The following is a 56,237-nucleotide window of genomic DNA, read 5'->3' as shown; positions in this document are numbered from 1 at the left end:
TCGATTCGCGACTGCTCGGGGTGGTCGTAGGGTTTCCGGATGCATGGTCAACCTGCGCATCCCGGGCTCGGCGACCGCAACTCCCCGTGGCCGGTGGTCGCGGCCGTGTTCGTCGGCTGCTGGACCGTGGCGGTCACGGTGGCCACCCAGACCGGTGGCTGGCTCACCGATCAGGTGCTGCTCGGCTTCGGACGGGACCGGGTGGGCTGGCTCTGGCCGGTGCTCGGCCTGACCGTCGTCGTGCTGGTGGGCACGCCCGCCCTGCTGCTGGCCGTGCTGCCCCGCTCGACCACGGTCCGGGCCACCGGGCGGGTCTGGCTGGTCGGGGCACTCGTGCTCGGGGTGCTCACGGCGCTGCGCGTCGTGCCGCCGGTGCACCACGAGGCGTACCTCGCCGCGCTGGCCGCCGCCGCATCCCTCAGCGCGCTCACCGTGGCCTGGTCGGCGCGACGATCGTCCGGCTCGAACGTCGGCACCGCGCCGGACGCCACCGCGCCGTGGGCCGGCGACGGTCTCGGCGGTGCGGTGCCGAACGGCGACGCCGCCACAGCTCGGGCCATCGAACGGCCCGAGGCGGGCGTCGACGTCGCCCCGTCGGCTGCCGGGGGCCCCGAGCCGGTCCGGGGACAGCGTGGATCGCGTCGGCCCGGGCCGGTGCCGCTGCTCGCGGTCGCCGCCGGGTTGGCGCTGCTGCTGCCGTGGGCCTGGTTGGGCGCGCTCGGCGGGCTCCTGGAGACCGTCCTCGCGGGCCTGGCGGCCGCCGCGCTGGGCGTGCTGGCGGCGGTGCTGCTGGACGCCACCTTCTGGTCCCGGTTCGCGGTCGGCCGGCCGCCCCGGCCGGCCCGCCTGGTGCTGGTCGGTGGCCTGGTGGCCGGGGTGGCGCTGCTGCTGCTCGCGGCCGGGACGGGCCAGTCCGGCGCGCAGTTGCCCGCCCTGCTGACGCTGCCGCCGACGGGCTTCGCGCTGGCCGCGCTGTACGCCGCGACCTGGCGACCGACCGCCGACCAGACCGCGACCGGCCGCCCCACCGCCGACCCGACCGCGACCGGGCAGCCCACCGCCGGCCCGACCGCGACCTGGCGACCGACGGCCGACCCGGCCGGCGCCGCACGCGCCGGCCGGACGGCGACCGGTTGGCTGGTGGGCCTGGCCGCGTTCGGCCCGCTGGCCTTCACCGACCCGGAAGAGATCAGCCTGCTGCTGATCGGCACCCGGGACGTCCCGTTCTGGGTGGCGGTCGCCGCCGGGGCCGGCCTCGCCGTCGCGGTACTGGTCGCCATCGGGTACGCGGTGCTGCTGGCCCGCCCGACGGCACGCACCCCGAGTCGCCGGGTCGCCGCGCTGGCCGCTGCGGTCCTGCTGGTGACCGTGGGTGTCGTCGACGTCGGGCCCGGCCAACCCGGCCTGTACGGGGAGCGGCTGCTGGTCGTGCTGCGTGAGCAGGCCGACCTGAGCGGCATCCCGGCCGGCGCTCCCGGGCAGGCCGGACGGGACGCCCGGGCGGCGGAGGTCTACCGGCTGCTGGTCACCACCGCCGACCGCAGTCAGGCCGACCTGCGCCGCACGGCGAGCCGGCTACGACTCGACCCGGTGCCGTACTACCTGGTCAATGCGGTCGAGGTGGATGGTGGCCCGGCCGTACGGGCCTGGCTCGCGCGGCGACCCGAGGTGGCCCGGGTGCTGGTCAGTCAGCGCCTGCGGCCGCTGCCGGCCCCGGCCGGGCAGAGCCGGGGCACCGCGCCTGCGCCGACCGGCCCGGAGTGGAACATCCGTCAGCTCGGCGCGGACCGCGTCTGGTCCCAACTGGGGGTGACCGGCAGGGGGATCGTCGTCGGCAGCTCCGATTCCGGCGTGGACGGCGGCCATCCGGCGCTGCGGGCCGGGTTCCGGGGCGGGGACGACTCCTGGTACGACCCGTGGGACGGCACCCGAACGCCGAACGACCAGGGCGGGCACGGCACCCACACGACGGGCAGCGCGGTCGGGCGGGACGGCATCGGGGTGGCCCCGGACGCGCAGTGGGTCGGCTGCGTCAATCTGGACCGCAATCTGGGCAGCCCGGGGCACTACCTGGACTGCCTCCAGTTCATGCTGGCGCCCTTCCCGGCCGGCGGTGATCCGTTCACCGACGGCCGGCCCGAGCGCGCCCCGCAGGTGCTGACCAACTCGTGGGGCTGCCCGGCGATCGAGGGCTGCGACCGGGAGGCCCTGCTCCCGGCCACCACGGCGCTGGACGCCGCCGGGATCTTCGTGGTCGCCGCGGCCGGCAACACCGGCCCGTGGTGCGCGTCGATCGACGACCCGCCCGCTCCGTACGCGAACGTGCTGACCGTGGGCGCGGTGGACGCGAAGCGGCGGGTGGCCGAGTTCTCCTCACGCGGACCGGTGCCGGGCGGCATCGGCAAACCTGACGTGCTGGCGCCCGGGGTGGGCGTGGTGTCGGCCATGCCCGGCGGCGGGTACGCGGCGCTGGACGGCACGTCGATGGCGACCCCGCAGGTGGCGGGAGTGGTGGCGCTCATGTGGTCGGCGAACCCGGCGCTGATCGGGGACCTGACCAGGACCCGGCAGATCCTGCGGGACACCGCGACGCCGGCCGAACCGACGTACCGTTCCGACAACCCCACCGACGCCTGCGGCGGCCCGGCGAACGTCACGGGCGCCGGCCAGGTCGACGCGTACGCAGCCGTTCGCGCCGCCCAGGGGTGAACGAGGGCGGGGCCGGTCACCGCCGGCAGGTGATCTAGGGTCGGCGACCATGGACGCCGAGATCACCGTCGCCGAACTGAGCCCCGACCTCGCGCCCACCGTGGCGCGGCTCTGCGCGCAGGCGCTCGACCTGCCCGAGGACGCGGCCGAGGCGGCAGCCATCGTGGACGTGCTGTGGACCCGGGCCGCCGCCGACCGCGCGGTGGTGGGGCTGGGCGCGTACCGGGGGAACGACCTGGTCGGGGTGCTGCTCTGCTCGGTGTCGCCGACCGAGGCGGGCATCGGGCACGTGGACCTGGTCGCGGTGCTCCCCGACCAGCGCCGCCGGGGGGTGGGTCGCGCGCTGCTGTCGCGCGCCGAGCAGGCACTCGGCCAGCGCGGCGTCACCGAGGTGCTGCTGGCCGGGAACCCGCCGTACTACGCCTGGCCGGGCATCGACGTGCGGTACACGCCGGCGGTGTGCGCCGCCCTGGCGCTCGGCTACCACCAGGACCGGACCGCCTGGAACATGACCGCCGACCTGTCGTACGACGGGTCACCGGCCCTGCGGTCCACGGAGGCCGCGGAGCAACGGCTGGCGGGGCAGGGCATCACGGTACGCCGGGCGGAGCCCGCGGACCTGCCGGCGCTGGCCGCGTTCGCCCGGTCCACCTTCGGTGGCACCTGGGACGGCGAGCTGGCCGGGTCGGTGGGCCGCGCCGGGGCCGGCTGCCACCTCGCGGAGCGGGCGGGTGAGGTGCTGGGCTTCGCCGCCTACGGGTCGTCCCGGCCGAGCTGGTTCGGGCCGATGGGCACCGCGCCCTCCGCCGAGGGTTCGGGCATCGGCGGCGTGCTGCTGCGACGTTGCCTGCGTGACCAGCGCGCGGCGGGGGTGGACCGGGCGCAGATCGGCTGGGTGGGGCCGGTGCCGTTCTACTCCGGCAGCGCGGGTGCCCGGATCGAGCGGGTCTTCTTCCTGTACCGGCGGACCCTACCGGTGACGTGAGAGGGCAAATGGGACATGAATCCATTCGCCCGCATGAGCCATCGACGCCCCTTACCGTTTCGGTAGAGGAGGCAGCCATGACCACGGATGACGACCAGACCGAGGACGGCCCGCCGATCACCTGGAAACCGGTCGGCGAACTGCCCGGCCAACTCCCGTTCGACCGGCTCGACTACGGCGACGCCGAGCAACTGGCCGAGATGACCACCGACGGCGAACCGCTGGCCGAGGAACCGCAGGAGATGGTGGACGCGCCGATCCAGCTGCTCCCGCCGTACGACCGGGCGCAGAAACGCCGTAACCAGCGCCCGCTGCCCACCTGACGACGAACGGGGCGGACCGCGTCAGCGGCCCGCCCCGTTCGGTGTGTCGGAACTGGACTCAGAAGTCCATGTCCCCGCCACCCGGGCCAGCCGGGGCAGCCGGGGTCTTCTCCGGCTTGTCCGCGACGACGGCCTCGGTGGTGAGGAACAGCGCGGCGATCGACGACGCGTTCTGCAGCGCCGAGCGCGTCACCTTGGCCGGGTCGATGATGCCCGCGGCCAGCAGGTCGACGTACTCGCCGTTGGCGGCGTTGAGGCCGTGACCCGCTTCGAGGTTACGGACCTTCTCCACCACGACGCCGCCCTCGAGGCCGGCGTTGACGGCGATCTGCCGCAGCGGGGCGTCCAGCGCCACCTTGACGATGTTGGCACCGGTCGCCTCGTCGCCGACCAGGTCCAGCTTGTCGAAGGCGGTCTTGCCGGCCTGCACCAGCGCGACGCCACCACCCGGGACGATGCCCTCCTCGACGGCCGCCTTCGCGTTGCGAACGGCGTCCTCGATGCGGTGCTTGCGCTCCTTGAGCTCGACCTCGGTGGCCGCGCCGACCTTGATCACCGCAACGCCACCGGCCAGCTTGGCCAGCCGCTCCTGCAGCTTCTCGCGGTCGTAGTCGGAGTCGCTCTTGTCGATCTCGGCCCGGATCTGGTTGACCCGGCCCTGGATCTGCTCGGCGTCACCGGCACCGTCGACGATGGTGGTCTCGTCCTTGGTGACCACGACCTTGCGGGCACGGCCCAGCATGTCGACGCCGACGGCGTCCAGCTTGAGGCCGACCTCCTCGCTGATGACCTGGCCACCGGTGAGGATGGCGATGTCGGCGAGCATGGCCTTGCGGCGGTCACCGAAGCCCGGCGCCTTGACGGCGACCGACTTGAAGGTGCCCCGGACCTTGTTGACGACCAGGGTGGCCAGGGCCTCGCCCTCGATGTCCTCGGCGATGATCAGCAGCGGCTTGCCGCCCTGCATGACCTTCTCCAGGATCGGGAGCAGGTCCTTGACCGACGAGATCTTGCTGTTGACGATCAGGAGGTAGGGGTCGTCGAAGACGGCCTCCATGCGCTCCGGGTCGGTCATGAAGTAGGCCGAGATGTAGCCCTTGTCGAAGCGCATACCCTCGGTGAGCTCCAGCTCCAGCCCGAAGGTGTTGCTCTCCTCGACGGTGATGACGCCTTCCTTGCCGACCTTGTCCATCGCCTCGGCGATGATCTCGCCGACGCTGGAGTCACCAGCGGAGATGGAGGCGGTGGAGGCGATCTGCTCCTTGGTCTCGACGTCCTTGGCGAGCTTGGACAGCTCCTCCGAGACGCTCGCGACCGCGGCCTCGATGCCCCGCTTCAGGGCCATCGGGTTGGCGCCGGCGGCCACGTTGCGCAGGCCCTCGCGAACCAGGGCCTGGGCCAGGACGGTCGCCGTCGTCGTGCCGTCACCGGCGACGTCGTCGGTCTTCTTGGCGACCTCCTTGACCAGCTCGGCGCCGATCTTCTCGTACGGGTCCTCGAGCTCGATCTCCTTGGCGATGCTCACACCATCGTTGGTGATGGTGGGGGCACCCCACTTCTTCTCGAGCACGACGTTGCGGCCCTTGGGGCCGAGGGTCACCTTTACGGCGTCGGCGAGCTGGTTCATGCCCCGCTCGAGGCCGCGGCGAGCCTCTTCGTCGAAAGCGATCATCTTGGCCATACGGCGTTGTCCTCCTGGACACTCACGGGCCACCCGAGATGTGTCCCCCGGATGGGCCGCCTGGTGTACGCACCTTGGGACGTCGCCACCTGGCGACGACGACGTCCTTCGGCCGGGCCGGATAGCCCGCGACGACCGGCCATGTGCCGCCCCGGCGTCTCCACGCCCGGGCAACCTGGCCCCACCGTCCCGACCATTGGCACTCACGGTATGCGAGTGCCAATGACTTGTTTAGCACTCTCACCTGCCGAGTGCAAGCACGATGGACCCGCTCAGCCGAGTTCCGCAGCCAGTGCGGCCCCGTTCACCGGCGCCTCATGGGCGCGTTGCTCGGCGTACGTGATCAGCAGGCCGATCAACTGGGCGAGGTGGGCCGGCAGCGCCAGCACCGCCGTGACACCGATCACCGCCACCGCCAGAACCGCGGTGCCCGGAGACGCGAACGGGTCCGTACCGATCCCGGTGGTGCCCACCGACTCCAGGACGCCCGGAACCACGGTGCCGACGATCACAGCCCCGCCCACCAGTGCCACCCGGCCGAGCAGCAGCCCGAGCCGAGCGTGGAACATCCCGAACGACCTGCCGATCGGGTTCTGCCGCTCGAACAGGTAGACCGGACCGGCCATGCTCAACGCGAACGCCAGGTAGATGCTCGGCAGGACGCAGAAGCAGAAGCCGATACCGATGAGCACACTGACCAGCAACGTCCAGCCCCACAGGCCGAGCGCCCGGCGCAGGCCGTACCGCAGCGCCGCGTCGACGCTGGCGGGCTGGCCGGTCGCCTGCTGGGTGATCACCCAACTGCCGGCGGCCCACCCCACGGCCTGCACCAGACCGATCAGCAGACTGCCGCCGACCAGCACGGCGACGAGGGTTACCAGGGTGGCGGCGAAGTTGTCCGGCAGTCCGGCGGCCGGGTCCATCTCGGCCTGCGCCTCCCAGCCGGGCGACGGGTCCAGGCCCAGCGAGACGACGGACAGCACCGCCGCCGGCAGGACCTGCGTGAGCAGCATGATCGGCACCAACTGCCGCCAGCCCCGCCGCAGCGCGCCACCGCACCGCTCGAACCAGGCCCCGACGCCGGCGCCGGGCGGAGTGACCAGGGCGTCGTTCGGGTCGAGCCCGTGACCCGGCGGGTACCAGCCGACCGGCGCCCCCGGATACCACGGCTGCCCACCGTAGGGGCCCGCCCCGGGCGGGTAGCCGCCGGTGGGCGGATAGGCCCAACCCTGCGGCGGCGCACCGGCCGGACCCCAGCCGCTCTGCGCCGGGTCCCAACCGGGCGGCGGCCCGGCCGGCGGACCCCAGCCACCCTGCGCGGGGTCCCAACCGGGCGGCGGCCCGGCCGGCGGACCCCAACCGCCCTGCGCGGTGGGATCCGGCGGACCGGCCTGGGGGGTGGGGCCCGGCGGCATCGCGGGGCCGGCGTCGTATCCGGGCGGCGTCGCGGGCGGCCCGGGGTCTGCGCCGGAGGCCGGTGACCCGCCCGGAGCCGCGCCGGAGACGGGTGAGGTGGGGTCGGACGGGCCCGGCTCACCCGGCCCGGAGGGCGTGGTGGGTGGGGGCGACTGGTCGGTCATGAACCCTCCTCAGCATCGGCTGGAACGGCTCACGATCTTCCCGGGTGGGCGTCCGCACCGCCAGCCCCGACCGGTCAGCCGATCGGGGGCTATCCGCTAGCGAGGAGGCCGGGAATTCGCTCAGGCGATGACGCGTACGTGTTCCGCCTGCGGGCCCTTCTGCCCCTGGGCGATCTCGAACTCCACCCGCTGGCCGTCGTCCAGCGCCTTGTAGCCGTCCATCTCGATCGCGGAGAAGTGAACGAACACGTCCTGACCGCCGTCGACGGCGATGAAGCCGTAGCCCTTCTCGGCGTTGAACCACTTCACGGAACCCTGTGCCACTGTGCACTTCCCTCACTCTTGCGCAGCGTTGCCTGCCCGGGCGCGCGGCACGGCCGGACGCCCTCGAACCACCGCCTCAGCGATCGACGACGGCCGCTGAAAGGGTGACCGAAATCGCACGCTACACGAGGAGTGACGGCCGCGCACGACCCCAAATCGGGCGTATTCCCGGGCGACCCGACCGGGTCCCGGGACGGGCCGGAACGGGCCCCGGACGTCCGGTCCCGGGGGTCCTCGGCGGCCCGCCAGCGGGGCGGGCCACGCCCCGAGGCAGCTCCGGCCCCTGTGGTAGGCATGCAGGCATGACCACCGATATCGGCTCAGCCGCCGTTCGGCAGGCCGAGATCCACCGGGTCCGGCCGGAGGACGCCGCCCGGATGCGGGCACTGCGCCTGGAGATGCTCGCCGACGCGCCGTTGGCCTTCCTGGAGACCCTGGCCGACGCGGCGGCCCGACCGCACAGCGAGTTCGCCGCGCGGGTGGCGTACACGTCGGTCGGCCCCCACAACGCGCAGTTCGTCGCGGACCCGGGAGGCCGTCTGGTCGGGCACGCCGGTGGCACGGTCGCTCCGAACGACCCGGGGTTGACAGTCATCTACGCCGTGTACGTGACGCCGGCCTGGCGGGGCAGTGGGCTGCTCGGCGAGCTGATCGACGGGGTGGCCGCCTGGTCGCGGGCCTGCGGCCGACCGGAGCTGCTGCTGGAGGTGGTGGTGGGCAACGACCGCGCCTACCGGGCCTACCAGCGGCTGGGCTTCACCGACACCGGCGTGCGGGTCCCCCACCCCACGATCCCCGCGCTGAACGAACTACAGATGCGCCGCCCCGCCTAAAAACAAGAGAACCGCCGCGGAAACAAAGAACCGCCCCGGAGCCAAGACAACCGACCCGGAGCCAGGAGAACCGCCCCGGAAACAAAGAACCCATCCCAAGGCAGAACCCCGGTGATGTCTCCCAAAGCCGGATGCGTGAGCGACAACAGTGCCCACGCCAGGGTTTCCGGGGCAGCCCGCCCCGCGCAGGGATCAAGCCTGACCGCCCGGAGCGGGGCGGGCTGCCCCGGAAACCCCAACCGCAACCACCGGAAACCCCAACCGCAACAATCAGACAGGCCGCCGCGACTGCACGATCCGGAACCGGTTGGCCACGTACGCCCCGTCGGTGAGCGCCGAGTTCGCCGCCGCGTTGGCGCCGCTGCCGTGGAAGTCGGAGAACGCCGCCGACTGGTTCACGAAGACCCCGCCGGTGAGGTTGCAGGACAGATGCACCCCGACCTCGATCGCCACCGCCTCGGTCGCGTCCAGCACGGCCTCGTCGGTCGAGTAGACCCCGGCCGTCAGCGCGCCCTTCTCGCCGACCGTCCGGCGCAGCAACTCCAGGCTGTGCGCGGTGGAGTCGGTGGCGATGGCGAACGAGATCGGCCCGAACCACTCCCGGCCGTACGTCTCCGCGTCGTCCGCCGCCAGCTTGACGATCGTCGGGGTACGCACCACCGCGTCGGCGTACGCCGGGTGGGCCACGGCCCGTGACTCCAGGACCGGCTCACCCACCTTGGTGACCTCGGCCAGCCGCTCCAGCACCCCGTCGTTGACGATGGCGCCGGTCAGCTCGACGCCCCGGGCCGGGTCGGCGGTCAGCTTGCCGACCGCCGCGGCGATCCCGCCGGCCACCTCGTCGAAGCTCTTGTGGCCCTGGTCGGTCTCGATGCCACCGGCGGGGATGAGGATGTTCTGCGAGGTGGTGCACATCTGGCCGCTGTAGAGGGTCAGGGTGAAGCCGAGGTTGCGGCACATGCCGGCGAAGTCGTCGGTGGAGTCGATGACCACCGTGTTCAGTCCGGCCTTCTCGGTGTAGACCGACGCCTGCCGGGCGTGCGTCTCCAGCCAGTCGCCGTACTCGGTGGAGCCGGTGAAGTCGACGATCTTGACGGAGCGGTGCAGGGCCAGGTCGCTGGCGAGCTTCTCGCCGGGCGCCTCGGCTGCCAGCATGATCAGGTTCGGGTCGAAGCCGGCCTCGGCGAGCACCTCCCGGGCGTACTTCACCGTGATGGCCAGGGGCAGCACCGCGCGCGGGTGCGGCTTGACGATCACCGGGTTGCCGGTGACCAGCGAGGCGAACAGCCCGGGGTACGAGTTCCAGGTCGGGAAGGTGTTGCAGCCGATCACCAGCGCCACCCCACGCGGGACCACGTGGAAGGTCTTGGTCATCCGCAGCGGGTCGCCCTTGCCGGCGGCCTTCTCCCAGCCGGCCGTGCCGGGGTGCCGGGTCATCTCGGCGTACGCGTACGCCAGCGCCTCCAGCGCCCGGTCCAGCGCGTGGGCGCCGCCGGCCTGGAAGGCCATCACGAACGCCTGCCCGCTGGTGAACTGCACCGCGTTGGCCAGCTCGAAGATGTTCTTGTGCAGCCGGTCGAGGATCTCCAGGCACACGCCCACGCGGGCCTGCGGGCCGGCGTCGCGCCAGGCCGGCAGCGCGGCGGAGGCGGCGGCGATCAGCTCGTCGGTGCCGGCGTGCGGGTAACGCACCGCCAGCTCGACCCCGAACGGGCTCGTCTCGGTGGCGATCCGCTCGCCGGTGCCCGGCTGGTCGAGCGGAAAATCACCACCCAGGTACGCCTCGAAGGCGGCCTTGCCGTCGGCGGCGGCGGTCTCGCCGTACACGCGGGGGCTGGGGGACTCGGGATAGGCGGACCAGTAGCCCCGCTCCGTGATCGCGGTCAGCGCACGGTTGAGGGTGTCGGCGTGCCTGTCGTACAGGGGATGCGGGGTCTCCGTCATGCCAGCCATCATGCCTGAGTCCGGTCGGCGAGCAGTAGCGCCGATACCCGTCAGACGGTGAGCTGCCAGTTGTTCCAGGCGTCCACCGGGCGGAAGCCGAGCTGCTCGTTGATCGCCACCATGTAGCTGTTGCTGGCCGCGTTCCAGGTGTCGATGACGCGTACCGCCGGCTCGTGGGTGAGCAGGTGGTGCAGGTTCTCCGCCTTGGCGATCAGGCCCAGGCGGTGCCCACGGTGGGCCGGGTCGACGATGGTGATCTGCTGGAAGGCGTGCCAGTCGGCGGAGGCGCCCACGTCGAGCAGTGTCCAGGCGACCAGCCGACCGGACGCTTCGTGCCGCATCCCGAGGTGGTAGCGCCGCCGGCCCCGGGCGTCCAACGCGCGCTCGTTGCCCCGGATGCGCTCGGCGTCCACCTGCTCCGGCTCCCACTGCACGTCACCCATTGGCGCGTCCATCAACAGTCGGCTGTCCAGGTAGGCGATGTCCGCCACGTACTCCGGCGGGGTGGCTCCCTGCCAGGAGACGGACCGGTAGCCCTCGGCGCGGGGCTGGGCCTCGGCCAGGGCCGCCCGCAGGGCAGGTCGGTCGATGTCGGCGATCTCCAGCCGGCGACGCACCTCGGCCAGGGCGGACTGCGCGCCGGTCGAGGCGGCGAACGCGTCGCCCGCCCCGGAACGGGCCGCACCGCCGGGCAGCGCGCGGACGGTCATCGCGACCACCCGCTTGCGGCCGTGCTCCCGCAGCAGGCGCACCCCGTACTCGTGCAGCGCCCGGCCGACGCCGCGCCGCCGCAGGTCGGGACGCACCGTCAGCTCGGCGGTGGCGTTGTCGGTGTTGTCGAGCTGCGGCAGGTCGAGTTGGAGGTATCCGGCCGGCACCCCGTCCAGCCGGGCCAATGCCCAGAGCGATCGGGTGCCGGGTGCCGGGGTGTGGAACAGCGCGTCGAAGCGACGCCGGCAGAAGGGCGGGAAGTCCGGGAGGTCGACCTCGTTGGCCGCCGCCCCGACCCGGTACGCCTCGTCGACCGCGGCCTGGTCGGCGCCGTCGAAGGACGTGATCGTGATGCTCATGCCCGGGAGCCTGACAGCCGCAAAAGCGATGAGGCCAGCGAATATTCGCTGGCCTCATCGGACGTGGTCGGGAGGGACACTCGCACAACGCCTCCGGCGTTGGGTCGCAAGAACTTCAAAAGTCTCCGGCGAAATGCCCTCCCGCACGGAGCATCTTGCGCCGTCCGGTTCCTGCCGTCAAGTCCAGACCGGCGGGTTTTCCATACTCACAGCGAAAACCCAGTTACGGGCAGGTCGCCCGACGGGGCACGAGGGTCAGCCGAGGAGGCCGGCGTCGCGGGCGGCGCGAAGGCTGGGCTTGATGTGGTGGGTCGGGCCGACCTGACTGGCCACCGCGTCGATGGTCTTCAGGCCCTCGCCGGTGTTGAACACGACAGTCTCCGCCGTGGGGTCGAGTCGCCCGGACTCGACCAGCTTGCGCAGCACCGCCGCGGTCACCCCGCCCGCCGTCTCGGCGAAGACGCCCGTGGTGCGGGCCAGGTCGCGGATGCCGGCGCGGATCTCGTCGTCGTCGGCGTACTCCATCCAACCGCCGGTGCGCCGGACCGCCTCCAGGGCGTAGAGGCCGGCTGCCGGGTCGCCGATGTTGAGCGACTTGGCGATGCCGGTGGGCTTGACCGGGGTGATCGTGTCCGTGTCGGCGTGCAGCGCGGCGGCGATCGGGTTGCAGCCGGCCGACTGTGCGCCGAAGACCTTCCAGCCGCCGGCCGGCGCCTCGACCAGGCCGATCTCGACCAGCTCGGAGAACGCCTTGTCAATCTTGGTGAGCAGCTCACCGCTGGCCATCGGGATGACCACCTGGGCCGGGATGCGCCAGCCGAGCTGCTCGGCCACCTCGTAACCGAGGGTCTTGGAGCCTTCCGCGTAGTACGGCCGGACGTTCACGTTGACGAACGCCGTGTCCTCGAATTCGTCGGTCTCCACCAGCTCACCGCAGAGCCGGTTGACGTCGTCGTACGAGCCGTCGATGGCGACCAGCTCGCCGCCGTAGACGGCGGTGGTGATGACCTTGCCCTGCTCCAGGTCACTGGGAATGAAGACCACCGAGGGCACACCGGCTCGGGCGGCGTGCGCGGCCACCGAGTTGGCCAGGTTGCCGGTGGACGCGCAGGCGAACCGGGTGAAGCCGAGTGCCTTCGCGGCGGTCAGCGCCACCGAGACGACCCGGTCCTTGAACGAGTGGGTCGGGTTGGCGCTGTCGTCCTTGACCCACAGCGGTGCGGTGATGCCCAGCTCGGCGGCGAGGTGCGGGGCCGCCACCAGCGGGGTCAGCCCCGGGTCGAGGGTGACCCGGGTGGCCGGGTCCTGGCCGGCGGGCAGCAGCGCGGCGTACCGCCAGATGTTGTTCGGGCCCGCCTCGATCTGCTCGCGGGTGACAGTGGCCAGGGCCGCGGTGTCGTAGTCCACTTCGAGGGGGCCGAAACACTCGTAGCAGGCGTGCTGGGCGGCGAGCGGGTAGCGGGCCGAACAGGCGCGACAGACCAGGGCGCGGGCGGGGCTTGCGGAGGTGTCGATGCCGGAGGCGGCGAGCGTCGACGTCATGTCGAGAGTCCTCTCATCTTTCCCCGCATCGCACGGTGCGGCGGGGACGGAATTGGCACCTGCCCCGCCTGTCGCTCAGCGGTGAGCGCGCGGGGTGGTTGCCGGGGCGTCGTCGGGCCGTATCCCTCAGCCCCTCTGGATGAGGTATGCAGTTGTGCCGTCGAGTCTAGGCAACGTTGCCTGTCGCCTCCACCGGGTATCCCAGTGAGTGGGTCAGCGGGCGGCCACCGCCACCGGGTCGACCACCGCGGCCGGGTCGGTGACCGCCGTGGGTTGCGGCAGGGACGACGACCGGGTCCGTGCCCTGGTGGCGAGGTTCGCGGCGACCAGGGCGGCGATGGTGATCGCGGCGCCGACCAGCTCGATGGCCTCGGGCCGGTAGCCGCGGGCGATCTGCACGACGAAGGTGGTCACCGGGACCAGGTTCATGAACAGGGCCGCGTTGGCGGAGCCCAGCCGCTGCACACCTGTGTTCCAGGCCAGCACCGCGACGACGGCGGCGACGATCACGGCGTACGCCAGTTGTGGGGCGACCGCCACGAGGTCGGCGGCGGCCGGCGCGTGCTGCCACCCGACAGCGTCGGCGCCGATGCTCGCGGCCAGCATGGCGGCCGTGCCGGCGAGCGCGGTAAGCGTGGTGAAGCGCAGCGGCGACCAGGCGCCGAACCGGCTGGCGCCGTGGGTGTAGATGCCCCAGCCGAGCACCGCGCCGATCATCATCAGGCCGCCGAGACCGAACTGGCCGAGACCGGCCAGGCTGCCGCGGGTGATCACCAGGCCGACTCCGAGGAGCGCCACCAGGGAGAGAGCCAGCAGAAGAGGCTTCGGTCGTACGCCGTCCCGCGCCCACCGGACCAGTTGGGTGATGACCGGTGTGGTGGCCACGAAGAGGGAGATCTGTTGCGGGGCGGCGTGTTCGAGCGCCAGGTTGGTGAGCAGGTTGAAGCCGGCGAAGCCGACGACGCCGAGCACCACCACCTCGACTCCCCGACCGCCGAGCCGCAGCGCGGTGGCGCCCTCGCGAACCAGCAGGATGGCGACCAGGATGACGGCGGCGAACAGGTAGCGGGCGGTGGTCAGGTTGAGTGGATCGACCCGGCTCAGCGCGCTGGCCAGGATCGGAAACATCGCGCCCCAGGCGAGCACGGCGAGCAGCGGATAGGCGGCGGCGCGGGATCGCATCGTCAGCTCCAATGTTCGAGTATCTTCGAACCAACGACACCGACCATAGGGTGTTGTTCGAAAGTTGTCGAACAAGGGTTACACTGGTCACATGGAGCCGCACGAACCCGACCTGGCCGCCGTACCGGTCACCGCTGTGCTGGCCGCACTCGCCGACGACGTGCGGCTACAGATCGTGCGGGCGCTCGCCGAGGGCGGCGAGGCCGCCTGCGGCAGCTTCGACTTCGGCGTCTCCAAGGCGACCCGCAGCCACCACCTGAAGGTGCTGCGCGAGGCGGGCCTGACCCGCACCCGGGCCGCCGGCACCAGCCGACTGGTCCGGCTGCGCCGCGACGAGGTGGACCAGCGGTACCCGGGCCTCCTGGACGCGGTCCTCGCCCCGCGCCCTCCGGCCTGACGCCCGCGCCCGCCTGCTCCGGCCTGCTTCCACTTCCGATCGACCCGGCCCGGCCAGGCCCGAGCCGGCCCGACCCTGACCGGGCGCGTCGCCGGAGCCGCCTCGTTGAGGCTCCGGCGACGCGCGGTTTCGGGTGCGGTCAGGCGGAAACCGGGGCGGGGTCGCTCACCGAGGCCGGTGGGGCGTCGGCGCGACGCCGGGCGAGCAGCGCGTCGAGCGCCCAGGGGCCCGAGCCGAGTGCCGCGACCAGCAGGAACGACCAGCAGAAGAGCGCCGACAGCTCACCGCCGTTGCGCAGCGGGAGCAGGCCTTCGGGCTGATGGACCACGAAATAGGCGTACGCCATCGAGCCGGAGGCGAGAAGCGCGGCGGGCCGGGTGAAGAGCCCGGCCAGCACCAGCGCGCCGCAGATCAGTTGGATCAGCGCGGCCCACCAGCCCGGCCAGGAGCCGAGCGGGATGGCCGCACCGGTCATGGGGTTGCCGCCGAACAACCCGAAGACCGAGGACAGTCCGTGCAGCATGAACAGCAGGCCGGTCACGATGCGGAACAGGGACAGGGTCGGCCCGCCGAGCCGAGAGACGTTCATGGAGACCTCCATCGAAGGGGACAGATCTCTTCAATGGTGGGCTACGAATGTATCGAAGTTAATAAATTCCTTGCTGGTGGGAAAATCCCCGATCGGAATATATCGCAGTATGGGAGCGCTCCCGCAAGAACGTATCGCCTGCCGGGGTGGCGTACAGCCTGTCGAGCTGCCCCATGTGTGGGGCAGAGGACCACCGGCGAGGCCGAGCGCATCGCCGGTGGCACGGCACCTGACCGTGGCGAGCGCGGGGCCGGCCTGCGGCGGAACGCCCGGGTGGGCGAGGATCGGCGGATGATCTCCCTCGGTACGGCAGCACGGCGACGGGTCGTCGCGGCGGTCGCGGCAGCCTTTCTGCTCACCGCCTGCACGACCGGCGACCATCGGGGCCAGGGCGGTGACCCTACGGGCCCGCCACCGCCCAGGCCCGCCACTACCCCGTCGGCGAGCGCCGACCCGGTCGCCGAGTGCCCGGCCTCCGGCGTCCGGATCCGGTCCACCGGCGGGGACGCGGCGATGGGCCTGCGCGCCCTCGGCCTGGAACTGGTCAACTGCGCCGACCGCCCCTACCAGCTCAACGGCTACCCCGTGCTGTGGGTCCTGAACGAGCAGCGCAAGCCGATCATCCTGCGGGTGGTGAACGGCGCGAAGGAGATCACCTCGGGCTTCGATCAGCCGCCGCAGCCGATCACGCTGCACAAGGGCGAGCGGGCGGTCGCCACCGTCCTCTGGCGCAACCTGGTCACCGATCCGACGGTGGTGGCCACCGCCGGGGCGTACCTGACGATCGCGCCCGCCGCCGGTCAGCCGGCCGAGGAGGTCGACCCGCACGGCCCGGTCGACGTGGGCAACACCGGCCGGATCGGCGTGAGCGCCTGGAAGGCGGCTACGACGTGATGTCCTTGCGGGTGAACCGCCAGAACGCCAACCCCCAGAACAGCGTCGCGTAGCTGATCGCCGAGATGCAGCCGCGTACCACGTCGTCCGTCTGCACCGGCGTGGAGAGCAGTCCCAGCCAGGCGGTGCTGAAGTGGGTGGGCAGGAAGTCACGCAGACCGCCCAGCGCGGTGATCTGGTCCAGGATGCTGGACAGGATCCAGAGCAGGACCGCTCCGCCGACCGCGCCGAGCGCGGCGTCCGTCGTCACCGACAGCAGGAACGCCAGGCCGGCCACCACCAGGAGTACGACCGCGAGGTAGCCGAGCACTGCCAGCAACCGGAGCAGCCCCTCGGTCGGCTCCAGCTCGGCGGCGACAGTGCTGCGCAGCGGCGACCAGCCGTAGCGCAGCGTGCCGGCGACCAGGGCGGTGCCGGCCAGCAGCAGCAGGGCCAGCCCCGAGTACGCGAGCGCGACCACCAGCTTCACCGTCAACAGCCGGGCCCGGGGCACCGGGATGGCCAGCAGGTAGCGCAGGCTGCCCCAGCTCGCCTCGCTGGCCACCGTGTCGCCGCAGAACAGCGCGACGACCACGACCAGCAGGAACGACGCCGACACGAAGATCGAGAAGAGGGTGAAGTTGAGCCCGCCGGAGGTGGCCAGGTCGACCAGGCTGGCGAACTCGTTGTTGCCGTTGTCGTCGTCGCCGCCGGAGTTGAACTGGAAGGCGACCAGGATGATCAGCGGCAGCAGCACCATGAACCCCAGCGCCAGCTGGGTCCGCCGCCGGGACGCCTGCCGGCGGAACTCCGCCGCGAAGGGCATCGTGGCCGAGGGGCGGTAGCCCCGGGCCGCACCGGCCGGGTCGGTGACGCCCACCGGCGCCTCGACGGAAGATCCAGCCATCACCGGTCACCACTTCCCCGAGAGTTCTCGCCCACCAGGGCGAGGAACGCGTCCTCCAGGCGTCGCCGGGGCACCACCCGGTCCACCCCGATGCCGGCGCGCACCAGCTCCGCCACCACCTCGCTGCGGGCCGTGCCGTTGGTGTCGACCACCAGCTGCCCGTCGCTCTCCGGCAGCACCCGTACGCCGTGCAGCCGGTCCAGCACCGCCCGCGCCGCCACCGGATCGGTCACGTCGAACAGCACGCTCGGCGACTCGCCGACGATCTCCTGCACCGGCCCGGACGCCACGATCCGGCCCTTGTTCACCACCACGGCGTGCGTGCACGTCTGCTCCACCTCGGCCAGCAGGTGGCTGGAGACCAGCACCGCGCGACCGTCGGTGGCGTAGCGCTGGAGCACCCGGCGCATCTCGGCGATCTGCGGCGGGTCGAGCCCGTCGGTCGGCTCGTCCAGCACCAGCAGCTCGGGAAGGCCGAGCATCGCCTGGGCGATGGCGAGCCGCTGGCGCATGCCGTGGCTGTAATTCTTGATCTTCCGGTGCACCGAGTCGCCCAGCCCGGCGATCTCCAGGGCCGTGTCGAAGTGCGCGTCCTCGGCCGGCCGGCCGGTGGCCTTCCAGTACGCCTTCAGGTTGTCCAGACCGGACAGGTGCGGCAGGAAACCGGGCCCCTCCACCAGCGCGCCGATCCGGGACAGCACCGGCGAGCCGGGCACCAGCCGACGACCGAAGACGTAGATCTCGCCGGCGGTCGGCTGGGTCAGCCCCATCAGCACCCGCAGGGTGGTGGTCTTACCGGCGCCGTTCGGCCCGAGCAGACCCACTACCTGACCGGGGTGCACCTCGAAGTCGACGTTCGACACCGCGACGAAGCCGTCCGCGTACTCCTTGCGCAGCGCGCGTACGGCCAGCGGGGTGTCCGCGTACTCCGGATGCACCGAGCGGTCCTGGCGGCGGTGCCGGCGGCGGACCAGGGCGACGACCACGACGAGCCCGATCACGATGGCGGCGAGCAGGCCGGCGAGCACCCAGCGCCAGATCGTGGCGGCGGTGGGGATCGGCTCGCCGCTGACGGTGGGCAGGCTGACCGCGCCGTCCGCGGCCACCGTGTAGACGGTCGGCGCGGCCGGCGTGGTGTACGCCTGGTCGGAGGTGGCCACCACCAGCCGCAGCCGGTGGCCGGCCTCGACGCGGCGGACGATCCCGGGCAGCGTCACGGTGACCGGGCGGGCGTCCTGCACCCGCTGCGGCAGGCCGGTGAGCCGGATCGGGGCGACCAGGCCGTTCGGCAGGGTGGCCGCGCCGTCGGGGTCGACGTCGTAGAGCTTGACGAAGAGCACCGCCTCCCCGGTCGGCGAGGCGGCCCGCACCGTGACGGTGGGTGCGCCCGCCACGTCCACCGCCTCGGTGAGCGGTGCCGACTCGAACCGGGCGTGCTGGCCGGGCACGTCACCGGCCACCCCGTCCAGCAGCGAGGCGAGCCCGCCCGCGAACGGGATCGAGGAGATGGCGGCCGGGTTGCCGTTCGGCGGGTTCGCGATCGGCTGCGCCGGACCGGTGACCGTCACCTCCCGGCGGGCGTTGCCGCCCAGGCCCGGATAGTCGGCGCGGCGGAAGCCGGTGGCGACCAGGCCCCGGTCGAGCGCGTCGAAGCCGGCGATCCGCGACCAGGTGAAGTCGTCGCCGGGCGCGTCGCCCTCGCCCTTGACGTAGTGGTCGAGCCACTGGACGGTCAGGAACTTCACCCGGTCCGAGTCCGAGCGGGGTCCACTGCCACCGTCGTGGCCGCCGGTGAACCAGGCGACCCGGACCGGGGTGCCGGCGGCGGCGATGCCCTTGGCGTTCGCGTCCGCCTCACCGAGCGGGAAGAGCGTGTCCGCCTCACCCTGCACCAGCAGGGTGGGGGCCTTGATCCGGTCCAGCACGCCCGCCGGGCTGGAGCGGCGCAGCAGGTCCACGGCGGCCTGATCGGCCTGGCCGGTGGTGGCGATCCGCAGGTACGCGGCGCACACGTCGGCGGCGAACCGCCCGCAGGACGGGTCGGCGGCGCCGGCCGGGGCGCCACCGGGAGCGGTGCCCGGGCCCGCACCCGGGCCCGGGCTGGGCGGGCCGGCCGACGCCGGCGCCTGCTCGGGCTGGGCGGCGGTCGTACCGGAGAGCCCGGCCGGGCCACTGCCCACGTTGCCGCCCCCACCGAAGAAGAGACCCGCCCAGCCCTTCTTGAACACGCCCTCGGTCGGTGCCGCGCCGGTGCTCTCCGGCAGGAACGCCCGGGACAGATCGTTCCAGGTGATCATGGGGACGATCGCGTCCACCCGCCGGTCCTGGGCGGCCAGCAGCAGCGCCAACCCGCCGCCGTACGAGCCGCCGACCACGCCGACCTTCGGATCACCCGGGGCGTCGGTGCGCACCTCGGGCCGGGCGGCCAGCCAGTCCAGCAGCCGCTCGGCGTCGCGCACCTCGTAGTCCGGGTTGTCCAGGTGGATCTCGCCGCCGCTGCGGCCGAAGCCCCGCGCGGTCCAGGTCAGCACCGCGTAGCCGCGCCCGGCGAACTCCTCCGCGTCCGAGCGCACCGACTCCTTCGTACCGCCGAACCCGTGCGCCAGCAGCACCGCCGGCACCTTCCGGCCGGACGAGGCGTCGTCCGGCAGGTAGAGGGTCGTGTCCAGATTCACCGGCTGGTCGCCGGCTGGTCCGGAGCGGACGGTGAGCATCGCGCTCTCGGTGCGTACGCCCGATCCCTGTGGCCACACCGCCCAGGTCACGGCGGCTGCCAGCAGCACGACGACAGCCACTGCGGCGATCGCGCGGCGGCGGGTGGGCAGGGCACGCCGGAACCACGCGGCCGGCGAGGGCGGTCTCATGCGGCACACGGTACGGGCCGCAGGCTGAGCGTTGGCTGAGATCCGCCGTACGTCCGTCCGGTTGCTCCGATCGGTGATCCACTCCGGTGCGACCGCCCATCCTCCGCCGCGGCCGGGTGAGTTGAGTTCGGATCCCGTGAATTCCGATCTTCCGCGGATATCCCCCTCGATCCCTTCATGTCACACACATCGACGGAACACAGCGTGCTCGGAACCCTGACGAACGGTGACATCGCTCGAACTGACGCAAACCTGACTCACCGGCAACCGGTCGACCCCCACAGGGTTCGGTTAGTTTTCCGGTCCGGTGGACGGGACCTGTCGGCGAGCCCGACGCCGCGCAGTTCCCCCGCCCGACGCCGGAGGAGACACACCATGACAGTCCCCGCGCCGCGGGCCCGTCGACGGACGTCCATGCTGGGCCGGTCGATGCCGCTGCTGCTCATCGTCGCGCTGCTGGCACCGGTGGGGCTGCTCTTCGCATCCACCTGGCGGCACACCGGTGACGACCGGAGCCTTGCCGACTCCGAGCGACTCGGCGTGCAGTACCTGCGCGCCCTGGCCCCGGTCACCGAGGCACTTGTGGAAGCCCAGTCCGCGGCCGTGGCCGGACGCCCCGTTCCCGGCGAGCCGCTGAGCCGCGCGGTCGAGCAGGCCGCCACGGTGGACGCCCGCATCGGCGGGAAACTGCGCAGCCAGGAACGGTGGGCCGGGCTACGGGCCAAGGTGGAGGCGCTGCGCGACCGCAGCCCCGCCGACCCGGAGGCCGCCTACACCGCGTACGGCGAGGTCACCGACCTGCTGCTCGCCCTGCACCGCAAGGTCCGGGAGAGCTCGGGACTGGGCCGTGACCCGGGCGCCGACTCGTTCTTCCTGCAGGACAGCGCCGGTCAGAAGCTGCCCGAGGCGGTGGTGGCCGCCGGCCGGCTCGCCGACCTGGGTGCGCTCGCCACCCGACGGCCGGCCGCCGAACGGCCCCGCAGCCTGATGGAGCTGACCGGCCTGCGGGTGTCCGCCCTGTTGCCCGCGAACGAGGTGGTCGACAACCTGCGCTCCGCCGTGGACAGCTCGGAGAGCACCGACCTGGGCGCCAACGTGCTGACCCCGCTGGACGCCTATCAGCGGTCGGTGGAGGCGCTGGCCCTGTACTCGACCCCGAGCGGCGGGGGCACCGTCGACCAGGGTCAACTGACCGCGGCGGCGCTCAACTCCCGCAACGCCGCGCGCCAGCTCCAACCGGTCATCCTCGGCGAACTGGACGCCCTGCTCACCGAGCGGAGCGACGGGCTGGCCCGGGACCGCTGGCTGGCCGCCGGAGCGGGTGTGGCAGCCTTCCTGCTGCTGGCCTGGCTCGCCTGGATACTGATCGCCGCCGGTCGACGCGCACGTCGACGGGCCGCCACGCCGGACGCCGGAAACCCCGCCACCCCGCCGCCCGGCGACCCCTGGCAACCGTCGGCCCCGACCGGCCAACCGGCCGAGCTTCGACCGCTGCAACCGGTCGGCGCGGCCCACGAGCCGATCCTCGCGCAGTGGGGGCCGTTCGATGCTTCTCGGTAGGCTTCGAATCCGCGGAAAGCTCGCGCTGCTCGTGGTGATCCCCCTGCTCAGCATGGTCGGCCTCGCGGTGCCCGTGGTGCTGGACCGGGTGGCCGCCGCGCAACGCGCCGCCGACATCACCGAGCAGGTGCGGCTCGCCAGCCGGGTCGGCAGCCTCGTCCAGGACCTGCAACAGGAACGCATCCTGTCGGTCGGCTTCCTCCTGCGCCGGGTCGACCGCTCCGAGGTGATCCGCAAGGCCGCCGACGTGGACGATCGGGTGGCCGACCTGCGTGCCGACGGCGGCGACGCGCTGACCGAGCAGGTCGACCACGCGCTCGACGGGGTGTCCAGGCTCGGCGACCTCCGCAGGGCGGTGCTGGGTCGGTCCGCGAACCCCGGCCAGGTCATGGACGCGTTCGGCCCCGTCAACAAAGAGTTGATCGGATCGCTACGGCTGGTCTTCAACGTGGACACCGAGACGTTGCCCGGCCGCCAGGTGCTCGCCCTCGACGGGCTGCTGCGTGCCGACGAGGGCATCGGCACCTGCGCCACCCTGAGCATCCTGGTCAAGGCGATCGGCACTCCGGACACCACCGCCGGCTACGTGGCGTGCATCGCCGCACTTCAGGTCGACAACGCGCGCTTCCGCAGCCTGATCACTCCGGAGCAGCTCAAGGTGGCCCAGCTCAACGACGCCGCGGTGGCCGCGCGTACCAGCCCCGACTTCCTGATCACCAGCGCACGGGACCCGGCCGGCGCGGTCCGCGACGTGCCGTTGGAGGCGCTCTTCCCGGCCGTCCGCACGATGATCCGGCTCGGCCAGTTCGTCGAGAAGAAGATCGTCGCCGACGTTCTCGCCGAGGTGAAGGCCGACCAGCGGCGGGCGCTTACCGCCGCGTACCTGGTGGGTGCCGCGGCGGCGCTGATCCTGGCGCTTGTGGTGCTGCTCAGCGCGGCGGTCGCGCGCACGGTGGCCCGACCGCTGAGTCAGCTCACCCGCTCCGCCGACCGGGTCGCCCGGGTCGCCGAGGCGGAGTTGGTCCGGGTCACCGACGACGAGACGGAGCACGTCCAGTCCGTCCGGTTGGAACCGGTGGTCGTCCGGTCCAACGACGAGATCGGTGACCTGGCCAAGGCCTTCGACCGGGTGCAGAACACCGCGGCCCAGCTGGTCGAGCGGCAGGTCGCCGGCCGGCGCAACGTGGCGCAGATGTTCGGCCACGTCGGTAGGCGTACGCAGAATCTGGTGAGTCGCCAGCTCGCGCTCATCGACCGGTTGGAGCAACAGGAGGCCGACGCGGGCCGCCTGGAACACCTGTACCGGCTCGACCACATCTCCAGCCGGCTGCGACGCAACGCCGGCAGCCTGGTGGTGCTCTCCGGCTCGGCCGGCGCCGACGCGCACACCGCGCCGGTGCCGCTGGCCGACGTGGTCCGGCTGGCGCTCGGCGAGATCGAGGACTACACCCGCGTCGAGGTGCAGGTGCCGGCCGGCATCGCCGCCGCTCCGGCGGTCGTCGGTGACCTCGTCCTGGCGCTGGCCGAGCTGATGGAGAACGCGACAGTCTTCTCCCCGCCGCACACCCGGGTGCTGGTGGCCGGCGAGACGTCCGGGCGGGGCGCCCGGATCACGGTGGTGGACAACGGCATCGGCATGAGCGAGCAGCGACTGGCCGAGGAGAACGCCCGGCTCACCCGGCGCGAACGTCTCGACCTGGCGCCGACCGAGGTGCTCGGCCTCTTCGTGGTGGGCCGGCTGGCCCGCCGCCACGGCTGGGAGGTGAGCCTCGCCGCCACCGCGGGCGGCGGGGTGACCGCGCAGGTGGAGATCCCGCAGACGTCGCTGGTGCTGCGCCGCGCCGACCGGGCCGGGGCGACTGTCGCCCGGGCGGCCGTGCCGGACCGGGGCCGACGGCCCGCTCTCGACTCCGCCCGCGAAACCCGCACCCGCGCCGCCGTCGCGGCACCTGCCGGATTCGACACGGACCTGCTCAGCCGGGCCACCCGCAGCCTGGAGTCGGGCCAGTCCTGGGACGCGTTCGGCGCTAGGGAAATCGTCGACACCGGCGTTCCCACCGCTACGGCAGCGGGTCCGGCCGCCACGGCACCCGGTCCGGCCGCCGCCCCGGACAGCCCGGCGACGGCGGCGGGTGCGACCGCCAGCCCCCGCATCCGGCAGCGGGTGCCCGGTGCCAGCCTCCCGGCCACCGCCACGCCGGCCCGGCCCGCAGACGCCAGCAGCGCCGACCCGGACGCGGCTCGCGCACTCGTCGAGGCGTTCCAGTCCGGCGTACGCCGGGCCGAGCTGAGCGTCCCGCCGGCCGCCGGCCGCGCCGTCGGGCAGTGGTCGATGCGGACGGCCACCGAGCCGACCACCAGCGCCGGCCCCACGCCGGAGGATCCGGGCGAGACGGTCGACCTGCCGGCCACCCCGGGCGGCCTCGGCCCCACGGTGGCGGACACCGCCGGCCCCGCCCGGATCCGTCCCCGACTGAGCCGTCGGGTGCCCGGCGCCAACCTCACGGTCTCCCCACCCTGCCAGCCGCCCAGCCAGCACCTCGGGGATCCGGCCGAGGTGCGCGACCTCATCACCGAGTTCGAGGCGGGCGTCGCCCGTGCTCTCCGCGAAGTCAGCCCAGACCGTCGGAACGAAGAAGGATCATCACGGTGACCAGCCCCTTCCTGCACGACAACGTCGAACACCAGAGCCAGCCCGGCGCCGTCGGGGACCTCAGTCCCGAGGCGCGCACGTTCAACTGGCTGCTGGACTCCTTCACCTCCAGCACAGCCGGGGTGCTGGAGGCGATCGCGGTCTCCTCGGACGGGCTGCTGATGGCCATGTCGGCGATCAAGGACCGCTCCAACGCGGAGCGGCTGGCCGCAGTGGTCTCCGGCATGACCAGCCTCGCCGGCGGCGCGGCCAGCTGGTACGCGCTCGGCGGCCTGAACCGGGTGATCGTCGACATGGCCGACGGCTACCTGCTGATCAGCGCGATCAGCAGTGGTTCCGTACTCGGCGTCGTCGCCGACCGGTCGGCGAACCTGGGCACCGTCGCGTACGAGATGACGCTCTTCGCCGGTCGGGCCGGTGGTGCGCTGACCCCGCGACTGATCGCCGAGCTGAAGAACGCCGTCCAGCAGTGACCCCCGACGTCGCCGGCGAGGACCCGGACCCGGAGCCCGGGACCCGGATCCGCCCCTACCTGCGCACGCCGCACCCGGGTGGGGGCGGCGTGCCGGCGGCGCCGGAGCCGCAGCAGAGCGGCGGCGGCCCGACAGGTCCGCGCCCGTTCGTGCTCACCTCCGGGCGGGTGGCCGGCGCGGATCCGGCGATCGGGCTGGAGACGCAGGTGACCCTGCGCCCGGACGGCGGCCGGTGGACCGAACCGCCGGTCGGCCTGCTGGCGCCGGAGCTCCAGGCGATCATCGCGCTCTGCGCCGAGCCGATCTCGGTGGCCGAACTCTCCGCCCGGACCCGGCTGCAGTTCGGCGTGACCCGGGTCCTGGTCGGCGACCTGCGGGCCGCCGGGCACCTGGACGTGCACGTCACCGACGCCGACGACGCCCTCGACCCCGACCTCATCCTGCGAGTGATTGATGGACTTCGTGCGATCTCCTGAATGGCCGGGCGTCCCGATCGGAGGGCTCGCCGGCAACAGCGCCACCGCCCGCTACAGCACGGCCCCGGGAACTCCTCCGGCGCTCGGGCGTGCCACGCCCCCGCCGCCGGGCCCACCACCGCCGTACCGGCCGCCGGCGGGCGACGGGCCGCCCAACCGGCCACCCGCGGCGCCCCCCGTGCCGGTCAAGATTCTCGTCGCCGGCGGGTTCGGCGTGGGCAAGACCACCACTGTCGGGGCGATCTCCGAGATCGCGCCGCTGACCACCGAGGCCGAGATGACCAGCGCCGGGATCGGCGTGGACGACCCGGGCATACGGTCGACCAAGACCACCACGACCGTGGCGATGGATTTTGGTTGCGTGACCATCGACCGCAGCCTGAAGCTCTACCTGTTCGGCACTCCCGGGCAGGCGCGGTTCGGTTTCATGTGGGACGACCTGGCCCGGGGTGCGCTCGGCGCGCTGGTGGTGGTCGACAGCTCCCGACTGGACGACTGTTTCCCGGCGATCGACTTCTTCGAGCGGGCAGGGTTGCCGTTCGTGGTCGGGGTCAACGCGTTCGACGGACGACTGGCCCTGGAACTCGGCGAGATCCGGTGGGCGCTCGCCATCGGCGATCATGTTCCCCTGGTGCAGTTCGACGCCCGGGACCGGCTCTCGGTACGGGACGCTCTACTGGTCGTCCTGGACCGGGCGTTGGACCGGGCCACCCGGGACAGGAAGGCCTGAGCCGACCGGCTCCGGCCGTGGCGGGAAGGGGTGAGCTGTGAGGGGCGACCTGGACGAGACGCTGGCCCGGTTGGCCCGGCGCGAGGAGGCGCTGCGCCGGCGGGTCACCGATCGGGACGACACCGCGCCACCGCCGGGCCCGACCGCCGGGCAGGGCGCCGCCACGGGTGGGCGCAACGCCGGGCCCGCCCGGCACGATGGTCGCCACGCGGAACCGGAGAGCCCCGGCGACGTCGTCGGGTGGGGTCCGGTCGAGGAGGTGGCCGAGGCCGTCCGCCAGGTCGTCGGCGCCCACCCGGGCCTGGCGGTGACCGTCCGCGTCGAGCACGACGGTCGGACGTACCCGCTGCGGGTCTCCTGGAACGGCCCGGACGTCACGGTCGGCCCGGAACCGCCCGCGGCCCCGGTGCAACCCCCGCCGTCCTGGCCGCTGTCCGGTCGGACGGTTCCGGCGTGGGCACCCGGCCCGGACGGGTTGACCCCGGACCCGGCGGCCCGGCTGGCAGAGCTGATCCGGCGGGATCCGTCGCTGCTGGATGAGCTGGATCCGCGGCGCTGACCGCGCCGACGTGCTGACGGCGGCTACGGTCGGGCGGTGGCCCAACCCGACCTGACCGTGACGGCGAGCCTGCGGCCCGCGGCGCTGGACGCCCGACGGGGCATCGTGCGGCTGCACCCGGAGGCGCTGACCGCGCTGGGGCTACGCCCCGGCGACCCGGTGCGACTGACGGGCCGCCGGGAGACCGCCGGGATCGTCGCCGCTGCCGGGTCGGGCGCGAGCAGCGCCCTGCTGTACGCCGACGACCTCACGCTGGGCAACCTGGGCCTGCGGGACGGCGCTCCGGTGCGGGTGTCGCCGCTGCCGCTGACCCCGGCGGCCCGGGTCACGTTGACCGGGCCGGTGCAGGTGCTGGCGTCGGTCAGCCCGGAGATGCTCCGGCTCGCCCTGCTCGGCAAGGTGGTCACGGCGGGCGACGACGTGTCGCTGCTGCCGCAGGACGTGCTGCCGGACGCCTCGACGCGCGGCCTCGTCGAGGCGGCCCGACGCAGCCTCGCCACCACCGTCGGCTTCGCGTGGACCAGCACCCTGCTCACCGTGGTCGCCGTCGAGGAGTCCGCCGGGTCGCTGGTCACCATGGACACGGTGGTCGCCTGGGAGCACGGCCCGGCCACCCACGGCGAGCCCGCCGCAGCCCCGGCGTCCGGCGCGGCCCCGACGGTGGACGCGGCCGGCGACGTGCCCGACGTGGACGAGCTGCCCGGCCTGCGCGCCCAGGCCGAGGAGCTGACCGAACTGTTCGATCTCGGCTTTCACCACCGGGAGGTGCTGGGCCGGCTGGGCACCACCATCTCGCTGGGCGTGCTGCTCTCCGGGCCGGCCGGTTCGGGGAAGTCGGCGCTGGTCCGGGCCGTCGCGGCCCGAGTGGGCGCGCGCGTCCACCCGCTGTGGGCGCCCGAGGTGGCCGCGTTGACCAACCAGGCGGCGGCCGACCGGCTGCGCGCGGCGGCGACGACGGTTCGGGCCGGCGGACCCGCGGTGCTGCTGGTCACCGATGTGGAGGCGTTGGCACCGGCGGAGGAGCCCGGCCCGGTGGCCACGGTGTTCCGGCAGGTGCTCGCCCAGGCCGTCCGGGCGGGTGTCGCAGTGGTCTGCACGACCGGGCGGCCCGAGGCGGTCGACCCGGCGCTGCGCGCACCGGACCTGTTGTCGCTGCGGATCAGCGTTCCGCTGCCCGATCCGGCCCTGCGCCGTGAGCAGCTCACCGTGCTGACCCGGCAGGTGCCGCTCGCCGACGACGTCCGGCTGGACGAGGTGGCCGGGCGTACCCCCGGGTTCGTGGCGGCGGACCTGGCCGCGCTGGTCCGGGAGGCCGGGGTACGCGCCGCGCTGCGGCAGAAGTCCGCGCGGACGCCGACGGTGGCGATGGCCGACTTCACCGCCGCCCTGGAGGTGGTCCGGCCGACGACGATGGCGGCGTCCACCCTGGAACTGGCGTCGGTGACCCTGGACGACGTCGGCGGTCTGGACGAGGTCAAGCAGACGCTTACCGAGTCGGTGCTGTGGCCGCTGACCTACCCGGACACGTTCGCCCGCCTCGGCGTGCAGCCACCGCGCGGCGTGCTGCTCTACGGCCCACCCGGCTGCGGCAAGACCTACCTGGTCGCCGCGCTCGCCGGTTCGGGACGGGCGAACGTGCTCTCGGTGAAGGGCGCGGAGCTGCTCTCCAAGTGGGTGGGCGAGAGCGAACGTGCGGTACGCGAGTTGTTCCGCCGGGCCCGGGAGGCCGCCCCGACGCTGATCTTCCTGGACGAGGTGGACGCGTTGGCGCCGGTACGCGGGCAGGCGACCGACGGGGGCACCACCGATCGGGTGGTCGCCGCGCTGCTCACCGAACTGGACGGGGTGGAGACGCTGCGCAACGTGGTGGTGGTCGGGGCCACGAACCGGCCGGACCTGGTCGACCCCGCGCTGCTGCGACCCGGCCGGTTGGGGCGACTGGTCTACGTGCCGCCGCCGGACGGGCCGGCCCGCGCGGAGATCCTGCGCGCCGCGGCCCGGCACGTGCCGCTGGCGCCCGACGTCGACCTGGCCGCGCTCGGCGCGGAGCTGACCGGCTTCTCGGCGGCGGACTGCGCGGCGGTGGTTCGGGAGGCGGCGCTCGCGGCGATGCGGGAGTCCCTGGCGGCCGCCACGGTCACCGCCGCGCACGTGGCGGCCGCCCGCGAACGGGTCCGGCCGTCGCTCGATGCGGCCCAGGTCGCCTGGCTCGCCGCGTACGCCGCCGGCAGGGACTGAGCGCCGCGCCCAACCTTTTGCCGTACCCGGCGCGTTACCAGAGCGGCACATTCCTCAGTGGAGAGATCCACTCGACGACAGGCGGTGTTCCTCTTGCGCAGGCTCCTCACTCTTCTCGTCGTCCCTCTGGTGGCCGCGGCCACCCTCACCACTGTCGGCTCGGCGGCGGCGGCGCACCCGACGCCGTCGTTCCCGTCCCGGATCGCCCTGCCGGACGGGTTCAGCCCGGAGGGTCTGACCATCGGTCGGGGCACGACCGTCTACGTCGGTTCGGTCGGCAACGGCGCGGTCTGGCGGGGCGACGTCCGTACCGGGCGCGGCTCGGTGCTCATCCCGGGTGCGCCGGGCCGGGAGAAGGCCGGTCTCAAGCTCGACCCGCAGGGCCGGCTGTGGACCGCCGACTTCTCCTCCGGTGGAGCCAGCGTCCACGACGGCGGCACCGGCGCCCAACTGGCCCACTACCAGTTCACCGACGAGCCGGGCAGCATCGTCAACGACCTCGTGGTCACCAGCCGCGCCGTCTACTTCACCGACTCGGCCCGGCCGGCGCTGTACGTCGTACCGCTGCTTCCGGGTGGTCGGCTGCCCGCCGCCGGCGCCGCGCGGGTCCTGCCGCTGCGCGGCCCGGCCGCGACGCCCGACGCGTTCAACAACGGGATCGTGGCGCTGCCCGACGGTGACCTGCTGGTCGCGCAGATGCTGACCGGCCGGCTGGTACGCGTCGACCCGCGCACCGGCGCGAGCCGTGTCTTCGACCTCGGCGGCTACTCGGTGGACCGGGCCGACGGGCTGGTGCTGCGCGGTCACACCCTCTACGTGATCCGCAACCTGACAAACGTCATCGCTGTCGTCGGGCTGAACGCCGACTACACCGCCGGCGTGGTGCGCCGGGAGATCACCGGTCCGGCCCTGCGGTCGCCGGCCACCGGCGACCTGCTCGGCTCGGCGCTGTACGTGGTGAACGGCCGGTTCGACGTCGAACCCGGCCCGGACGTCGACTACGACATCGTCCGTCTCCCGGCCTGATCGAGCGCGGTCGGCGGCGGCCCGTCCGGGTCACCGCCGACCGTCCCGGCCCGGGCCGATCGGGCGCGGGTCAGTCCGGCACGGGTCAGTCCGTGGGGAGGAGCGGGCCGAGCGGGCCGAGGTCCAGGTTCAGGTCCTCCGGGGCCAGACCGAAGTGCTCGCGCAGCCCCGCCATCTGCTCCTCCAGCGCCATCAGGGTGACGCCGATGCGCTCGACCTGCTCCTCGGTGAGGTCACCGAGGTCCACCCGGCGCAGCGCCTGCCGCTCCATCAGCTGGCGCAGCAACTCGACGACGGTGAGCACCAGGCTGGCCAGTCCCCGCTCGACCGAGTCACGGTCCACATCGATCCGGCGGTCCAACGGCGTGACCCGGGGTGGCCGCCACGACTGCGCGTCGAGCGCGGCGACCAACTCGCCCGCGTCGTCCCGGCCGGTCATCCGACATCCTCAGGTGGCGTCAGCGCGCCGACCGACGCGACGAGCGCCCGCAACGAGATCCGGACCAGGTCGACGTCGGCGATGGACAACGTGATGTCGCCGCTGATCACCACGCCGGTGGCGAGCACCCGGTCGAGGAGGTCGACCAGGGCGACCGGCCGGTAGGCCAGCGGATCGTCCGCGCTGCTCGGCGCGAGAGCGGTGGTCACCGCGACTCCCCGCCAGCGCCGGCGGGCTCCGGCCGTTCCGCCACGAAGGAGTACGCCGGCCACGGCCCGGTCAGCTCCAGCCGCAGGCCCGGATGACGGGAGCCCAACGAGCCGACCAGGTCGGTGAAGCGGGGCAGCGCCGCGGTGTCGACGAGGTACGCCCCGTTGAGCGCCATCGGTGCGGGCACCCCGGAGAGCCGCCGGTCCTGTGGGGCGTGCCGGCGTCCCGCCACGGCCACCTCGCACAGGGCGACGTGCACGGCGTCCGCTGCCGCGCTCGCCACCTGCTGGTGTTCCTCGCGGGCGGTCAACTGGGCACGCCTGCGGCGCAGGTACGCCGTCCCCACCCCGCCGCCGCCCGCCCCGGCGACGCTGGGCACGGACGCCCCCGGCACCAGGTAGCCCTTGACGCCCCACTCGCCGCGCCCGGTCAACCGGGCCAGGGTGGCGGACAGCTCGGCCCGCCGGGCCGCGAGCGACGCGGCGACCCGCCCGTCGTCGGTGTGCACGGTGGCGAGTCGGGCCGGCACCACCGGCCCCTGTCGGGCGAGCGCCGCGACCACTGCATGGTGCGTCCGCGCGGCCCGCTCCAACCAGGCCAGGTCCTCCAGGTTGCGGCGCAGCGGCTCCTCGCCGTACTCGTCGAGCGGGGCGGTGCTGACGACCGCGACCAGCCCGGCGGCCGACACCGCGCGGACCGGGACGCCACCCATCCCGGCGACCGTCGCCAGCGCCGCCCGGTCGACGTCCCGCACCACGCCGTGCAGCCAGACCCCGGTCACCGCGGCACGCCGGTCGGGAGCCACCTCAGCCGTCGAACTCATCCCACTCCTCCACCTCGGCGTCGCGACGTCGCGCCCGGGCCGCCACCCGGGGCCGCCGCTCCGCCTCGACCTGCTCCGGATCGCGCGGTCCCGGCTCCACGGGAGGGCGGGCACGGGAGCTGAGCCACGGGTCGTGCTCCCACCAGTCGATGCCGATCTGGCGTGCCGTGTCCACCGATGCGATGACCAGCCGCAGCTTCAACGTCAGCAGCTCGATGTCGAGCAGGCTGACCCGGATGTCCCCGGCGATGACGATGCCCCGGTCGAGCACCCGCTCCAGGATGTCGCCCAGGTTGGCCGGCTCGTGGCCGGCGGGCAGCACCTGGCCCGAGTTCTGCACCACCGAGGGCGGCTGCCCAGCGGTCATCTCAGCCCACCTCACCCTTTCCGCGCTGGTAGCGGCGCACCCGCCGATAGCCGAGCAGATTCCCCTCGATGTCCAACTCCACCTCGTACAGGCCGAGCAGGTCTGTCGAGTTGGGGATCCGGCGTGCCTCCACCACCTCCACCCCGACCAGCCAACCGTCCTCGGTGGGCTCCAGCGACGTGGTCACGGAGGGCTCGCGGCCGGTCAACTCGACGAGCTGCCGCAGGCCCGCGCGAGCCGCCTCGGCCGCCGACACGGGCTGCAGGTAATCCTCGTCGGCCGGCTCACGCTCGCGGGCCCTCGCGTCGTCGGTCACGGCGCACTCTCCTCTCCCGGACTGGGCCACGAGATCGTCCGTCAGCGGACGCCGAGCCCTCGGAACGCCGGCCCGCTCCCCCGGTGAGCCGGTCCAGCACCCGCTGCTCGGCGCGGTCGCGTTCCTCGGCGCTGAGTTCGCCGGCCGCCACGGCGGCGTCCAGCTCCTCCAGCTCGCGCCGGACGTTCACGGGGTTCCGCTGACGCGACTCGGCCTCCCGGGCCACCACAGCGACCACTGCGGTCAACCCGCGCACGGGGGCGTACGGCAGGGTCAGCAGCGCCCAGAGCAGGTCCACCGTCAGCCCGCCAACTGGTGGGCGTCGACGAAGTCGTACGGGGCGAGCGGCCCGAGCAGTCGCAGCCGCAGCAGCCCCCGCCGGTCCTGGGCGTACTGCTCCAGCACGTCGATGAGGTCCGCCTCGGTGTCGGTGTCCACCAGCAGCGCCACGTGCCCCGCGTCCATCTCGTGGGTCGGCGGGCGCAGTTGCGTGGTCACCACGTACTCGGCCGTGACGTCGAGCAGCCGCCGGTTCTCCGCCTCACGGCGCAACTCGACAGCCTGGCTGATCAGCTCCCCGAGTCGGATCCGGGGCTCCCTGCTGGCCGCCTCGCCCCGACCCCGTACCTGCTCGGCGAGCCGAGCGGCGTTCGGGTTCTCGTCGAGGACGGCGCGCAGCAACGCCCGCTCGTCGAAGCGGCCCTGCACCACGTACTGCACCCGGCCCTCGAACTCGGCGAGCGCGGCGGCGAACCGGTCGTGGTGCGGCCGGAGCAGGTCGAGCACCGCGTCCGGCCCGGTGACGACGGTGCCGAACCGCACCGGCAGCACCGGCGCCACGGCCGCCGTCCCGTCGAGCAGCTCCTGGTACGCCCGCAGGTCCGCCGACTGGCCCAGCGGCGCGTCCAGCGGCACCTCGCTGACCAGGGCCGCGAGGTCTCCGTGCCGGATGACAGTCACCTCGCCGGGTGGGTCGCCGACCCCGGCCGCGTCGGGTGTCGCCTCCACGTCCGCCGGCACCAGCCCGTAGATGAACAGTCCCGTGTCGTCCGCCATGTCAGCTCCTCCCGAGGTCCCGCACCGTGCCGGTGGCGTCGTCGGTGACGTCCCGCACGGAGCCCGTGACGTCCCGGACCGAACCGGTGACCTCGCGGACCGCGCCGGTGACGCCACCGACGAGGCCGGCCAATCCCTCGCCCTCGCCCGGGTCGAGGTCGAGCCGGTCGACCGCCTCGGCGAACCGCAGGTACGTCTCGATACTCGCCACGGTCACCCGGGCGTTGATCTCCACGAGGGGAATGCCGATGACCCCGACCGTCACCTGCGCGTCGATCACGATGCCCTTGTCGAGCACCGTCTCCACGACGTCGGCGAGCCCGCCGGCGGCACCCCCCACACGTTCCAGGGCCCCGCCAACGGCGTCACCGCCGGAGGCGAGCGTCACTCCTCCTCCTCCCGGCGGCGGCGTACCACGGGTCGGCGCGGCGGCTCCGATCCCCGGCGCACCGGCGGCCGGGGCCGCTGCGGCTCCTCGCGCGGCTGCGGGCGGCGGGCCCGCTCGGGAGCACGACGACGGGGTGGCGGCGGCGGCTCCTCCTCGTCGGGCTCGTCCGCGTACCCCTCGTCGTAGCCGTCCTCGTACGCCTCGTACTCCTCGTCGTACTCCGGCTCGGCCGGTCGCCGGGGTGGCCGCTGACGCAGTCGCCCGCCGGGCCGGCGGCGCGGCTCCTCCTCGGGCGGCTCCTGGTCGGCGTACTCCTCGTCATCCGGCTCGGTCGGAGCCTGGCCGCGCCCTTCCCGGCCGCGCTCCCGCTGCTCGCGCTGCTCCCGGTCTTCGCGCAGGCCGGTTTCGTGGTCCTTGACCACCTGGGAGTCGCGGATCTCGCCGCGCCAGCCCTGCACCTGGTCCGGGTCGAGCGCCACCTCGGTCATGACGTGCCGGACGAAGTGCTTCAACTCCAGCCGCACCCGCCGGCCCTGGGCCCGCCACAGGTTTCCGGTGTGCTCGAAGAGGCCCTGCGGGTGGTACTCGAGCACCACCAGGATGCGGGTCAGGTCGGGGGTTATCCCGTGGAAGCTGACGGTGCCGTCGACCGAGCCCTTCTCGCCCTTCGAACGCCAGTGGATGAGCCGGTCCGGCACCTGGCGGATGATCGTCGACTCCCACGTCCGGTGCGACCAGAAGACCTGCGCCTTCCAGGTCATCTTCTCGGCCTCGTCGTTCTCCGCCTGCTCGACCTTCTTCATGAAGCTCGGGAAGTCGCCGAACCGCGTCCACTGGTTGTACGCGGCTCGCACCGGTACACCAACCTCGATCGTCTCGACGATGTTGGTGACCTTCTGCTTCTTGCCGCCCTTACCGCCCTTGCCGCCCACGCGGCCGAGAGCCGACATCACTTTCTCCTTACCGCCGGCCACCCCGGCATGCACCATCGCCTTCATCGGTGAGCCGCCCTCGGCCAGCTTCTGCGCGCCGGTGGCGGCGGCGATCAGGCCCGGTCCTCCGCCCTGGCGCGCGTACTCGCTCAGGCGGCCCGTCGCACCGGTGATCCGCTCCGTCACCACGCTCACCGCGCGATCGCCGATCGCCCCGGCCAGGTTGCGCACCTCGTCGGCCAACTGGCCGCGGAGCTTGTCGCCGAGGCCTCCCGGTTTGGTGTCTCCCGCCATGGTCACCGCCCCCGTCGCTGCCCGGCCGCGTCGTTCCGGTCGCTCGTCGCGCCGCGATCGGCGCTCTGGTTGCCGTTGCCGCTCCGACTGCCGTCACCGCCGTTGTCGCCGTCGCTGTTGCCGCTCTGGTTGCCGGTGCGGCGGCGCAGCGCGTCGGCGGAGCCGCGCAGCCGGCCGGTGAGCGCGTCGACGCCGCTGCCGGCCGCGGCGGTCGCGGCGGACCGACCGGCGTTGACCAGCGGCCCGCCCAGCCGGCTCAGGTTGCTCAACTGCGGGGACGACTGGAGGAGGTCGCCACCTCGTTTCAGCAGACCGCCCGGGTCGCGGCTCGCCCGGCCGGCGGCCACCGCCGCGGCCAGGGTCAGGGCGGTACGCAGTTTGCGACGGCGGCCCAGCAGGTAGCCGAAGCCCACCGCCAGCCCGATTCGTGTTCCGGTCTTCATCAGGTCTCCCTCGCTCCCCGGTGGGTCCGGGACCGTCTGCCCGCGCAGGGGCCGGAGAAGGGCTACCGGGGAATAGCGCGCGCCACGCCCTCGATCAGACGTCCCGTATCTGCGGACCCGGCGGGCAGTACCCGGGGGAATTGCCGCGAAACCGCTCCGACAATTTCCGTGAGCGCGGCACCGGAGACATTCGGAAAGACGGCACCCAGCGGCACAGACAGGACTTTCAGGCGGTCTTGAGCAGGGAGGACACCAACGACGACGAAAGAGTGGAGCAGTTTCAGAGAGCGGGAGGCGTCGAATCGAGGCAGATTTCGGCGTGCACCTTTCCGCCGTCCTCACGCAGTTTCGCACCGCATTTTTCGAGAACTGCTACCGCGCCGACATTGTCCGACGTCGTCTCGGCGACCACGGCTCGCATGCCCGCGCGGGCGGCGACGTTGAGCAGTTCCCGCAGGGCCGCCGCGCCGATCCCCTGACCGCGCGCCGACAGGCCGAGCCACATGCCGGTCTCCACCGTGCCCGGCTCGTCACAGCGCGTCATCCGGATCATGCCGACCACCTCGCCGCCGACGAGGATCGCGTACATCTGGGAGCCGGTCGGGCCGTCCAGACCGGCGAAACTCGCCCGGTGGAACTCACGGAACGCCTCCCGGCGGGCGAGCGACCAGCCAGCGGGAGCCTCGACCGGAGGCATCACCTCACCCGGCTCGGCCTCGGCAGCCGCTACGGAGAGCAATGGCTCCAAGTTCTGCTCGTCCACCGGCTCAAGCCGGACCGCACCCGCCACGTGCCGCAGTCTGCCGGCCTCATCGGCCGAAGTCCACCCCATTGGACATCCACTGGCGGTCCGGCTACCCGTACCGGCCGGTCGGCCGGTTAGGGTGTTTCTCCTCACGCTCCGTCGTCATCTGGCCTATGGGGCGACCACCCCGAAGTCGCAGAACACCACCGAGGCGTCGTCGGTGGGCTTGTGCCTTCGCAGCCGGTCGGGATGATCGCGCTCGGCGTCGCGGACCCGGCCCAGCAGCCCGGCTGGCCCCTCGACGCTCAGCAGGTCCAGCAACCCCGCCCAGTCGGTCAGCCCGAACTGCTCGACCGCACTGGACGCGCCGTCGCTGAGCAGCGCGGCCCGGCGCAGGGCAGCCGGACCGCGCCGGGGCGCCGTCCCGGTCACCGCGTGGAAGGCCGCGTCGGGGTCGGCGGCGGCCACCCAGTAGCCGTGGGTGCGGTTCATTCGTTCCCGTTGGACGCCTACCGCGTGCCGGAACCGCGCGACCGGGTCCGCCGCGCGGGCCGGCACGGTCGCGACCGTCTGCCGCAGCTCGGCCATCGCCGTGTCCAGCCGGTCGTCGGTCACCACGCTGACCTGCCCGCCGACGTCCAGCACCAACGGGCTGTCGCAGAGCACCAGGTAGTCCACCTGGTCGCCGCAGTCCCGCAGCAGGCAGACAGTGCTGGACGGGGTGCCCGGATGGTCGAGGTCGCACTGCCCACCGTGGTCGGCGCGGACGGCGAGGATGGCCGCTGCCAGGTTGCTCGTCAGGCGGGCCGCCGGACGGGCCGCCTCGGCCACACCGAGCCGGGCCGCCAGGTGTCGGACGTACCACTCCGGGCCGTGGACGCAGCCGGTGTCGAAGCCGTCCGGCACTGTCGCGCCGTCCAGGACGCCGACCAGCGGGCCGAACTGAAAGACCAGGTCCTCGTTGACCGACCGGCCCGGGGCCGGCGCGGACGCGGAGCGTACGCGCATCATCGGCGCCGGCCCCGTCGCATCAGCGCTGCCGAAGCTGGTCGGCGGACGCATGCGCCTGTCCCTGCACCTGACCGGCGGCCGAGCGACCCTGGTCGCGTACCGCGGACATCCCCTGCTGGGCGCTGGAGCGCACCGACTGGGCCGCCTGCTGCGCGGGCTCCCGCAGGTTGTCCTGCATCTGGTGGCCGACCTGGCTCGCCTGCTCGCGCAGCTCACCCGAGTGCTCGCTCACCATCTCCCTCGCCCGGCCGGCGAGTTGCCGTTCCCGCCCGCTCGGCGGAATCAGCGAGGCGGCCAGCAGACCGACGCCGAAGGCGACCAGCCCGGCTGCCAACGGATTGCCCTGCGCCTGCTCGCGGGACTGCTGCCCGAGCGACCGGGTCTCGTCGCGGACGGAACCGGCGGCGTACGACATCCGCTGGCCGGCCTCCTGCCCGAGGTGATTCGAGCTGCCCATCATCTTCTCCTTCGCTCGGGTGAGAGCGCCGCGAGCCTGCCCGACGCTGTCACCGGCGATCCGACGCGGGTTGACCTTGTCGGCCAGGGCGTCGACGTCACTGCTCAACTCGTTGCGGGTGGTCTCGATCTCCCGCCGGATCCGATCCGGATCACTGGACATGGTCTGCTCTCCCTACCGACTCGGTCACCGGCCCCGCAGGGCGTCCGGCAACTCCCGGGCGGTCTGCTTCGTTCGGGGCAGGACCGCACGTGCCCGCTTCAGCTGGGTCCGCGCGTTGAGGAACAGGCCACCGGCGACGGCGGCCCAGAGGATCGCGACGATCAGCGCCGCCCACCCCTGGTCCATCGCGTTGGAAAGCCCCCACCACACGGCGTACGACACGAAGAGCACGGCGAGGAACCCGGCCAGCCCCGCAGCGCCGAACATACCGCCGGACTTGCCCGCCTGGGTCACCTCCTCGCGCAGCTCGGCCTTGGCCAGTTCGACCTCCTTGCGCACCAGGGTGGACATGTCCCGGGTCACGTCGCCGAGGAGGTCGCCAACCGATGCCTGGGTCCGCTCCTTCTCCGGGGCGCTCACGGTGCCACCCCGCCGGGCAGGTCCGACTGCGGCCGACCGGCGGGCGAGACGTTCTGGGCCCGCGCCGCCCCCACGTACGGCTGCTGTTGACCGGTCTCCGCCGGTGCGCCCTGCGGGGCGGGCTGGGCTGCGCCCTGGGGCGCGGGCTGGGCGCTCGGCGTGCCCGGGCTCCAGCCGTTGCCGGAGGCCGACGCCGTCAGGCCACGGGTGAGCCGTCCGACCAGCAGCCCGGCCACTGCCGCGCCGGCCAGGAAGGTCCCCGGGTGGCGCCGCGCGTAACTGCGCACGTCGTCGAGCACCTCGCCGGGTTCACGCTCGTCGAGCCAGCCGGCGGCCTGCTGGGCGGCGTCAGCCACCCGGCGTACCGCCTGGCCGGCCAGCCCGGAATCACCGTCGCGCTCGGCCATCGACCCCAGTTCACGACCAATGTCGCGCAGGCCCTCGGCGGCCCGCCGCTGCTGCGTCTGTGCCTGCTCTCGAAGCTGTCCGCCGGCCTGGCCGGTCAGCTGCCGGGCCTGTCTGCGCGCCTCGGCGGCCACCTGCCCGCCCTGGTCGGCGGCGGTGTGGGCGACCTGCCCACCGGCCTGCGTGGCCTGGTGGCCGACTCGGGACGCCTCCTGCCGGGCCTGCTGCCCGCTACCGCTCGGTGTGCCGCTCTGGTTCGTTGCCGTCATGCCCCGCTCCCCTCCTGGGTGCTCGGTCGCCTGGCGACCCCGGAACGTCCGTCGCCTACCCGCCGGGCCCGCCGACATGCGAACCGGTCGACGCGCCGACGGGGAAAGACCACCGATCAGGGCCAACGGACCGCATCGGAGGCAGCACGGACGGTAGCGTCAGCAACAGCCATCTCCGGAGTCTCCGAACGACCGGACCCGGCAGGAACGGTGAGTCCGGCGGATCGCGGACGGCGGTGTCCGGACCGCGCAGACCGTCCACAGCGTCAGGGGGATCGCATGTTGAAGCGGTTGCACGAATCGGGGCTCAAGGCGGAACACATGTACATGGCGGGCTTCGCCAGCATCGGCCTGTCGTTCACCAGCTGGTTCCTGTCCAGGCACCTGGAGCGGGCCGGTGTGGCGCGCGCGGACCGGTGGGGCATCTTCATCGGCGAGTGGGCGCCGACGTTCTTCGCCATCGGCAACGGCCTGCAGGGGTACGAGAAGAAGTAGGGCCGGCGGGCTCAGCGACGGCGGTTGCGGGCGCGCGACGAGCGGAGCCGGCGGAGCCGGCCGATCAGCACCGGGTCGGCGGCGAGCGCCGCCGGATTGTCCAGCAGCCCGTTGAGCAGTTGGTAGTACCGGGTGGAGGAGACGCCGAAGGTGTCCCGGACGGCCTGCTCCTTGGCGCCGGCGTGCCGCCACCACTGCTGCTCGAAGGCGAGGATGGCCAGTTCGCGCGCGGTCAGGCCCGCCGGGGGCGCGGCCGGGGCGGTGGCCGTCTCGTCGTCTGCCGCTTCGGTGTCGGCCGGCGGGGCGTCGTCGGTGCTCTCGACGGGCGGTGCCGGGCGGGGGGTCGGGACGCTGGGCGCGACACCGCCGGCCAGCTCGCCCGGACGAGCGTCGGTGGACGGCTCGGGAGCGGTAGGCGCGGCGTCGGCGGGCATGACGTTCAGCCTAGCCAGGGCCGACCACTGTCGCAGCAGCCGGCACGGCCGGCTCCGCACGTCGGAAAACCCGACGGTGGGGCCGGCCGTGCCGTTGACTCCGTGACGTCGATCAGGTGATGTCGCGTCGACGCATCGTCCAGAGCGCCGCGCCGAGGATCACCACGACCCCGATCGAGAACAGTACGGACGACTGCTGCCAGGTGATGTCCATGGTGTCCGGCTTGCACTCCCCGGAGTAGGTGGCGTTGCAGGCGTCCCAGTCCTGCAGTGTCACCTTCTTGGTCATCCACGCCAGGGCGTAGGTGGGCAGCAGCCACGCCTCGGCGAACTTCACGCTGGCCATCGACAGCAGAATGCCCAGGCCGAACTGGCCGACCACCATGAGCGCCACGACACCACCGAGGGCCATCGCGGTGTGCCGGCCCAGCGAGGCCAGCGCGAAGCCGATGGTGGTGAGCACGAGCACCAGCGCCACGCCGCGTACCCCGGTCAGGGCGAACGACTGCCAGGCACCCGAGGTCATCTTCTCGGTGCTGCCCCGGAAGCTGGCCACCGCCCAGAACCCGGCGAACCACAGCACCGCGGCGGGCAGCGTCACCGCCAGGATGCCGGTGAGCAGCGCGGCCAGCTTGGTGAGCAGTACGGTGAGCCGCTTCGGCCGCCAGAGCAGCAGGTTCATCATGCCGCCGGTGCTCCACTCGGCGCCGACGAAGGACGCGCCGATGACGAACCCGACCAGGGCGAGGATCGCCGCGAACGGGACCAGTGTCTCGTCGAACGTCTTGCGGAAGTTGAACGTCGAGGGCAGGAACCACTCCGCCTCGATCTGGTCCCGCGACGGGGCCGTGATCACCGAGCAGTCGTCGGGGTAGCGGCCGTCGTTCGACGTGCCGGCCGTCTTGGCCTGCTCGCAGTTGACCCGCTCCTGCTCGCTCCAGCGGACCTGCTCCTGGTACTGCTGGTCGGCCTGACGCTCGGCCTTGGCGAGCTGACCGGCGTCGATCTTGTGGTTGGTGAAGAAGACACCGACCACTACCGCGGCCAGCACCAGCAGGCCGAGAAGCGTCATGTAGCGGGTGAAGCGCCGCTTGGTCAGCCGGCGCAGCTCCGTCCGAAAGAGGCTCACGCGCCCCACCCTCCCGCGGTGGCGCCGGGCTGACCCGTCCCACCAACCTTCGTGGACTCGTCAACCTGGCGGTGCTGGCCGGGGACCGGCGCGGTGGCGGTCAGTTCGAGGAAGACGCTCTCCAGGTCGACCGCGATCGGGGCCAGCTCGCTGACGTACAGGTTGTGCTCGGCGAGCAGCCGGGTCACGGTGGCCGGCTTGTCGACACCGCTCAGCATCAGGTGGTCGGGGTGCCCGGTGACCCGGATCCCGGCCCGGGTGAGGGCCTCGGTGGCCGTCGGCAGGTCGCTGACCGCCTCCAGGCGGACCCGGACCGCGCCGGACGAGTGCTGGGCGAGCACCTCGTCGACCGGGCCGAAGGCGACCCGTCGGCCGAGCGAGATGATGGTGACCGAGTCGCAGATCAGCTGGATCTCGCCGAGGATGTGGCTGGACAGCAGCACTGTCATCCCGGATTCGGCGAGCGTCCGCATCAGCGTGCGCATCTCCCGGATGCCGCCCGGGTCGAGGCCGTTGGCCGGCTCGTCGAGGATGAGCAGCGTCGGGTTCTTCAGCAGGGCGGACGCGACCGCGAGCCGCTGCTTCATGCCCAGCGAGTACGTCTTGACGCGCTCGCCGGCGCGGTCGCGCAGCCCGACCAGCTCCAGCACCTCGTCGACCCGCGTGGCGGGCACCTCCCCGGCCCCGGCCAGCAGGGACAGCGTGTCCCGGGCCGAGAAGTGCGGGAAGAACTGCGGGCTCTCGACGATCGCGCCGACGTTGCCGGCGACGGTGGGCAGCGCGGCGGGAACCTCGTGCCCGAGCAGCGTCATCCGGCCACCGTCGGGCCGGATGAGGCCGAGCAGCGTACGCAGCGTGGTCGTCTTGCCGGACCCGTTGGGGCCCAGGAAGCCGTGCACCTGCCCCGCGTCGACCCGCATGTCGAAGCCGTCGAGCGCGTTGCGGGTGCCGCGTCGACGACTCTTGTACGTCTTACGTAGACCTTCGATCTCCAGGACAGCTGGCAAGCTGCACCTCCCCCGATGGTGGGCGTGACAGCCGACACCATACGCGGTATGCAGCGCCGCGCAATACCCGGTATGCATCGACACGCCGATCGATGCGTTTCAGCTACGGAGTGTCGCCATTCAGGCGCAGACGACCTGCACGCCGGCCGCCCGGAAGGCGTCCACGAGCTCCGGGGCCGCCCCCGAGTCGGTCACCAGCGTCTCGACCCGCTCGACCGGGCAGATGCGGGCGAAGGCGTGACCGCCCAACTTGGACGAGTCCGCGATGATCACGACCCGCTTGGCGCGGGCCACCATCAGGTTGTTCATGGCCGCCTCACCCTCGTGGTGCGCGGCGGCGCCGAGTTGCGGGTCGATCGCGTCCACGCCGAGCAACGCGACATCCAGGGTGACCTCCCGCAGCAGCGCACCGCCCAGCGGGCCGACCAGCTCGAACGACTTCGGCCGCACCACCCCGCCGGCGACCACCACCTTCATCCGCGACCGCACGAGCAGCTCGTTGGCGATGTTCAGCGCGTTGGTCACCACCGTGAGCTGGGCACCCTCGGCGCTGGTGTTCAGGTCCGGTCGTACGGCGAGGGCCCGGGCCACCTCCGTGCTGGTGGTGCCACCGTTGAGGCCGACCACGGTGCCGGGCGTGACGAGCGCCGCGGCGGCGGCGCCGATCCGCTGCTTCTCAGCCGAGTGCTTGGCCGTCTTGTAGCGCAGCGGCAGGTCGTACGAGACACCGTTGGCGACCGCGCCACCCCGGGTCCTGGTGATCATCTGCTGCTGGGCGAGCTGGTCGAAGTCACGTCGGATGGTGGCCTGGGAGACGTCCAGCCGCTCGGCGGCCGCCTCGACGCTGACCCGGCCGTTGTCGGTCAGCATCTCCAGCAGGGCGTTCCATCTGGCGTACCGGTCCACCGCGGGGGCCCTCCCAGCAACTGCACGCTCGGTGATTGATTGCGTGCACACTAGTGCGCGAAACTAGCCTGGCGCAAAAGGCTCATCTGCGCGATCGGCCGGGCGGTTGCCACGACGACCCCGCTTCGCGCAGAATAACGCGCGAAATACGGGTGTAACGAGCCGTATTGCGCAGACAGGTCGGCCCGGCGAGGAGTTTCCCATGGCGTACGTGGACGCGGAGATCGCGAGCCAGCCCGACTGTTGGCGGGAGGCCGCCGAGCTGTCCGGTGCCGTACGCGGCGACCTTCCCCGCCCCGGCGAGCGGGTCGCCGTCGTCGGTTGCGGCACGTCGTGGTTCATGGCGATGGCGTACGCGGCCCGCCGCGAGCAGGCCGGCCAGGGCGAGACCGACGCGTTCCAGGCGTCCGAGTTCCCGGCCGGCCGCCACTACGACCGGCTGATCGCGATCACCCGCTCCGGCACCACCACCGAGGTGCTGGAGCTGCTCGCCGCGCTGCGCGGACGGACACCCACCACAGTCATCGTCGGCGACCCGGCCGCGCCGGCGGTCGACCTGGCCACGGCCGCGGTGACCATGCCGTTCGCCGACGAGCGGTCGGTGGTGCAGACCCGTTTCGCGACGACCGCGCTGGCCCTGCTCCGGGCACACCTCGGCGACCCGGTGACCGCGCTCGCCGCCGACGCCGAGGTGGCGGTGCGCTCCCCGCTGCCGATCGACCCGGCCACCATCGGGCAGGCCACCTTCCTCGGCCGGGGGTGGACGGTCGGCCTCGCCCAGGAGGCCGCGCTGAAGTGCCGCGAGGCGGCCACCTTCTGGGCCGAGGCGTACCCGGCGATGGACTACCGGCACGGCCCCATCTCGATCGCCGCACCGGGGCGGCTCGTGTGGGCGTTCGGCGAGCTGCCCGAGGGGCTGCCCGAGGACGTGGCCGCCACCGGCGCGGCCTTCGTGCACAGCCGTACACACGGCTGGCGCACGGTGCTCGGCAGCTGGTCCGCCGGTCGTACGCCGGTGGACCCGATGGCCGACCTGATCCTGGCCCAGCGCTTCGCGGTCGCCCTGGCGACCAGCCGGGGCCTCGACCCCGACGCGCCCCGGCACCTCAGCCGGTCCGTGGTGCTGGCATGAGCGCGAGGAGTGAGCCGGGGTTGCGAGCCCCGCAGTCGCGAACCGAGCCTGCGCCGTGAGCGGTGCCGTGAGCGATGACCGGGTGGTCGTGGCGCTGGACGTCGGCGGCACCGGCATGAAGTGCGCCCTGGTCCGACCGGACGGCGTCGTCGTACACACCGAGCGACACCCCACCGACGCCGCGCGCGGCCCGGCCGCCGTGATCGACACCATCCTCGACGTGGCCGACGGGCTGATCGGCAAGGCCCGGGCCGACGGCCTCACCCCGGTCGCGACAGGCATCGCCGTCCCCGGAGTGGTGGACGAGGCACGCGGGGTCGCGGTCTGGTCGGCGAACGTGGGCTTCCGGGACGTACCGCTGCGGGACCTGGCCGTGACGCGGCTCGGGCTGCCCACAGCGCTCGGCCACGACGTGCGCGCCGGCGGCCTCGCCGAGGCCCGGCTCGGCGCCGGGCGCGACGCCGACCACGTGCTCTTCGTGGCGATCGGCACCGGCATCGCCGCCGCGTACGTCGTCGACGGCTCGGCCGCCGTCGGCGCGCACGGCGCCGCCGGGGAGATCGGCCACATCCTGGTCCGTCCCGACGGCCCGCGCTGCGGCTGCGGGCGACCCGGTTGCCTGGAGGCGGTCGCCTCGGCGGCCGCGATCGGCCGCCGCTACAGCGAGCTGGCCGGCGACGGCGCGGAGCAGATGCCCGGTGCCGCCGTGACGGCCGCCATGGTGGCCGAGCGGGCGGCCGCCGGTGAGCCCCTCGCCAGCCGGGTCTGGCAGGAGGCGGTCGAGGCCCTCGCCGACGGCCTCGCCACCGGGCAGGCGCTGTTCGACGTGTCGACGATCGTGCTCGGCGGCGGCCTGGCCCAGGCGGGCGACGGCCTCCTCGGCCCACTGCGGGCGGCGCTGCACGAGCGGATGACCTTCCACCGGGAGCCGCGGCTGGTCGCGGCGGCCCTCGGTGACGAGGCGGGCTGCCTCGGCGCCGCCCTGCTCGCGCTGGACGCCGCGGGCGTCCGTGACACGGACGCCGCCCGCGTCCTTGACCATCAGGAGGAGCGATGACCGTACGGGTGAACGGCAAAGTGGTGACCCCGACCGGTGTCATCCGGCAGGGCTGCGTCGAGTGGGACGGCGACCGCATCACGGCCGTGGCCGAGTATCCGTCGGTCCGCGACGGACACTGGATCCTGCCGGGCTTCGTCGACATGCACACCCACGGCGGCGGCGGGCACACCTTCACCACCGGGGACGCCGACCAGGCGCGCGCCGCGGCCGGCTTCCACCTGGCGCACGGCACCACGACGCTGCTGGCCAGCCTGGTCAGCGCGCCCTTTGCGGTGATGCGCTCGGCCACCGAGGCGTTCGCGCCGCTGGTCGACGAGGGCGTGCTGGCGGGCGTCCACTTCGAGGGCCCCTACCTCTCCGCGGCCCGTTGCGGGGCACAGAACCCGGAGTACCTGCGCGACCCGTCGACGGACGAGCTGACCGAGCTGATCGAGTTGGGTCGGGGCGCGATCCGCATGGTCACCCTCGCCCCGGAACGCGACGGCGCGCTGGAGGCGATCAAGCTGCTCACCACCCACCGCGTGGTGGCGGCCGTGGGCCACACCGACGCCACCTACGAGCAGACCGGCGCTGCCATCGCGGCCGGCGCGAGCGTGGGTACGCACCTGTTCAACGGCATGCGGCCCGTGCACCATCGCGAGCCGGGCCCGGTGGTGGCCATGCTCGACGCGCCGACCGTGATCTGTGAACTGGTCGCCGACGGGGTGCACCTGCACGACGGCATCCTGACCTTCACCACCGCGACAGTCGGCCCGGACCGCGCCGCGCTCATCACCGACGCGATGGCCGCCGCGGGGATGGCCGACGGCGAGTACGAGTTGGGCGGTCAGGCCGTCACGGTGACCGACGGGGTGGCCCGACTCGCCCGCGACGGCGCGATCGCCGGCAGCACACTGACCATGGACGCGGCGCTGCGACACGCCGTGCACGCCGGAATCCCGATGGCCGACGCCGCCCGGATGGTGGCCACCACCCCGGCTCGCGCCATCGGCCTGGGCGACCGGGTCGGTGCCCTCCAGGTCGGCCTCCGCGCCGACCTGGTCGTGCTCGACGACGACCTCAACGTGGTGCGGGTGCTGCGCGGCGGCTCCTGGGTGGAGTGACGCGCCTTGGGCTGCCCCTCCCGTCGCGCTCGCCGCGCGCGCCCGGACGGCAACGCCCCTTGCTACTGCACACGCTGTCGAGCTGCCCCATAGGTGGGGCTAGGACCTGGGGCGGCGACTGCCCCATATCTGGGGCAGCTCGACAGGACGCGTCTCCATCCCTGTCGAGGGGCTGGCCGTCCGGGACGTGTCGGACTCAAGGCTCCGGTCGCGACGACCGCAACAGCACCAGAGGGCGACGGGCGGCGACAAGCGGCGGCCAGCACGGCGGCGCCGTGAAGCGGAGGCCGTCTCAGCCCAGGGCGGGGACGTCGACGCCGAGCACGGCCTGTTCGTCGGGGCGGTGCACCAGCACGTCGGACAGGTACGACTGCACTGCGGGCGCCATCCCGACGTCCCGGCCGGCCTGCTCGGAGAGCAGCCACTTGTGCTCGATGATCTGGGCGAACAGCTCCTGCGGCTCCAGCTTGCGGCGCAGGTGTGCGGGCACGGCCCGGACCACCGGCTCGAAGACCTCGGTGAGCCAGCGGTGCGCCGCCTGCTGCTCGTCGGTCAGATCGCTCTCCGCCCGGTACGCGTCCAGGTCGTTGAGCAGCTTGCGGGCCTGGTTCTCCTCGGCGTCGAGACCGGTCAGCCGCAGCAGTCGCCGGGTGTGGTAGCCGGCGTCGACCACCTTCGGTCGCACCAGGTAGCGCCCGTCGTCGATCGTCGACATGGCGACCTCGGCCACGTCGAAGCCCAGCTCGTTGAGCCGGCGGATGCGGCCCTCGATGTCGTGCCGCGCCTCCCGTTCGACCGCCTGCTCGTAGGTGATCTCGTGCCAGAGCCGCTCGTAGCGCTGCACGACCTCCTCGCAGACCACCTCCGGGTCGATGGACTCGTGCAGCAGGCCGGCGGCCTGGAGGTCCAGCGCCTCACCGAAGATGTTCACCCGGGCGATCTCCAGGTCCTCGCCGCGCTGCCCGTTGGAGAGCGAGTTGTGCAGGGCGCCCGTCTCCGCGTCGACCAGGTAGGCGGCGAACGCGCCCGCGTCGCGGCGGAACAGCGTGTTCGACAGCGAGCAGTCGCCCCAGAAGAAGCCGGTCAGGTGCATCCGCACGATCAGGGCGGCGAGCGCGTCGAGCAGCCGGCTCATCGTCTCGGGGCGCAGGGTGTGCGAGAAGAGCGCCCGGTACGGCAGCGAGAACTGCAGGTGCCGCGTGATCAGCACCGATTCGAGGGGCTCGCCGTCGTCGGTCTGCCGGTCGGCGACCACCGCCACCGCCTCGACGGACGGGAAGTCGATGCGCTCCAGGGCCCGCAGCAGGTCGTACTCCCGCTCGGCGATCCGCTCGCGGGTCTCCTTGAACGCGTAGACGTAGTCGCCCAGGCGGACAAAGCGGACGATGTGTCGGGAGATGCCCTGGGGCAGGGCCACCAGGTGCTGGGCAGGCCACTCCTCCAGCGGTGTCGACCAGGGCAGGTCGAGCAGCGCCGGGTCCACGAGGGCAGACGTGATCCGCACGGGCACAAGCATGACGGGTCGCCCCCCGCATCCGCCTCACATCGTGGCTCGGCCCACAACGCCGAACACCCCGGCCTCGCGTCGGCCCGGTAGCGTGGTCGCGTGCTCAAACCCACGGCGGTACGACGTGACCTGCGGCTACGGCCCGTCCGCCCGGCCGGTTGGTGGTTCGACGCCCTGCTGCTGGCCGCCCTGGTCGGGTTGACCGTCGCCCTCGTCGCCCACCAGCTCTTCGGGTTGGACCGGGCCGTCGCCGACTGGGCCGAGGCGCACCGGCCGACGGTCGCGTACTGGGTGGCCCGGGTGTTCAACCTGCTCGGCCAGGGCACCCCGCTGACTCTCATCGCCGCCGGGTTGGGCGTGCTGCTGGCCGTCCGGCTGCGGTCGGTGCGGCCGATCCTGCCGCCGGTGGTCGGCTTCGTGCTGACCTACCTGACGATCGGCCCGCTCAAGGTCTGGACCGCCCGGGCGGCACCGAGCGCCAGCGTCAAGGAGCCGTTCCTGCCGCCCGAGCAGACCCTGCCGCTGTTCCACGACGACCTGCCGGTGCGGTTCGCCCAGTCCTACCCGTCCGGGCACGTCGCCAACGCGATCGTCTGGTACGGCGTCATCGCCCTGCTGCTCGCCCCTCTCGCGCGCAGCTTCGGCCGGCACCTGCCGCCCCGGCTGGTCACCGTGATCCGGGTGGTGCCACCGTTGGTGGTCCTCACCACCACCACCTATCTGGGCTGGCACTGGCTGACCGACTCGGTGGCCGGGCTGCTGCTCGGGCTTCTCCTGGACCGGCTGCTGCACCGGGTGCCCTGGGACGATCTGCCACTGGGCGGCCGGCTACGCCACTGGGACCAGCCGTTCACCTCGTACCCCTAGGGTCGAAGCGTGGATCAACTGGCGCGGCGGCTCGGCGTACACGATGCGGTTGTCATCGGGTTGGGCTCGATGCTCGGCGCGGGCGTCTTCGTGGTGTTCGGTCCGGCCGCGGCGGCGGCCGGCGGCGCCGGCCTGCTGCCCGCGCTGGTGCTCGCCGGCTTCATCGCCTTCTGCAACGCGACCAGCTCGGCCCGGTTGGCGGCCCGCTACCCGGAATCCGGTGGCACCTACGTCTACGGCCGGGAACGGCTCGGACCGTTGGCCGGCTTCGTGGCCGGCTGGGGTTTCGTGGTCGGCAAGACGGCGAGCTGCGCGGCGATGGCGTTGACCATCGGGGCGTACCTGTGGCCGGGGCAGGCGCGGTTGGTCGCGGTCGGCGCGGTGGTCGCGGTGACGGCGGTGAACCTGCGCGGCATCGGCAAGACCGCCACCGCCACGAAGGCCCTCGTCGGCGTGGTGCTCGTGGTGCTGACGTTTGTCGCGGTCGTCGGCGTGGTGGGTGGGCCGGTGCATCTGGATCGGCTCGGCGACCCCGGTGGCTCCGGCCGGGGTGTGCTCACCGCCGCCGGGCTGCTGTTCTTCGCCTTCGCGGGCTACGCACGGATCGCCACGCTCGGCGAGGAGGTCCGCGACCCGCAGCGGACCATCCCCCGCGCGGTGCCGCTGGCACTCGGCGCGGTGCTCGCGATCTACCTGGTGCTGGCCGTGGTGACGCTCGGCGTGCTCGGCGCCGACCGGCTGGCCGGTTCGGCTGCGCCCCTGGTCGACGTGGTGACCGCCGCCGGCCTGCCCGGTCTGGCCTGGGTGGTCCGCGCCGGGGCCACGATCGCCGTCGTCGGGGTGCTGCTGTCCCTCGTCGCCGGGGTCGGCCGGACGACCCTCGCGATGGCCCGCCGCCGCGACCTTCCCGGCGCGCTGGCCGCCGTGCACCAGGTGCACCAGGTGCCGCACCGCGCCGAGCTGGCCGTCGCCGCCGTGGTGATCGTGGTGGTGCTGCTCGGCGACGTACGGCAGGCGATCGGCTTCTCCAGCTGCACGGTGCTCGTCTACTACGCGATCACCAACGCGGCGGCGCTCACGCTCGGCCGGGATCGGGAGCGGAGACTACCGGTGCAGGTGCTCGCCGGCCTGGGGCTTGTCGGTTGCCTGCTGCTGGCGGTCAGCCTGCCGCTCAGCAGCGTCCTCGCCGGGTTCGGGGTGCTCGTCGCGGGCGTCGTCGGGTACGGCCTGCGGCAGCGGAGTCGCTGAGAGGTCCGCCGGGCGCGGCACCGTCGACGGGATCGATTCGCCGCCGGGCGCGGACCCGGTCGGCCGGGGAATTGGACCGGTACGGGCGGGCGGGGCGCACTGGGTGGTCAGCCAGTCCAGGCCACGCCGGCGGGCGACCACGGTGAGCCGGTCACCGGCGAAGATCACCTGTCGCGGGTCGAGGTCCCTCCACCAGATCGTCTTCGCCCCACCGGCGGCCGTCCGGGCGATCAGGCGGACCTGTCCGTTCCGGGAGACCGCCTCCAGCGGTGCGCCGTCCAGCTCCGAGCCCGCGGCGACCGGCACCTCGGCGACCGGCAGCGCATGCCTGTCGACCGGGATCGTCGTGATCACCGCGCGTTCGGTGAGCGCGCCGATGAAGGCCGGGGCCGCCAGGTAGGAGACCGATCGGGACACCCCGAGAGCGAAGGTCTCCTCCACCCGTTCGGCGAAGTCACCGTCGAAGAGCCGCAGCACCACCCGCAGGTCGTCGCGGAGATCGCGCGCGGCCAGGGCCGCCTCCAGGTTGGCGACGTCGTCGGTGGACGCCACCACCAACGCCTGGCAGTCGGCCACCGACGCGGCGGCCAGTGTCTCAGGCAGCGCGGCGTCGCCGACGATCAGCGGCACCTCCAGCTGGCGGGCCAGCGCCCCGCCGCGCGGCTCCGGATCCTTGTCGATCGCCACCACCTCGACGTCGTACTCGCGGAGCTGTGCCATCACCCGCGTGCCGACGTTGCCCAGACCGATCACCACCACGTGCCCGGCGCGAGCCGGTTGCAGCCGGCCGGTGTGCAGGGCCAGCCGGGCGTTGACGATGCCGTCCACGACGACCGCGGTGATCAGCGGGATCAGCGCCAACCCGGCCAGGTTGAGCACCACCTGCATGATCTGCGCGTCGGCCGCCTTGTCGGTGTCCGGGTCGGCGCCGCTGAGCGTGGTGACCAACGTCAGGTAGAGCGCCTCCAGCGGTGAGACGTCCTCGGCGCGGGAGATCAGCGCTCCCAGGACCGCGATGACCGCGAGCACCAGCATCACCGCGATGCCGATCTTGCGCGTGGCGAAGCCGCGTACGGCCCTCATCAGCACCGCGATCGGGCGGCGCCGCCGCCGCGCCCGGACCAGCCGCCGGGCGGCGACCTCGGTGCCCGGCGGCTGCCCGGTCACCTCCGCGAGCACCAGGTCGGCGGGGACCCACTCGTCCGGCAGCAACTCCACGCCCTGCTGCTCGGTGAGGTGGGCCAGCGCGCAGACCACGTCCTGCTCCCGCACGTCGGCACGCCGCGCCACCCGCAACGTCTTGTCCCGATGCTGGAAGGAGCTGGGGTCGACCTCGCCGAGCGCGGCGGCCACGAACGCCGGCGCGGCCATCTCGGCGTCGGAGAGCACCTCGACGGGCGCCTTGAGCAGCTTGCGTACGCCGTCGGCGAGGGTGCCGTTGAACATCCGCAGCACCTGGCGCACCCGCTGGTCGACGGCCTGGGCGCAGAGCGCGGCGTGCAGGTTGCCGACGTCGTCCTGGTGCAGCAGGGCCAGACCGGTCGCCCCGGCCAGCCCGGCGGCCTCGAAGGTCGCCACGTCCAGGCGCTCCGAGCGGACCACGCGGACCCCGCGCAGCCCGGCCACGTCCGGCCCGTTGCGGCGGTAGCGCTCCGGCAGCACGACCGTCACCCGGACGCCGCCGGCCGGGAGGTCGGATTCGACCATCGCGCGGGCCACGTAGTAGGCGAGAGCGTCCTGACCGCAGATCACGTAGTGCGGACGCGGGTCACCGGCGGCGCGTAGCCGCCAGTTCCACTCGACCGCCCGTCGCGCCCGGTCCCGCCACGGCTCCGCCATGCCCGGATCGTAACCAGCACGACCACACTGGGCGACCCCGCCCGGATCATCCCGGCCACGCACGGAGACCAGGCATGTCGACAGGGGCGGCGGGTAGAGCAGCGGGATGCAGACCTTCCTGCCGTACCCGGATTTTCTGGCCAGCGCCCGCGCGCTGGACCAGAAGCGGCTGGGCAAGCAGCGGGTGGAGGCCATCCAGGTGCTGCGCGGGCTCACCTGGCCGGGGTACGGGTGGCGCAACCATCCGGCGGTGAAGATGTGGGCCGGGTACGAGGAGGCGCTCACCCGCTACGGGCTGGACATGTGTGCCGTCTGGACCGAGCCGGGACGCGCCGACACCTGCGCCACCACGCTGACCGTCGACCTCGCCGCCGCCTGCGGGGCCGGCGTCGTCCGCACGCAGGACGAGTTGGCCCGCGCCGGTGACCTGCCGCCCTGGCTGGGCCGCGACGACCTGCACCTGAGCCACCGCTCGTCGCTGCTGCGCAAGGACCCGACGCACTACCGCCCGATCTTCGGCGCCGACACCCCCGACGACCTGGAGTACGTCTGGCCCGCGTCCGACCGCGAGCGCCGCTGCCTGCCGTAGGGGAGACTGGGCCCGAAGAGGGAGGTGCGCGTGGCGCTGTCGCGTGTGGTGGGTCGGCTCATCGGCGTACGTCAGCACCAGGTGGACCCGGGTGGAGGTGGCGCCGACCGCGTGCCGCGACCGGTCGCGGCGGTGGTTGTCGGCGGCGGGATCGCCGGCATGTCGGCGGCGGTCGTGCTCGCCGAGCGGGGTGTTGCGGTGACGGTGCTGGAGGCGGCGCCCACGCTTGGCGGGCGGCTCGGCGCGTGGCCCGAAGCGCTCGGCGACGGCGAGCAGCAGAACGAGCACGGGTTCCACGCGTTCTTCCGGCAGTACTACAACTGGCGCTCGATCCTCCGTCGGGTCGATCCCGACCTGGGTTTCCTCAAGCCGATTCCGGGTTACCCGATCCTCAGTGCACAGTGGCCGACCGAGGAGTTCGGCAGGCTGCCGCCCGCGCCGCCGGCGAACCTGCTGGCGCTGCTGCTGCGCAGTCCCAGTCTGCGCCTGGCCGACCTGCGGTCGATGGACCGGGACGCGGCGTTGCCGCTGCTCACCTACGACCCGGTCCGCACCTACGCGGAGTTGGACGACACCACCGCCGACGAGCTGCTGGCCTCGCTACGGCTGCCGGACCGGGCGCGGGCGATGCTGTTCGAGGTCTTCTCGCACTCGTTCTTCAACCACGAGGCGGAGATGTCGGCGGCGGAGATGGTAGCCCAGTTCCACTTCTACCTGCTCGGCAATCCGGAGGGGCTGGCCTTCGACTGCCCCGACGAGGACTACGCGACGGCGATCTGGCAGCCGCTGACGAGGCACGTGGAGAAGCACGGCGGTCGGGTGGTCACCGGCTCCGGCGCCACGGGGGTGCACCGTGACGGCGAGGGTTGGCGGGTGACGACCACCGACGGTGGCAGCCACCCGGCGGCCCACGTGGTGCTCGCGGTGGATCCGCCGGCGCTGGCCGCGCTGGTGGCGGCCTCCCCCGACCTGGTCGGGCGGGCACCGGAGCTGGCGGCGCGGATGCCCCGCTTCGGCACGCCCGGCCCGCCGTACGCGGTGGCGCGGTACTGGTGCGACGGGGACGTGTCGGCCGACCGCGCCGTGTTCAGCGGGGTGTCGCGCCAGCCCACACTGGACTCGGTGACGCTCTACCACCGGCTGGAGAACGAGTCGCGCCGTTGGGCGCGGCAGACCGGCGGTTCGATAATCGAGCTGCACGCGTACGCCTGTGAGCCCGGTGTGCCGGCCGAGGAGCTGGCCGAGCGGATGCGCCGCGAGCTGGTGGCGCTCTGGCCGGAGGCGGCTGACCTGCGGGTCCGGGAGCTGCGTGCCCGGGTGGAGGCGCAGGCGCCGGCGTTCACGCCGGGCAGCCACGCCTGGCGGCCCGGGGTGCGCACCGAGGCGTCCGGCGTCTATCTGGCCGGTGACGGCATCGCCACGGACTTCCCGAGCGCCCTGATGGAGCGGTCCGCAGCCACCGGGATCATCGCGGCGAACCACATCCTGCGCGCGGAGGGCGCCGCGGCCGAGCCGGTGCGCTCGATCCGGCCCCGGGGCCTGCTGGCCGGGCGGAGCACCCCAAACCGACAAAAACCAACATAAGCGACGCTACGCTGCCGTACGCTCGAATGATCATCCGTCGATCGGCCGGGCGGGAGGGCAGCAGCGATGTCACCACTGCACCGCGCCGGCCCGGCGGACGTCCGGCCGGCCGACGAGACCATCCGGGACGACGCGTACCCGATGCTCCGCGACGAGCGCGCCTGCGTCGTCATCGCGCTGCGGCTGGGCTGGTGGATGGCCGACGCGTACCACCACGGGCAGCACGCCGAACCCGGCCCGACCGTCCCGGCCCACCCACCGGCCAAGCTCTCCAACCTGACCGAGATGTCACTCCCGCGCCGGATGCGGATGTACCTCGACGGCGTGGACGTCGCGCTGGCCCAGATCTCGGCGCTCACCCGGCACACCGGACCGCTGCCGGACACGTCCGCAGCCCGGACCCGGCTGCCCGACCTGGACCGGCTGCCCGAGGCGGAACAGTCGGACACCGCCGACACCGAACCGCTGCTGCTCGCCCTCGACGACCTCAACGTGGACGTGCTGCGCTGGGCGATGGCCACCAACCTCCGCGTCGGGCTCGCCTACCGGCTGGGCCGGTCCCTGGCCGACACGGTCCGGCCCGGCGACGCCGCCCAACTGCTGCGCCGCTTCGACGGCCGGCAGATCCAGATCAGCCGGTGGCTGGACGAGTTGGCCAGCGTGCTGCCGCCGTACTCCGCCGCTGTGGTGCGCCGCTCGCTGGCTGCCTGGGCGGTCGCCGTGGAACGGGCCGGCCGGGGCGATCCGGCCGAACCCGAGCCGGCCGAGCTGAGCCGCGAACTACGCAACCAGGGTGACCTCTGGCGCGGCGTACTCACCGGCGGCCTGCACCCGCGCGACCTGCTCGACGAGGAGGACTACGCGGTGGTCGCCCGGAACCTGATCATCCGGGACCGGCGACTGGTGGCCCAGGCCGCCCGGGGCATCTTCTGGCCGGTGCTGGTGCCCCTGCTGGTGGTGCTCTTCGCGGTGGTCGGGGTGAGCGCCGCCGCCGCGGCCGGTTCGCCGACCACGCGGGCCACCGTCGCTCTGCTCGGGCTGGGCGCCGGGCTGGCCGCCATCTGGCGTTCCGTCTCCGGTCCCGCGCTGGCTGTCGCGGGGGAGGTCAACCGGCCGCTGCTGGACAGCGAACTCACCGCGCGGATGGCCCTGCGGCTGGACCGGCCCCTGGCCAACGCCCGTCGCGCGGCAGGGGTCGCTCCCCCGACCCGGCGCGCTCCACGGACCCGGCGCGCTCCACGGACCCGACGTCAGCGTCGTCCCGCGGAGCCGGGCGGCCCATCGAAATACGTTGCCCCGCTCTCGGGTGCCGACCTACCGTGATCGCGCAAGGTCAACCACCGCCGCGGGAGCCGATCATGACGATGTCGCACGTCACCACCGTGCTGTCGTCGACGCTGCCCGGCGACGGTTGGCGAGCGGAAGGCCCCCGGACGGGCCGGCCCGACTGACGCGTTCCCGTACGCGCCGAGCCGCCCCGTCCGAACGCCGGACCGGGCGGCTCTTCGCTGTCCGTCACCAGCTGAAAGGAGTCCCCGGTGGACGCCGTCCTCGTCATCAACGCCGACCTCGGCCCGTTGCACCGGGTCACCGTTCAGCACGCCGTCCGGATGCTCTGCCGCCGGGTGGCCGAGATCCACGAGGCGGAGCCGGACCAGGTGATCGGCGTCTTCCCGCTGCCCCGGGTGGTGCGACTGGTCCGCTACGTGGTCACCCGGTGGCGGTTCAACTCCGGGCCGGCCTGGTCCCGGGCCGGGGTGCTCCGCCGCGACGAGCGCTGCTGCGCGTACTGCGGCGGGATCGCGTCGACCATCGACCACATCCTGCCGCGCTCACGGGGCGGCCGGAACACCTGGCGAAACACCACCGCCGCCTGCTACGGCTGCAATCAGCGCAAGGGCGACCGCACCCCGGCGGAGGCGGGCATGCCGCTGCGCCGGGAGCCGGTGAACCCCGGCTGGGCGTCGCTGGCGGGGCGGTGACCGACCGGCCGGCGGGAACGGGGGGCCGCGTCGGGGTACGCCCCGGCGCGGCACCCGCCGGCCCCGGTCAGAGAGCCCGTTCCTTGACCTTCGGCACCGGACGGCCGCTCGCGCAGTGCGCACGGATCTCGCTGCTGTGCTCGGTCGAGGTCAGCTCGATTTGGACCTGCTTCGCCGGACCCGGGTCGTAGGGCTCCGCTCGAAAGCCCGACGCGGGCGTCACCGTGACAAGTTCGGCAGATCCCCCGAGGCAGCGGACGGTGACCGTCCCGCCCTGAGCCTGCACCGGGACCAGCACGGGGTCGGTGGGCGTCGGCGTCGGCGTGGGCGTGGGCGTCGGTGTGGGCGGGGTCGGCGCCGGCGTGGACGGTCCGTCCGAACCCGTCGCTGAGCTGGCCCGGGGGACGGCCGGGGTCTTCCGGGCCGACGGGCCGGCGGACGGACGGGTCTCGGACGGTTCGGGCTGTTCGACTGTCTGCGGCAGCCCCACAGTGGTGGTGCCACCCGAGCCGATGCCGGTTCGTGGCACGGTGCCGTCGTGCTGCCGGGTGGCGTAGTCGCCCAGCGAGCCGGCCACCGCCACCGCGGCGATCACCGCGCTGCTGACCGCCAGCACCACCCGGTGCCGACGCCAGAACTGTCGCCGGGAAGCACGGGTCGGGTCGGGGATGACCCCGGCGGGGGGCTCGGGCACGTCGTCGACCGGCGCACCCCCGGTGGCCGCCGAACCGACCCCGGACGCTCCGCCCGGGGCTGGGGCCACATCCGCGGTCGCCGGCCCGGCGGCAGCTCCGAGCAGGATGCGGGCCGCATCGGCGGCCGAGGGCCGGTCGGCGGGATCGCGGGCCAGGCACCAGCGGTAGAGCCGATGGATCTCGGCGGGCACTCCGTCGATCTCGGGCAACGGGTCCGGCTCGACGTGGACGTGGGCGCGGAGCATCGCGGTCTGCGCCTCGGGAGCCCAGGGCAGCCGACCGGTGAGCGTCCGGTGCAGGAGCAGGCCGAGGGCGTACACGTCGCAGGCCGGCAGGACCTCGCCGGCCGCCAGCCGCTCCGGGGCGAGGTAGGCGGGCGTACCGAGCAGCCGACCATCGAAGTCG

54 protein-coding genes, 2 pseudogenes and 1 riboswitch (1 of these 57 cut by a window edge) are annotated in these 56,237 nt (G+C 73.2%); of the genes and pseudogenes, 24 read left to right on the top strand and 32 right to left on the bottom strand.

The features are described from left to right. Window positions 1-39: 39 nt before the first annotated feature. The 3 genes from AB0B39_RS19895 (at window position 40) to AB0B39_RS19885 (ending at window position 4,017) form a co-directional block, all read left to right on the top strand. Entirely contained in the window at window positions 40-2,709 is a 2,670-nt protein-coding gene (locus AB0B39_RS19895; protein ID WP_357575009.1) for a S8 family serine peptidase, read from the top strand. Between the two features lie 49 nt (window positions 2,710-2,758). Beyond that, the gene (locus tag AB0B39_RS19890) at window positions 2,759-3,694 is read left to right on the top strand and encodes a GNAT family N-acetyltransferase (RefSeq protein WP_357494833.1); all 936 of its coding nucleotides are present in this window, start codon (window positions 2,759-2,761) and stop codon (window positions 3,692-3,694) included. Window positions 3,695-3,771: 77 nt separating this feature from the next. After that, window positions 3,772-4,017: a hypothetical protein gene (locus tag AB0B39_RS19885; protein WP_234583310.1), complete on the top strand. Its 246-nt coding sequence runs from the start codon at window positions 3,772-3,774 to the stop codon at window positions 4,015-4,017. Window positions 4,018-4,075: 58 nt separating this feature from the next. On the opposite strand, the gene groL is transcribed toward AB0B39_RS19885, so the two are convergent. The 3 genes from groL to AB0B39_RS19870 form a co-directional block, all read right to left on the bottom strand. Beyond that, on the bottom strand, window positions 4,076-5,698 hold the full coding sequence (gene groL / locus AB0B39_RS19880) for a chaperonin GroEL (protein WP_234583311.1): 1,623 nt from the start codon (window positions 5,696-5,698) through the stop codon (window positions 4,076-4,078). A gap of 272 nt (window positions 5,699-5,970) precedes the next feature. Then, window positions 5,971-7,278, bottom strand: a complete 1,308-nt coding sequence (locus tag AB0B39_RS19875; RefSeq protein ID WP_357575008.1) for a hypothetical protein — start codon at window positions 7,276-7,278, stop codon at window positions 5,971-5,973. Between the two features lie 120 nt (window positions 7,279-7,398). Then, a complete protein-coding gene (locus tag AB0B39_RS19870; protein WP_088950422.1) occupies window positions 7,399-7,602 on the bottom strand; it encodes a cold-shock protein in 204 nt (67 codons plus the stop codon). Window positions 7,603-7,904: 302 nt separating this feature from the next. On the opposite strand from AB0B39_RS19870, the gene AB0B39_RS19865 reads away from it, so the two are divergent. Continuing rightward, window positions 7,905-8,435: a GNAT family N-acetyltransferase gene (locus AB0B39_RS19865; RefSeq protein ID WP_357494837.1), complete on the top strand. Its 531-nt coding sequence runs from the start codon at window positions 7,905-7,907 to the stop codon at window positions 8,433-8,435. Window positions 8,436-8,705: 270 nt separating this feature from the next. On the opposite strand, the gene paaN is transcribed toward AB0B39_RS19865, so the two are convergent. From paaN to AB0B39_RS19845, 4 genes are all read right to left on the bottom strand, one after another. Then, window positions 8,706-10,379 carry a phenylacetic acid degradation protein PaaN gene (paaN, locus tag AB0B39_RS19860; RefSeq protein WP_357575007.1) on the bottom strand — a complete coding sequence of 558 codons (1,674 nt, stop codon included), beginning with the start codon at window positions 10,377-10,379 and terminating at the stop codon, window positions 8,706-8,708. 50 nt (window positions 10,380-10,429) lie between these two features. Next, window positions 10,430-11,449, bottom strand: a complete 1,020-nt coding sequence (locus tag AB0B39_RS19855) for a GNAT family N-acetyltransferase (protein ID WP_357575006.1) — start codon at window positions 11,447-11,449, stop codon at window positions 10,430-10,432. 255 nt (window positions 11,450-11,704) lie between these two features. Beyond that, entirely contained in the window at window positions 11,705-12,991 is a 1,287-nt protein-coding gene (gene thrC, locus AB0B39_RS19850) for a threonine synthase (RefSeq protein ID WP_234583316.1), read from the bottom strand. 10 nt (window positions 12,992-13,001) lie between these two features. Further along, window positions 13,002-13,137, bottom strand: a riboswitch (SAM riboswitch). 67 nt (window positions 13,138-13,204) lie between these two features. Continuing rightward, window positions 13,205-14,173, bottom strand: a complete 969-nt coding sequence (locus AB0B39_RS19845; RefSeq protein ID WP_234583317.1) for a DMT family transporter — start codon at window positions 14,171-14,173, stop codon at window positions 13,205-13,207. Between the two features lie 91 nt (window positions 14,174-14,264). Between AB0B39_RS19845 and AB0B39_RS19840 the strand changes: the two genes are divergently transcribed. Continuing rightward, window positions 14,265-14,570: a metalloregulator ArsR/SmtB family transcription factor gene (locus AB0B39_RS19840; protein WP_234583318.1), complete on the top strand. Its 306-nt coding sequence runs from the start codon at window positions 14,265-14,267 to the stop codon at window positions 14,568-14,570. 139 nt (window positions 14,571-14,709) lie between these two features. Here AB0B39_RS19840 and AB0B39_RS19835 read toward each other — a convergent pair whose 3' ends face one another. Next, on the bottom strand, window positions 14,710-15,159 hold the full coding sequence (locus AB0B39_RS19835; RefSeq protein WP_234583319.1) for a DoxX family protein: 450 nt from the start codon (window positions 15,157-15,159) through the stop codon (window positions 14,710-14,712). Window positions 15,160-15,336: 177 nt separating this feature from the next. Between AB0B39_RS19835 and AB0B39_RS19830 the strand changes: the two genes are divergently transcribed. Continuing rightward, entirely contained in the window at window positions 15,337-16,053 is a 717-nt protein-coding gene (locus AB0B39_RS19830) for a DUF4232 domain-containing protein (protein WP_357575005.1), read from the top strand. On the opposite strand, the gene AB0B39_RS19825 is transcribed toward AB0B39_RS19830, so the two are convergent. Together AB0B39_RS19825 and AB0B39_RS19820 are read right to left on the bottom strand one after the other, a co-directional pair. Then, a complete protein-coding gene (locus AB0B39_RS19825; protein ID WP_234583321.1) occupies window positions 16,043-16,939 on the bottom strand; it encodes an ABC transporter permease subunit in 897 nt (298 codons plus the stop codon). The genes AB0B39_RS19830 and AB0B39_RS19825 overlap by 11 nt on opposite strands. Beyond that, a complete protein-coding gene (locus AB0B39_RS19820; protein ID WP_357494850.1) occupies window positions 16,939-19,803 on the bottom strand; it encodes an alpha/beta fold hydrolase in 2,865 nt (954 codons plus the stop codon). Before AB0B39_RS19820 ends, AB0B39_RS19825 begins: the two co-directional genes overlap by 1 nt. Before the next feature lie 375 nt (window positions 19,804-20,178). Here AB0B39_RS19820 and AB0B39_RS19815 point away from each other — a divergent pair, with 375 nt between their 5' ends. The 8 genes from AB0B39_RS19815 to AB0B39_RS19780 all read left to right on the top strand — a co-directional run bounded on the left by AB0B39_RS19815 (window position 20,179) and on the right by AB0B39_RS19780 (window position 29,518). After that, entirely contained in the window at window positions 20,179-21,363 is a 1,185-nt protein-coding gene (locus tag AB0B39_RS19815) for a hypothetical protein (protein WP_357575004.1), read from the top strand. Further along, the gene (locus tag AB0B39_RS19810; protein ID WP_357494854.1) at window positions 21,350-24,016 is read left to right on the top strand and encodes a nitrate- and nitrite sensing domain-containing protein; all 2,667 of its coding nucleotides are present in this window, start codon (window positions 21,350-21,352) and stop codon (window positions 24,014-24,016) included. Before AB0B39_RS19815 ends, AB0B39_RS19810 begins: the two co-directional genes overlap by 14 nt. Then, complete coding sequence (locus tag AB0B39_RS19805) at window positions 24,013-24,489, top strand: roadblock/LC7 domain-containing protein (protein WP_234583325.1); 477 nt, start codon at window positions 24,013-24,015, stop codon at window positions 24,487-24,489. The genes AB0B39_RS19810 and AB0B39_RS19805 overlap by 4 nt, the downstream gene beginning before the upstream one ends. Then, entirely contained in the window at window positions 24,486-24,965 is a 480-nt protein-coding gene (locus tag AB0B39_RS19800; protein ID WP_357494857.1) for a DUF742 domain-containing protein, read from the top strand. Before AB0B39_RS19805 ends, AB0B39_RS19800 begins: the two co-directional genes overlap by 4 nt. Continuing rightward, on the top strand, window positions 24,943-25,695 hold the full coding sequence (locus tag AB0B39_RS19795; protein WP_234583327.1) for an ATP/GTP-binding protein: 753 nt from the start codon (window positions 24,943-24,945) through the stop codon (window positions 25,693-25,695). The genes AB0B39_RS19800 and AB0B39_RS19795 overlap by 23 nt, the downstream gene beginning before the upstream one ends. A 37-nt stretch (window positions 25,696-25,732) precedes the next feature. Further along, window positions 25,733-26,254, top strand: coding sequence for a hypothetical protein (locus AB0B39_RS19790; RefSeq protein WP_234583328.1), 522 nt, complete (start codon window positions 25,733-25,735; stop codon window positions 26,252-26,254). 36 nt (window positions 26,255-26,290) lie between these two features. After that, window positions 26,291-28,492 carry an AAA family ATPase gene (locus tag AB0B39_RS19785; RefSeq protein WP_357575003.1) on the top strand — a complete coding sequence of 734 codons (2,202 nt, stop codon included), beginning with the start codon at window positions 26,291-26,293 and terminating at the stop codon, window positions 28,490-28,492. Window positions 28,493-28,585: 93 nt separating this feature from the next. Next, a complete protein-coding gene (locus AB0B39_RS19780; protein WP_357575002.1) occupies window positions 28,586-29,518 on the top strand; it encodes a superoxide dismutase in 933 nt (310 codons plus the stop codon). An 85-nt stretch (window positions 29,519-29,603) separates the two neighbouring features. On the opposite strand, the gene AB0B39_RS19775 is transcribed toward AB0B39_RS19780, so the two are convergent. The 15 genes and pseudogenes from AB0B39_RS19775 to AB0B39_RS19705 form a co-directional block, all read right to left on the bottom strand. Then, window positions 29,604-29,957, bottom strand: coding sequence for a gas vesicle protein K (locus AB0B39_RS19775; protein WP_357575001.1), 354 nt, complete (start codon window positions 29,955-29,957; stop codon window positions 29,604-29,606). Next, a complete protein-coding gene (locus tag AB0B39_RS19770; RefSeq protein WP_357494865.1) occupies window positions 29,954-30,166 on the bottom strand; it encodes a gas vesicle protein in 213 nt (70 codons plus the stop codon). The genes AB0B39_RS19775 and AB0B39_RS19770 overlap by 4 nt, the downstream gene beginning before the upstream one ends. Then, window positions 30,163-30,990, bottom strand: coding sequence for a GvpL/GvpF family gas vesicle protein (locus AB0B39_RS19765; protein WP_357575000.1), 828 nt, complete (start codon window positions 30,988-30,990; stop codon window positions 30,163-30,165). Before AB0B39_RS19765 ends, AB0B39_RS19770 begins: the two co-directional genes overlap by 4 nt. Then, window positions 30,974-31,357: a gas vesicle protein GvpJ gene (gene gvpJ, locus AB0B39_RS19760; protein ID WP_234583334.1), complete on the bottom strand. Its 384-nt coding sequence runs from the start codon at window positions 31,355-31,357 to the stop codon at window positions 30,974-30,976. The genes AB0B39_RS19765 and gvpJ (AB0B39_RS19760) overlap by 17 nt, the downstream gene beginning before the upstream one ends. Window position 31,358: 1 nt before the next feature. Beyond that, complete coding sequence (locus tag AB0B39_RS19755) at window positions 31,359-31,673, bottom strand: gas vesicle protein (protein WP_234583335.1); 315 nt, start codon at window positions 31,671-31,673, stop codon at window positions 31,359-31,361. Then, complete coding sequence (locus AB0B39_RS19750) at window positions 31,642-31,971, bottom strand: gas vesicle protein GvpG (RefSeq protein WP_357494870.1); 330 nt, start codon at window positions 31,969-31,971, stop codon at window positions 31,642-31,644. The genes AB0B39_RS19755 and AB0B39_RS19750 overlap by 32 nt, the downstream gene beginning before the upstream one ends. 2 nt (window positions 31,972-31,973) lie before the next feature. Next, window positions 31,974-32,729: a GvpL/GvpF family gas vesicle protein gene (locus AB0B39_RS19745; protein WP_234583337.1), complete on the bottom strand. Its 756-nt coding sequence runs from the start codon at window positions 32,727-32,729 to the stop codon at window positions 31,974-31,976. 169 nt (window positions 32,730-32,898) lie between these two features. Next, window positions 32,899-33,117, bottom strand: a pseudogene (gene gvpJ / locus AB0B39_RS19740) (gas vesicle protein GvpJ); the annotation flags it as partial. Further along, a complete protein-coding gene (locus AB0B39_RS19735; RefSeq protein WP_357575052.1) occupies window positions 33,114-34,343 on the bottom strand; it encodes an SRPBCC family protein in 1,230 nt (409 codons plus the stop codon). The gene AB0B39_RS19735 and the pseudogene gvpJ (AB0B39_RS19740), both read right to left, overlap by 4 nt. A 2-nt stretch (window positions 34,344-34,345) precedes the next feature. Then, window positions 34,346-34,786, bottom strand: coding sequence for a hypothetical protein (locus AB0B39_RS19730; RefSeq protein ID WP_357494874.1), 441 nt, complete (start codon window positions 34,784-34,786; stop codon window positions 34,346-34,348). A gap of 280 nt (window positions 34,787-35,066) precedes the next feature. Then, window positions 35,067-35,576 (bottom strand): GNAT family N-acetyltransferase, encoded by a 510-nt coding sequence (locus AB0B39_RS19725; RefSeq protein ID WP_234583340.1) that lies wholly within the window; start codon window positions 35,574-35,576, stop codon window positions 35,067-35,069. Window positions 35,577-35,702: 126 nt separating this feature from the next. Further along, window positions 35,703-36,593 (bottom strand): hypothetical protein, encoded by an 891-nt coding sequence (locus tag AB0B39_RS19720; protein ID WP_357574999.1) that lies wholly within the window; start codon window positions 36,591-36,593, stop codon window positions 35,703-35,705. After that, a complete protein-coding gene (locus tag AB0B39_RS19715; RefSeq protein ID WP_357494876.1) occupies window positions 36,562-37,161 on the bottom strand; it encodes a DUF3618 domain-containing protein in 600 nt (199 codons plus the stop codon). Before AB0B39_RS19715 ends, AB0B39_RS19720 begins: the two co-directional genes overlap by 32 nt. A 24-nt stretch (window positions 37,162-37,185) precedes the next feature. Next, entirely contained in the window at window positions 37,186-37,581 is a 396-nt protein-coding gene (locus AB0B39_RS19710; RefSeq protein ID WP_234583343.1) for a phage holin family protein, read from the bottom strand. Further along, a complete protein-coding gene (locus AB0B39_RS19705) occupies window positions 37,578-38,255 on the bottom strand; it encodes a hypothetical protein (protein WP_357574998.1) in 678 nt (225 codons plus the stop codon). The genes AB0B39_RS19710 and AB0B39_RS19705 overlap by 4 nt, the downstream gene beginning before the upstream one ends. Window positions 38,256-38,534: 279 nt before the next feature. On the opposite strand from AB0B39_RS19705, the gene AB0B39_RS19700 reads away from it, so the two are divergent. Then, complete coding sequence (locus AB0B39_RS19700; RefSeq protein WP_234583345.1) at window positions 38,535-38,750, top strand: hypothetical protein; 216 nt, start codon at window positions 38,535-38,537, stop codon at window positions 38,748-38,750. A gap of 11 nt (window positions 38,751-38,761) precedes the next feature. On the opposite strand, the gene AB0B39_RS19695 is transcribed toward AB0B39_RS19700, so the two are convergent. The 4 genes from AB0B39_RS19695 to AB0B39_RS19680 form a co-directional block, all read right to left on the bottom strand. Beyond that, on the bottom strand, window positions 38,762-39,184 hold the full coding sequence (locus AB0B39_RS19695) for a DUF3263 domain-containing protein (RefSeq protein WP_357494880.1): 423 nt from the start codon (window positions 39,182-39,184) through the stop codon (window positions 38,762-38,764). 112 nt (window positions 39,185-39,296) lie between these two features. Next, entirely contained in the window at window positions 39,297-40,313 is a 1,017-nt protein-coding gene (locus AB0B39_RS19690; RefSeq protein WP_357574997.1) for an ABC transporter permease subunit, read from the bottom strand. After that, window positions 40,310-41,320, bottom strand: a complete 1,011-nt coding sequence (locus tag AB0B39_RS19685) for an ATP-binding cassette domain-containing protein (protein ID WP_357574996.1) — start codon at window positions 41,318-41,320, stop codon at window positions 40,310-40,312. Before AB0B39_RS19685 ends, AB0B39_RS19690 begins: the two co-directional genes overlap by 4 nt. A gap of 120 nt (window positions 41,321-41,440) precedes the next feature. Next, window positions 41,441-42,226, bottom strand: a complete 786-nt coding sequence (locus AB0B39_RS19680; RefSeq protein ID WP_357494885.1) for a DeoR/GlpR family DNA-binding transcription regulator — start codon at window positions 42,224-42,226, stop codon at window positions 41,441-41,443. Between the two features lie 202 nt (window positions 42,227-42,428). On the opposite strand from AB0B39_RS19680, the gene AB0B39_RS19675 reads away from it, so the two are divergent. From AB0B39_RS19675 to nagA, 3 genes are read left to right on the top strand one after another with little or no spacing between them, the layout of a single operon-like run. Beyond that, on the top strand, window positions 42,429-43,358 hold the full coding sequence (locus AB0B39_RS19675) for a sugar isomerase (protein WP_234583348.1): 930 nt from the start codon (window positions 42,429-42,431) through the stop codon (window positions 43,356-43,358). Window positions 43,359-43,413: 55 nt separating this feature from the next. Next, a complete protein-coding gene (locus tag AB0B39_RS19670; RefSeq protein WP_357574995.1) occupies window positions 43,414-44,415 on the top strand; it encodes an ROK family protein in 1,002 nt (333 codons plus the stop codon). Further along, complete coding sequence (gene nagA / locus AB0B39_RS19665) at window positions 44,412-45,521, top strand: N-acetylglucosamine-6-phosphate deacetylase (protein WP_357494889.1); 1,110 nt, start codon at window positions 44,412-44,414, stop codon at window positions 45,519-45,521. The genes AB0B39_RS19670 and nagA overlap by 4 nt, the downstream gene beginning before the upstream one ends. A 292-nt stretch (window positions 45,522-45,813) precedes the next feature. Here the strand turns inward: nagA and AB0B39_RS19660 are convergent, their stop codons facing one another. Beyond that, a complete protein-coding gene (locus AB0B39_RS19660; RefSeq protein WP_234583351.1) occupies window positions 45,814-47,037 on the bottom strand; it encodes a DUF4032 domain-containing protein in 1,224 nt (407 codons plus the stop codon). A gap of 120 nt (window positions 47,038-47,157) precedes the next feature. On the opposite strand from AB0B39_RS19660, the gene AB0B39_RS19655 reads away from it, so the two are divergent. Together AB0B39_RS19655 and AB0B39_RS19650 are read left to right on the top strand one after the other, a co-directional pair. Further along, a complete protein-coding gene (locus tag AB0B39_RS19655) occupies window positions 47,158-47,895 on the top strand; it encodes a phosphatase PAP2 family protein (RefSeq protein WP_357494982.1) in 738 nt (245 codons plus the stop codon). Window positions 47,896-47,904: 9 nt separating this feature from the next. Continuing rightward, window positions 47,905-49,143, top strand: coding sequence for an APC family permease (locus AB0B39_RS19650; protein ID WP_357574994.1), 1,239 nt, complete (start codon window positions 47,905-47,907; stop codon window positions 49,141-49,143). Window positions 49,144-49,251: 108 nt separating this feature from the next. Here the strand turns inward: AB0B39_RS19650 and AB0B39_RS19645 are convergent. Continuing rightward, window positions 49,252-50,982, bottom strand: a pseudogene (locus tag AB0B39_RS19645) (NAD-binding protein); the annotation flags it as partial. 106 nt (window positions 50,983-51,088) lie between these two features. Between AB0B39_RS19645 and AB0B39_RS19640 the strand changes: the two are divergent. The 4 genes from AB0B39_RS19640 (at window position 51,089) to AB0B39_RS19625 (ending at window position 55,137) form a co-directional block, all read left to right on the top strand. Continuing rightward, window positions 51,089-51,571, top strand: coding sequence for an MSMEG_6728 family protein (locus AB0B39_RS19640; RefSeq protein ID WP_357494893.1), 483 nt, complete (start codon window positions 51,089-51,091; stop codon window positions 51,569-51,571). A gap of 30 nt (window positions 51,572-51,601) precedes the next feature. Beyond that, window positions 51,602-53,155, top strand: a complete 1,554-nt coding sequence (locus AB0B39_RS19635; protein WP_357574993.1) for an FAD-dependent oxidoreductase — start codon at window positions 51,602-51,604, stop codon at window positions 53,153-53,155. Between the two features lie 66 nt (window positions 53,156-53,221). Continuing rightward, window positions 53,222-54,478, top strand: a complete 1,257-nt coding sequence (locus AB0B39_RS19630) for a hypothetical protein (RefSeq protein ID WP_357494897.1) — start codon at window positions 53,222-53,224, stop codon at window positions 54,476-54,478. 215 nt (window positions 54,479-54,693) lie between these two features. Then, complete coding sequence (locus AB0B39_RS19625; protein ID WP_357494899.1) at window positions 54,694-55,137, top strand: HNH endonuclease; 444 nt, start codon at window positions 54,694-54,696, stop codon at window positions 55,135-55,137. A 67-nt stretch (window positions 55,138-55,204) separates the two neighbouring features. On the opposite strand, the gene AB0B39_RS19620 is transcribed toward AB0B39_RS19625, so the two are convergent. Beyond that, on the bottom strand, window positions 55,205-56,237 hold the 3' portion of the coding sequence (locus tag AB0B39_RS19620; RefSeq protein ID WP_357574992.1) for a serine/threonine-protein kinase. The gene runs 488 nt beyond the window's last position; only the last 1,033 of its 1,521 coding nucleotides appear in the window; its start codon lies beyond the right edge, outside the window — the gene reads right to left on this strand; it ends in the stop codon at window positions 55,205-55,207.

Source organism: Micromonospora sp. NPDC049114, from assembly GCF_040648635.1.
Lineage (GTDB): Bacteria > Actinomycetota > Actinomycetes > Mycobacteriales > Micromonosporaceae > Micromonospora.
The sequence above is the reverse complement of the archived record's forward strand: the minus strand, read 5'-3'. Positions and strand labels throughout refer to the sequence as shown.

Excerpts from the sequence above, each read along its gene's own strand:
- gvpJ (WP_234583334.1), bottom strand. The coding sequence starts at position 31,357 with ATGACCGCTGGGCAGCCGCCCTCGGTGGTGCAGAACTCGGGCCAGGTG.
- AB0B39_RS19745 (WP_234583337.1), bottom strand. The coding sequence starts at position 32,729 with ATGGCGGACGACACGGGACTGTTCATCTACGGGCTGGTGCCGGCGGAC.
- nagA (WP_357494889.1), top strand. The coding sequence starts at position 44,412 with ATGACCGTACGGGTGAACGGCAAAGTGGTGACCCCGACCGGTGTCATC.
- AB0B39_RS19735 (WP_357575052.1), bottom strand. The coding sequence starts at position 34,343 with ATGGCGGGAGACACCAAACCGGGAGGCCTCGGCGACAAGCTCCGCGGC.
- AB0B39_RS19865 (WP_357494837.1), top strand. The coding sequence starts at position 7,905 with ATGACCACCGATATCGGCTCAGCCGCCGTTCGGCAGGCCGAGATCCAC.
- AB0B39_RS19815 (WP_357575004.1), top strand. The coding sequence starts at position 20,179 with ATGACAGTCCCCGCGCCGCGGGCCCGTCGACGGACGTCCATGCTGGGC.
- AB0B39_RS19895 (WP_357575009.1), top strand. The coding sequence starts at position 40 with ATGCATGGTCAACCTGCGCATCCCGGGCTCGGCGACCGCAACTCCCCG.
- thrC (WP_234583316.1), bottom strand. The coding sequence starts at position 12,991 with ATGACGTCGACGCTCGCCGCCTCCGGCATCGACACCTCCGCAAGCCCC.
- AB0B39_RS19720 (WP_357574999.1), bottom strand. The coding sequence starts at position 36,593 with ATGCGTCCGCCGACCAGCTTCGGCAGCGCTGATGCGACGGGGCCGGCG.
- groL (WP_234583311.1), bottom strand. The coding sequence starts at position 5,698 with ATGGCCAAGATGATCGCTTTCGACGAAGAGGCTCGCCGCGGCCTCGAG.
- paaN (WP_357575007.1), bottom strand. The coding sequence starts at position 10,379 with ATGACGGAGACCCCGCATCCCCTGTACGACAGGCACGCCGACACCCTC.
- AB0B39_RS19840 (WP_234583318.1), top strand. The coding sequence starts at position 14,265 with ATGGAGCCGCACGAACCCGACCTGGCCGCCGTACCGGTCACCGCTGTG.
- AB0B39_RS19795 (WP_234583327.1), top strand. The coding sequence starts at position 24,943 with ATGGACTTCGTGCGATCTCCTGAATGGCCGGGCGTCCCGATCGGAGGG.
- AB0B39_RS19705 (WP_357574998.1), bottom strand. The coding sequence starts at position 38,255 with ATGACGGCAACGAACCAGAGCGGCACACCGAGCGGTAGCGGGCAGCAG.
- AB0B39_RS19875 (WP_357575008.1), bottom strand. The coding sequence starts at position 7,278 with ATGACCGACCAGTCGCCCCCACCCACCACGCCCTCCGGGCCGGGTGAG.
- AB0B39_RS19675 (WP_234583348.1), top strand. The coding sequence starts at position 42,429 with ATGGCGTACGTGGACGCGGAGATCGCGAGCCAGCCCGACTGTTGGCGG.
- AB0B39_RS19845 (WP_234583317.1), bottom strand. The coding sequence starts at position 14,173 with ATGCGATCCCGCGCCGCCGCCTATCCGCTGCTCGCCGTGCTCGCCTGG.
- AB0B39_RS19890 (WP_357494833.1), top strand. The coding sequence starts at position 2,759 with ATGGACGCCGAGATCACCGTCGCCGAACTGAGCCCCGACCTCGCGCCC.
- AB0B39_RS19820 (WP_357494850.1), bottom strand. The coding sequence starts at position 19,803 with ATGAGACCGCCCTCGCCGGCCGCGTGGTTCCGGCGTGCCCTGCCCACC.
- AB0B39_RS19825 (WP_234583321.1), bottom strand. The coding sequence starts at position 16,939 with ATGGCTGGATCTTCCGTCGAGGCGCCGGTGGGCGTCACCGACCCGGCC.
- AB0B39_RS19695 (WP_357494880.1), bottom strand. The coding sequence starts at position 39,184 with ATGCCCGCCGACGCCGCGCCTACCGCTCCCGAGCCGTCCACCGACGCT.
- AB0B39_RS19885 (WP_234583310.1), top strand. The coding sequence starts at position 3,772 with ATGACCACGGATGACGACCAGACCGAGGACGGCCCGCCGATCACCTGG.
- AB0B39_RS19855 (WP_357575006.1), bottom strand. The coding sequence starts at position 11,449 with ATGAGCATCACGATCACGTCCTTCGACGGCGCCGACCAGGCCGCGGTC.
- AB0B39_RS19660 (WP_234583351.1), bottom strand. The coding sequence starts at position 47,037 with ATGCTTGTGCCCGTGCGGATCACGTCTGCCCTCGTGGACCCGGCGCTG.
- AB0B39_RS19775 (WP_357575001.1), bottom strand. The coding sequence starts at position 29,957 with ATGACCGGCCGGGACGACGCGGGCGAGTTGGTCGCCGCGCTCGACGCG.
- AB0B39_RS19640 (WP_357494893.1), top strand. The coding sequence starts at position 51,089 with ATGCAGACCTTCCTGCCGTACCCGGATTTTCTGGCCAGCGCCCGCGCG.
- AB0B39_RS19765 (WP_357575000.1), bottom strand. The coding sequence starts at position 30,990 with ATGAGTTCGACGGCTGAGGTGGCTCCCGACCGGCGTGCCGCGGTGACC.
- AB0B39_RS19835 (WP_234583319.1), bottom strand. The coding sequence starts at position 15,159 with ATGAACGTCTCTCGGCTCGGCGGGCCGACCCTGTCCCTGTTCCGCATC.
- AB0B39_RS19700 (WP_234583345.1), top strand. The coding sequence starts at position 38,535 with ATGTTGAAGCGGTTGCACGAATCGGGGCTCAAGGCGGAACACATGTAC.
- AB0B39_RS19730 (WP_357494874.1), bottom strand. The coding sequence starts at position 34,786 with ATGAAGACCGGAACACGAATCGGGCTGGCGGTGGGCTTCGGCTACCTG.
- AB0B39_RS19715 (WP_357494876.1), bottom strand. The coding sequence starts at position 37,161 with ATGTCCAGTGATCCGGATCGGATCCGGCGGGAGATCGAGACCACCCGC.
- AB0B39_RS19810 (WP_357494854.1), top strand. The coding sequence starts at position 21,350 with ATGCTTCTCGGTAGGCTTCGAATCCGCGGAAAGCTCGCGCTGCTCGTG.
- AB0B39_RS19630 (WP_357494897.1), top strand. The coding sequence starts at position 53,222 with ATGTCACCACTGCACCGCGCCGGCCCGGCGGACGTCCGGCCGGCCGAC.